Source organism: Kitasatospora sp. GAS204B, from assembly GCF_029892155.1.
In the GTDB taxonomy this organism is placed as follows: Bacteria; Actinomycetota; Actinomycetes; order Streptomycetales; family Streptomycetaceae; genus Kitasatospora.
Window position 1 is genome coordinate 1 of sequence record NZ_JARZAG010000032.1, and the last position, 51,418, is coordinate 51,418.

Below are 51,418 nucleotides of genomic sequence, written 5' to 3' on the forward strand. Positions count from 1 at the left end.
GGTCGTGACCGTGATGACCGTGGTGGTCGTTCGTTCGGTGGGGACCGTCCGGCGCGTTCGTTCGGTGACCGGGACAACCGTGGCGGCTTCGGCGGTGGCGGTCGTGACCGTGATGACCGTGGTGGTCGTTCGTTCGGTGGGGACCGTCCGGCGCGTTCGTTCGGTGACCGGGACAACCGTGGTGACCGTGGCGGTTTCAGCGGTGGCGGTCGTGACCGTGATGACCGTGGTGGTCGTTCGTTCGGCGGGGAGCGTCCGGCCCGTCCGTTCGGTGACCGCGACAACCGTGGCGCCGGCACCAGCCGTCCGTTCGCCCGTCGTGACGACCACCGCTCGGGCGGCCGTCCGCAGGGTGGCTCCTCCTTCGGTGGCGACCGGGACAACCGCGGTGACCGTGGCGGTTTCAGCGGCGGTGGTCGTGACCGTGACAACCGTGGCGGCAGCAGCTTCAACGGCGGCGACCGCAAGCCGCGTTGGAAGAGCTGACGCAGCCTGATCGCTCGGCGGGCCCGCTCCACTTCGGTGGGGCGGGCCCGCCGCTTTTTCGGTGGCGTGATGGGCCGCTCGTCCCTACCGTGTGCGGGGATGAGCAACAGACTGAGCCAACTGGCCAAGGAGAACGAAGAGATCGCGGAGCGCGGTGCCTACCTGGGGCCGCACGGTGCGATGGTGGCGATCGGGCCGGCGCTGGCGGTGGCCCGGGCCGGCACCGTCTCGTACCCGCCCGAAGGGCCCGGCGAGCCGCCGGCCGGTGCCGGTGCGTTGTCGACAGGCGCTGGTGCGCCGGTGATCGAGGTCACCGCCGAGGGCAGCCTGGAGGCTGCCGCCCGGCTGGCCCGGGAGAGCGGTGCGGAGCCGGCCGGACGGGTCGGCGTGCTCAACTTCGCCTCCGCGCGCAACCCCGGCGGCGGTTACCTGCGCGGGGCCCGGGCGCAGGAGGAGGACCTGTGCCGGACGGCGCTGCTCTACCAGTGCCTGCTGGCGGCGCCCGACTACTACGCGGCGCACCGGGACTCGACCGACCTGCGGTACAGCCACCGGGTGATCTTCTCGCCCGACGTGCCGGTGATCCGCGATGAGCGCGGCCAATTCCTCGCGCACCCCTATCCCGTCTCCTTCCTGACCTCGGCCGCGCCCAACGCCGGCCAGCTCGCGCTGCGCGGCCAGGGCGGCGACCTGCGGGAGCTGCTGGCGCAGCGGGCCGCCCGGGTGCTGGCGGTGGCGGCGCGGCACGGGGTGCGGCAACTGGTGCTGGGCGCCTGGGGGTGCGGGGTGTTCCGCAACGATCCGGCGCAGGTCGCGGACGGCTTCGCGGTGGCGCTGGCCTCGTACGGCGCGGCCTTCGAGCGGGTGGTCTTCGCGGTCTGGGACCGCTCGCGGGTCTCGGCCAACCGGGCGGCCTTCGAGGCCCGCTTCAGCGACCGCTGAGGTTGCTGCCCACCGTCACCAGCACCCCGCTGCAGACGAGGGCCGTGAGCAGGCCGACGCCGAGGATGCTCACCGCCCGCCCCTGGTCGGCGAAGGTCTGCCGCACCGAGGCGTCGAGCCCGAAGACCAGCGGGTTCTCCGGCAGATGACGGATCGGCAGCAGCGCGCCGTCCAGCGGGTACGGCTCGCGGCTGTGGGTGTGCAGGTCGACCCCGGTCACCTGCTCGCCGTCGGCCGCGGTGAAGCTGAGCACCGGATGGCAGCGCAGCGCGCTGTCGCCGCCGCCGTCCACCACCAGGGTGCCGACGATCCGGCCGTGGCCGACAACTCCCTTCGCACGCAGCAGGGTCGACCGCTGGGAGCGGCCGGCCCGCCGGGTCAGCACGGTGGCCGTGGCCAGCGCCAGGGCGGAGGCGGCGAGCACCGCGCTGGTCGCGATCGCGTCCGGATCGGTCCAGCGGGTCAGCACCAGCGCGACCGAGCCCAGCGTCATCACCAGCAGGCTGGTCAGCGCCACGTCGAACACGCAGGTCTGCGGCCCGATCTGGAACCGGTCCGGCGCGTGCGGCAGATACCGCACCGCGATCGGCTGGCCCGGCCAACCGGCCAGCGGCACCCGCCCGCTCGACGGTGACCCGATCACCTCGCGCTCCGAGGCGGGATCGGTGAACCGCACCACCGGCAGCAGCGAGGCCGCCCCGCGCCGCACCTGGACCAGCATCTCGGTGACCGTGCCCTGGACCTCGGTACCGCGCCGGGCGAATCTGGTCAGCCCCAACGCGATCGCCGGCACGCCCAGCACGACCAGCGCCAGGCCGGTCCACCAACAGCCCATCAGAACCTCGTGCCCGCCCCGGCCCATCGCCGCCCCCTGTCCACCGACGCCCAGCCCCGACGCCCGACCCCGGCCACCCGCCCCCTGTCGCGACTACGCGTGACGCCGCGTGGGCCGCGTAGCTCGCTGGGTAGCCACTCTGATCCTGCCCCGTTCCCGCCCCGCTGTCACCAAGGCCTCTCGCCCCGTCATCGCCCGCCGGCCGCACCCCGCTCCGCGACCGCCGACGCCACGGCCACCACCCCGGTCACCGCGAACACCGCCGGCCAGGCCCCGATCCGCTTCGCCAGCGGATGGGATCCGCCGAACGCGCCCACGTACAGCCCCGCCAGGGCCGCCGCGCCCCCCGTCCCCACCGTCCGCCGCCACCGGTACGCCGCCCCCGCCCCGGCCAGCGCGAGCACCGCCCCACCGAGCCGGCGGTTGCCCGTCCAGCGGGCGGTGCCGTAGCCGCCGATGAGGCCGGCGGTGGCGATCAGGGAGGTGGTGGGGTTCGCCATGGTGCTCGTCTCCTGGGGTCGGTTTCAGGCGGTCGGGTTCGGGTGGTCGGGTTCATCCGCTCTCCGTCCGACCCTACGACCCGACCCTACGATCCGGCTCGGAAACCAGGTGCGCCGTTCCGTGGTCCGGCGGGAGACTGCCGGGCAGTGGAGAGAGGGGCGACGTGATGCGGGTGTTGCTGTCCGGAGTGGTGGGGTCGACGGCGTACGGGCTGGCGCGGCCCTGCTCGGACGTGGACCGGCTCGGGGTGTTCGCCGTGGCCACGGCGGAGTTGCACGGGTTGCGGCGGCCGGTGGAGTCGGTGGTGAGTACGGCGCCGGACCAGACCTGGCACGAGGCCGCGAAGTGGTGCCGGCTGGCGCTGGTGTGCAATCCGACGGCGTCCGAACTCGTCTGGCTGCCGGAGGAGTTGTACGAGGAGCGGACGCCGCTGGGGGAGGAGCTGATCGGGCTGCGGCGACGGTTCCTCAGCGCGCGGGCGGTGCGGTCGGCGTATCTCGGGTACGCGGCACAGCAGTTGCGCAAGCTGCGGACCAGGGAGGCGGGACCGCGGGCCGCCAAGCACGCGCGGCACCTGGTGCGGCTGGTGGAGCAGGCGGTGGAACTGCACGAGACCGGCGAGCTGCGGGTCCGGCTCGCCGCCCCGGAGCGGGTGCGCGAGTTGGGCGAGCGGATCGCCGAGCACCCCGAGATCGCCGAGCCGCTGCTGGCCGAGGCCGAGCGCCGCCTCGACCGCCCCGGCGTGCTGCCCGAGGCCCCGGACGAGGCGCCGGTGGAGGACTGGCTGCGCCGGGTCCGGCTGGCGAACCTCGACGCGGCCGGCTGAGCGGGGCGGGACGCGCGGGCTGGTAATGCGCTGGCCGAGCCGTGGGGATCACCCGGTAGGATCGTCACGGCAGGCTTGCAGTCGGCCGCGGGGCGCTAGCTCAATCGGCAGAGCTGCGGACTTTTAATCCGTAGGTTCAGGGTTCGAGCCCCTGGCGCCCCACCAGACAGACAAGTGCCCCACCTGCGGCGATGGTCGCCGGTGGGGCACTTCTGCGTCTCCGGCCGTGCTGTTGGCCGCTTCTGCTGGCCCGCTGCTGGCCCGAGGGGATCAGGTTCACTGCTTCCCGCCGCCGACTGATGGGCCGTCGGTGTCCTGTCGCCGCGGCCGGCCTCCTCGGCGAGCCCGCCGCTCCGCCAGCTCCTGCTCGGCCTGCTTCAGCGCTTCCAAGTCGGCCGCGTCGCCATGGACTTGGATGTCGCCGCGAACATGGGCGAGCAGCATCGCCGTCCGGTCCGTCTCTAGGCGCTCGGCTACACGGCCGTAGGCCTCCCACATGACCCGCGGGATCCGGAACTGAGCGCTGTGGGTGTGGTCTGTCCTGCTCGGCATCTCTCTCCTCCTTGTGTACCTACAGGGATTCTGCCAGAGGGCTTGTGTCCGTACATGGTTACTGGCTACTGTGTCCGTACAAGGTTAAGCGCCTCCGGAAACGGAAGCGGCCCTGCTTCGGTGTGTCACCACCGACTCAGGGCCTGACCGACCACCTGCGTCAACAGGGAGTCAGCTGTGTTGCAGCTTCTCATGTTCCGTGCGCCCCGTGTGAGCGTCCGGACGACGATTTCCCGGGCCATCGCCCGGACCGCCCTCCGGATCGCGGACGCGGCGGCCGAGTTCACCGCCCCCGCCCCGCTCCCGGCCCTGCCGGTCGAGCCGGTCGAGGACCCCACCGACGTCTACACCCTCGACGACATGCCCGAGCTGGCGGACATCGAGGCCGCGGCCGCCGAGTACGAGCGTGCCGCCGACCTGGCCCGCCGGGCCGACCGCGGCAAGCGGGCCGCGAAGAAGATCCTGGACCGCCTCCCGGCCGGCACCTACGGCCGGTGGCTGGTCGAGCGGGTCGCGAACAACCGTCAGACCGCCGACCTGGACGCCATCCGCGCCACCTACAAGCAGCTGGGCCTGGGCCCGGTGCCGATGAAGCAGTCTGCGGCCAGCCTGAAGGTCAAGCAGCTGCCCGCCACCGAGATCCCGGCCGAGTTCCAGGTCCTGGCGGGGGTGGCCTCGTGACCACCACCACCGACTTCGAAGCCCTGTACCGCTCCTACGCCCGGCAGATCACCTCGCACATCACCGCGCGGCTGTTCCGGCCGGACGCGCAGCTCGCCGAGGACCTCACCTCGGAGACGTTCCTGACCCTGTGGCGCAAGATGGGCGCCGGCCTGGCCGTGGAGCGCCCCAGGGCGCTGCTCATGCTGATGGCGGACCGCGCGGTCGCCGACCACTTCCGGCGGGCCAGTTCCCGCGAGAGTGCCACCGACTTCGCGGCCACCAACCTGAGCGAGGTCCCGGCAGGCGCGGCCGCCGCGCCGCACCTGGCCGGCCTGCTGGCCGAGCTGGAGGCGGCGAAGGACGCACTGACGCTGGCCGCCGACACCTACCGGGCCGTGAACAAGGGGTTCGCGGTGGCGTCGGCGTGCGCGGCACAGGCCAAGCAACCGGAGGCCGTGACCCGCTGGCAGGCGCGCAGGGCGGAGGCAGGCGAGGCCCGCGCGAGGGCTTTGGACGGTTTCGCGGAGGCCGCCAGGGCGGTTGCGGTGGCGCGGGCGGCGTGGAACGCGGCGGCGGTCGATCACTCGGCGCTGGTGCTGGTTGGTCGCGGCGAGCTGGCGGGGGTGGCGTGATGGCGAAGCCTTCGAAGATCCCGCGCCCGACGGAGGATGCCGCGGTCGGTGCGACGTGTTCGGACCCGAGGCCGGCGACCAACTTGGACCGGCTGTGGCGGATGCTCGCGGAGGCGGTGTGGCGGCGCGACCGGCACGGTGCCCAGTTGATCCGGGCGCTTCTGGTGCGGGCGATGTCAGCCGAGCCGGTGCGGGCCGCGTCGTGAACCGGGTTGCCAACGTACACCTCGCCAACGGGGGGACGATCGAGCTGCCCGAACCGGCCTGGTGCACCTCCCAACACGAGCAGGGCCTGGACCGAACCGACCTGTTCCACGAGGGCCCCGAGATGGCACTGGTCGTGGACACGGTGCGGGGCCGGGTGCGGGTCCTGGAGGCGGCGCTGACGCAGTATCCGTTCGCGTCGACCGATGCCGGCCGGGTGCCGGTGGTGACGGTCGCCTTGGACGGCGGGTACGCCTCGTTCGACCCGCTGGGCCTGCGGGCGCTGTCGCTGGGCCTGGCCCGGCATGCGGAGCGGCTGCAGCAGCTGGCGTACGAGCTGGAGCGGCTGCGGGCGGAGGGGTCGCGGTGAGCTCGGTGCCGGCCTACAGCCGGGCGCAGCTGTCCGGGTGGGCGTGTGTCGGCTGCGGGGGTCTGGCGGTGCCGGGTGTGCTGGCGGGTCGGGCCGGATCCCGGCAGGTGTTCGCCTGCGAGGCGTGTGCCGAACCGGCGATCGCGGAGTGCGGCGGCTGCGAGCGGCTGTTCGACGCCGACGACCTGATGCCGGATCACAACGGGGACTTGTCCTGCCGGGACTGCCTGACCTTGTGGGCGGGACTGGACGACGCGGCTGAGTGGCGCTGGTGGGCGTACGGGGCGGCCTGACGGGTCCCAGTGCTGCCCGGCGGGTGAACAGCCTGCCGGGTGGCGCCGGGGGCCGGACAGACCGTGCCTTCAACCTTCGCCATCACCACCAAGGAGCCCGTGATGCGCACCGCCCAGGAGCTCGCCGCCATGACCTACGCCGAGGTCAAGACCGCGTGGCACCGCTTCGAGATCAGCCAGGTCGAGAAGGACGCCTGGCATCTGGCCTTCGACGGCCAGCACTTGCCGCGGCGTATGAAGCCGCTGCCGGAGTCGATCGCCCTGGCCGACGAGATCAAGGCCGCAGCCACCGCCCGCCCTTCCCTCTGATCACTGAGGAGTACCGCCATGCCCAAGACCGACCCCGCCAAGGCCGCCCGCGATGCGGCCGAGGCGATCAGGAAGCTCAACCACGCGACGCTGAACAACGCGGTGTCGGCGCCGATGGTCAGCTCCATCACGCAGGCGCTGCTGCAGCTGGTCGACCGCCTGCCGCAGACCTTGGAACAGCTCGGCCAGCAGCTGAAGCAGCGCCAGGCCGAGGACGCCATCCGGATGGACACCGGCGAGAAGCCGGCCGACGCGGTCGCCGACGTCCTCGCCGCCCTGGAGGACGCGCTGCTGGACCTGGGGGACTTGTCCAACGCGCTGCACCGGGCCGCGTCGCCGCTGTTCCACATGGCCGCCCGGTAGCACCCGACCGCACCCGCCCCTGACTGGAGATCACATGTGCGAAGACTGCGACGACTACGACTACGAGGACGACGACGAGCTGGAGGAGTCCGGCGAGTGGCTGCCGGGCGAGTGCGACCGGTGTTCCGGTGGTGACGAGGACGGTGTCACCGCGACCGGGCCACTTGGGCCGCTTCACTGCGCCTGCCGGATCGGGCAGGGCGCGGCCCCCGAGGACTGTGTCTGCGGTCCTGAGGACTGAGCGGGCACGGCAAGGGCCCTGGCCGCTTGCCTCGGCCAGGGCCCCATGCCTGAAGGTTGCTCAGCTGGTGTAGAAGTCGGCCGAGGCCGGCTGCACCGGCCAACGGGCCGCTCCCTTCCGCGTCATCGGGTAGCGCACGGAGAACAGCTCCGCCGACATCCGGATGTCGTTGACCTCGACCACCAGCGGCCGGCCGTCGACCTTCACGGTGGACGTGCGGATCACGCGCAGCAGTGGAACGCCGGGCGGGAGCAGCAGCGCTGCGGCCTCGTCCGGGCTCGGATTGATGGCGGTGATCTCCTCTTCCCAGAGGATCGGCTGCTCGAAGTGCTCTTCGATGCGGTCGTAGATCCCGCCGAGCCCGGAGCTTCCGGCGATCACGGGCACGGCCGCAACCGCTTCCGGGTGCAGCCAGCTGTCCGTGAGCTGCCGGTGGGCGGGCACCTCCGGGTCTCCGTTGGCGCGCTTACGTGCCACGACGGGGGTTCCGGGCTCGATTCCGAGGTAGCCCGCGATGTCGGCCGGGATCGGCTCGGTGGTCACCTCGGTCTGGGTGCCTTCGATGAGACGCCAGTGTTGGACGTTGGCGCCGCTGTAGTAGCCGAGGTTGTCGCGCTCCATGCCGCGCGAGCGGACCATGCGGGCGGCGGGGCGCTCGCGGACGACGGTGCCGGCGCGGCCGCCCTTGTACTCGACCAGGCCCTCGTTCTTGAGCAGGTTGAGCGCTGTGCGGGCGGTCTGCCGGTTCACCTCGTACTCGTCGGCGAGGGCGTCCATGGTGGGCAGCCGGTCGCCGGGCTGGAGTTCGCCGCTTTGGATGCGGTCGCGCAGGACGGCCGCGATCTCCTCTGCAGTTCGTGCCACGTGGCACCTCCTCTTGGGTCTCCCCGGATGGGGTGTCTCAAGAGTATGTGCTAGCACGTTGCTCTTGACGTAGGCGGCCGTACTGAGTCACCATCAGATTACCGAAAGGTGCTAGCACCTAACTCGGAGTTCCTGCCACCCATGCGCCCGAAAACGGGCGCGGCCCCGACTATCTGCGTCTCGTCCACGCAAGCCGGGGCCACTGCGAATCCCACCAACCATGAGGAGCGATCCGCTGTGTCCAGCTTGCCCGAAACCAGCAAGCGGGGTGAGCCCAACCGGCGCCCCTGCGCCGACTACCCCCTCGACCAGTTCTTCCCGACCACCGAGTCCAAGGGCGGCTCCCCCAGCGCCGGCGAGAAGCTCGCCCTGCGGATCTGCGCCACCTGCCCCCTCGCCGTTCGCGGCGTCTGCCTCGAGGAGGCGCTGCGCTTCCCGGCCTACGACCAGCACGGCGTTGCCGGCGGCACCACCGCCAGCCAGCGCCGCTCGATCATCCGGGGCCGGCGCGCCGCGCAGCTCGCCGAGGTGGCGTGATGGACACCACCGCCGCCCTCGACGCCGCCAAGGCCCGCCTGGCGATCGGCTGGCCGCTGCTGATCCTCGCGATCGCCCTCTACAGCCCGCTGCACGGCGCCGCCCAGCTCGTCGTGCTCGCCGCCGGTCTGTTCTTCCTCTCCCGGCAGCCCGCCGGCGCCAGCATCCCGCGAACCCAGCCCAGTAAGCCCGCCGCCCGCGGCCGAGATGAGAAAGGGAAGTGGACCAAGTGACCAGTACCGGTTTCTATGCGGAGCGCAGGAAGGACAAGTCCGCCGAGCGGCTGGCCGACCGCGAGGACGCGGCCGCCCGCCGGGCAGAGGACCGCAAGGACGCCGACGCCGAGCGCCGCCGGCAGGCCGCCGACCGGCGGGAGCGCGAGGAGCGCCGGGCGAAGGCCCGCCGGGCCCGCGCCGCGAAGGTCGCCAAGGCCACCGGCTGGGTGCAGGCTGACCCCGCCAGGGCGTTCGTGCGGCTGGTGCAGGCCTGCTCGATCGTCCCCGCGGTTGTCTCCCAGGTCGGTGCGCTGACCGGCGCCGGGGTCGAGGTGATCCTGGCCGGGCTGCTCGCCGCGATGCTGGAGGGCGCCGCCTGGGCCCTGAACGCGATGGGCAGCCGGGCGGAGGGCGAGCGCTCGACCCGCACCTACCGGATCGGGGCCTGGACGGCCGCGCTGGTGGCTGCGGTCATCAACTTCTCGCACGGCCGCCAGGAGTACGCCGCCCACACCTGGGTCGCGGTGGTCCTGGGCCTGTCCTCGCTCGTCGCGGTCTGGCTGACGGACCTGCAGACGCACAGCGGCAAGGGCCCGACGAGGGCCGAGAAGAAGCTGGCCGCCGAACGGGCCGCGCACACCAAGGCCCGCACACAGCACCACCCCGAGGTGCTGCAGGTTGCGCAGCGGCTGATCTCCGCGACCCCGCACGGTGCCCTCGACGCGGACGACGCGTGGCGGGTCGCGTGGAGCTTCGTTCACGGCAGCGAGGTGTCCGGGGTGACGGCCGATCTGATCGCCGGTCAGCTCAAGGCCAAGGCTCGGGTCGAGGAGGTCTCCGCGCCTCGCACGGTGCCGGCTGGATGGGACCCGGACATGCCTCCGGACCCGTTCCTGACCGACCTGGACTCGGTGTACCGGGGCACGTTCCCGGGGGCGCTGGAGGAGGCTTCCCGCCGATCTTCCGACAGCCCGCTTGCCCTTGACGGTAAAGGGCTCCAGGGGTCCCGCACGGCCCCCGAGGCGGGGTCTGGCGCGGCGCAGAAGCAGGGGCCTGGGAACGGTCGTCAGGTGGCCGACGAGAGGCCGCTGGAGCCGGATCACCTGGCCCAGGTGAGGGCACTTGCCGATCTTCTCGCGGACAGCAAGCAGAGCCTGTCGGTGAAGAAAGTGCGCGACCTGATCGGCTGCCGCACGGACTACGCGATCCGGCTGCGGAATGCGGTCGAGGCCGAGCGGTCCGGCCGGGACGACGACGGCGGCGAACTGGCCGGCGCCCGGTGAGCCGCCCGCGCTTCTGGGACCCGGATGGTGTCCGGCACGGCGGCACCCCGACCTTCCCCTGGCGGATGGTCCCCGAGGGCTTCGCGACCCGCCGTCAGCTGCGCGCCCAGGGGCTTCGGCCCGGCGGGCAGGAGATCGCGGCTCAAATCCTGTGGAGCTCCCGCAAGTCCCGCCAACCGCGGGCCGCCTACCTGTACCGGGTCGAGCTGGCGAAGCCGGTGCGGCCGATGACCAAGTGCAAGGCCGAGGCGCTCGCCAAGGCCAACCAGGCCAAGCGGATCTGCCCGGAGTGCGGGCGGGACGCGGGCCACGTGATCCCCAAGCAGTTCGGCGCCTGCGGTCACTGCACCGCCGGCTACACCCGGGCGGCTTGAGCCCGCCGACGGAGGCCAGCCATGTCCAACCGCCCCGAGCACCCCCAACCCCGCTGCGGCATCTGCAGTGACTGGGGGACCGTCCTGCCACGCAACGGCGGCAAGCCGATCCCGTGCACCGAGCCCGGCTGCCGCGCCGGCCGCGAGGCCGCCGCCAAGGCCCAGGGCCGCTGAACCGCCCCCTTCCCGCCCTGCTCGACCCGATCTCTGAGGAGAGACCGCCATGACCGCGTTCGCCATCGTCTTCGCCGCCCACGCCACCGTCCCTGTCACCTGGACCACCGAGGCCGGCACCACCGCCACCGCCCACATGCCGACCAACCTGCACGCCACGTACGCCAGCAGCGAGCACACCACCACGGTCACCCAGCTCGCCGACTCCCCGACCTCCGCCGTGCCGGCCACCGCGACCCAGGCCTCGACCGGCGGCGTCATCGGCCTCGGCGGCGCCACCCTCCTCGGCGTGATCCTCGTGGTCTGGGCCATCGCGAAGTGGCGGCACGGCTGGTCCAAGGACGCCAAGTCGGCGTTCCTGATGGGCGCCGCGGCCGCCGTCCTGGTCGGCAGCTGGGGGCTGTTCGGCACCCTCACCAACACGGTGAAAACCACTGGCGACAGCGTTGGAAACAGCGTCGGCAACACCTTCTCGCAGCAGCAGAGCGGTTACGTCAGCCGCTGACCGGCCTGCCGCCCGACCGTCCGCCACGGTCTCCCACACCTCCCAGCCCGTGGCGGGCGGCCGGCCGGAAAGACCGGCCAGACAACACGAGGAGAACCCCGATGACCAAGAACGAAGCAGTCCTGATCGCCGCCAAGACCCAGCGCGCCAGCATGCAGACCTTCGTGGAGTACCCCTCGGACAGCCCCGAAAGTGTCGCCGCCACGGAGGCCATCGAGGCGGCCTGGCGTGAGGCGCTCGCCCTGGGCGCCACCCGCGACGAGATCCTCGCCGCCGTCCAGGGGCTGTGACCGGCCTTCAGGTTGACCGCGCCGCCCTGGTCTCGGCCCAAGTGCCGGGCCCCGGGCGGGCGGTGAGCCGGAAGGCCGGCCAGGACCCGAGAGGAACCCCCATGGACATCACCGAGCAGATCGCCACCGTCGAGGCCCGCCTTCAGGCCGCCAGGGACAAGTTCGTCAACGACGACAACGCCACCCACGAGGAGCGGATCGCGCTCACCAATCAGATCCGCGAGGACGCCGCCGTCCTGGAGACGCTCAAGGACGCCAAGCGGCGCGAGGCCGGGGCAGCCGTCCGAGCCGCCCTGATGCGCCTGAAGTGACCGCCACACCCAGCCCTTGACCAACCGCCGGAAAGGACAAGTCCGTGAGCATCACCATCCACCCGCCGGCCCCGGCCGGGCCCGACGAGCCGAACCCGGTCTCGCTCCTCAAGGACACCGCCCCGCTGTACGTGTCGGCGCCGCCCGTCGTGGCCGAGGAGTACGTCCCCGAGCCGGAGGAGGAGGCCGCCCTGTCCTGGGTGGCCGGCCTGAAGGCCCGGCTGCTGCAGCAGTTCGCCGACGGCGGCGCCGTGCGCGCCCACCTGCAGCGCGCCCAGACCAACACCAGGTCCTGGCTGATGGCCGAGCAGGTCACCGACGCCGACCTGGTCGCCGCGATCCTCGCCCAGCGCCAACACGCCCACGAGGCCCGCGAGAAGAGCCTGCGGCACGAACTGTCCCGCGTGGCCCGGCAGTTGGCCGAGCACAAGCTGGCCGAGGCCCGTCGGGACGCGGCGATGCGCTCCGCCTCCGGTCACCACACCGAAGGCCACGAGCACGGCCGCCACCGCGACTCGGCGACCGACGCCAGCCTCCGGCGCCGCCAGGAAGAACTCGAGGTGCAGCTGCAGGAGCACGGGCGGGCGGCCCACCTGCTCCAACTGGAGCCGACCGCCTCCGAGATCGGCCGGGCCCGCTGGGGCCGGCGCACCGCACGCGCCGCCGCCCTGGTCGGCTCGGTCGTCGGAGGCGGGATCTACCTGCCGCTGCAGGATCCGATCTGGCTACTCGGGGCGCTGCCCGCCGCCGCAGTCGCACTGTGGCGGGCGGGCCTGCCGGTCGACGGCGAGCAGCCGGCCGAACCCGGGCAGCCGGTGCCGGCGGCCAGTGCGGCCGAGGGGATCCCGGCTCAGCCGGGCCCGGTGGATGGGGTGGTGGCGTTCGCCGAGAGCCACGTCGACCAGCCGGTCGAGGGTCCCAGCTTCGCCGCCGCGGTGACCGCCGCGTACCTGGCCGCCGAGGAGGCGTCCAGCCCGGGCGCGGCCGCGGCCCGTCAGGTCGCCCAGGCCGCCGAGCAGGCCGCGCAAGTCCAGGGTTCCTCCGATCTGATCACCGCGCTGATCAAGGCGAAGATCATCGACAAGTCGGAGGAGCCAGAGACGTCGATCGTCGGAGTGATCCGCCCCGACGGCCCCGGCTGGACGGCGACGGTCGAGTTGCCCGGCGGGAAGACCGCCGTGCAGGCGATCAGCAAGGCCACCGAGCTGGCGTCGGCGCTCAAGCTCAAGTCCGGGCAGATGCAGCTGTCTCAGGACCACGGCGAGGACGGTCACGAGGGCCGGTTCACGATCTGGGTGGCGAACAGCAAGAACCCGTATGCCGGCGCCCCGGTCGCGTCCGAGCTGATCGGCGCCGAAAGCTGGGACTTCTGGGCGCAGGGGGTGCCGCTTGGTACCAACGCCCGGGGGATCCGCAAGGTGCTGAACATGCTGTGGTCGAGCCTGCTGATCGGCGGGCTGATGGGCTTCGGCAAGAGCTACCTCGCCCGGCTCGTCGCGGCGGCCGCCGTCCTCGACCCATACCTGAAGATCGTGCTGCTCTGCGGGAAGTCCGGAGCGGACTGGGCGGCGCTCAAGCTGGTAGCCCACCAGTACGTGAGCGGGAACACCACCGGCACGATCCGGGAGATGCACGAGGTGATGGAGGACACCATCGCCGAGATGTCCGAGCACGGGCAGCGCCTGGAGAAGCTGTTCGAGACCGACCCGAAGGCCTGCCCCGAGGGGAAGATCACGCCGGAGCTGGCCCGGACCGACGGCCTGGAGATGACGCTCCTCCTGGTCGACGAACTCCAGGAGATCCTCGACGCGGCAGCCGGCATGAAGCTGCTGTCCGCCGACGAGGCAGAGGCCGCACTGGACCCCGAGGGTGGCCGCAAGCCTGCCGGCCGCAACGGCAAGGACGTGATGGTCAGCTTGTTCGCCCGGTTCATGCGGGTGGCCCGCTACGTGGGCGGCATGGCCGTGATCGTCACCCAGCGCCCCGACGGCAACTCGGTGCCGACCGAGCTGCGCGAGGTCGCCAGCAAGCGCGGTTGCTACCGGGTCAAGGGCCAGAACTCCTCGCGGATGGTGCTCGGTGACGATGCGGTCGCAGCCGGCGCCGCCCCGCACCTGTTGCTGGATCAGCACAAGGGTGTGGTGGTCCTGGACGAGGGCGCCGAGGAGGGGCACGACACGGTGCGTGCCGATGTCATCAACCTCGACGATTTCCGGGAGATCTGCGAGCGCGGCCGGGACCTGCGGCTGAAGGTCGGCACCCTGACCGGGCAGGCCGCGGCTCGCTGGGAGAAGGAGCGCGAGCAGGTCCAGAAGCGGCGGGTGATCGCCGACGCGGTCGCCGCGATGGACCGCAAGGGTGTCGACCGGGCCCGCCTAGTGGTGCTCGCCGAGTGGATGGCCGAGTACAGCCCCGAGCGCTGGCACGACCTCACGGAGACCACGCTCGGCGCCCGGCTGCGCGACGCGAACGCGGGCAACACCGAGCGGATCGGCTCGGTCGACGGCCTCACCAAGGCCTCCGGCTACACCCGCGAGCGGCTGGTCGCGCTCCTCGACAGCAAGGCCGCCTGACCGGTTCATCCCGCTTCATCCGCCCGTCCACGGGGCGGATGACGGCACCTCACACCCCGTCCACGCCCGCTTTGACCAGGTATGTCACCCCGTCCGGCCAGTGTCGGACCCCGTCCACGGGACAGGGTGACCGGCCCGGCGGACAGGGTGACAGATCGTCACAAACCAGGACATGGACGGGGTCGGCCGGACAGGCCCACAGCCGCTGGACGACCCCGCAAACCACCACACACCAGACAGGAGCACCACCATGCCCATGCCCGCCACCCTCACCCGGCTGATCCGCCGGTTCGACCCCGACCGCCAGATGGAGCTGGCCAACGCCGCCCGCCTCGACGCCAACCTCGACCAGATGATCGCCACCGACCCGGACGCCGCCCGGATCTTCGACCGGGGCGACTTCACCCGCTGCCTCAACGACATGGACCGGTACGCCCTGCAGTTCGGCGAGCGGCTCCAGGAGTACTGCAAGGCCAAGCTCGCCGCCGGCCGGATGGACCTGTACTACGACGGGCTGTTCGGCGGCGGAGAGGGCTGACCGATGTTCACCGGAACCCCCGAGCAGCTCGCCGCAGCCCAGCTCCAGGCCGCGCAGCTCGCCGAGCAGATCGCCGACCTGCTGAACCAGCTCGACGCCATCCACCCCGGCAGCACGTCCGGGCAGGTCGTGTTCCTCGGCGGCGACATCCACGCCCGGGGCGGCCACTGGACCACCTACACCGACTGAACGGAATCCACCAATGACCCTGATCGCCATTCTCGACCGACACCTCGCCCAGCCCCGCACCGCACACGACGACCTGCTCATCCAGGCGCTCACCGCGCTGAAGGCCGTCGCCAGCGACCAGGACGCCCTCCTCTACGAGATCGACCGGCGGATCACCGAGGCCGACCGCGAGCAGTACGCCATGACCATGTCGTCGGAGCCGGAAACCCCCGAGCTCTGGCAGCGGGTCGAGTTGATCCGTACCTGCTTCCTCGGCCTGACCCGACTCGAACGCGAGATCAAAGCCGCGCTCTGAGCATTACTGACCTTCCACCACAGGAGAGCGCCATGACCGCCGCACGCACCAGCATCACCGTCGCTGAGATCGACGCCTATCAGGCCAGGATCGTCGCCGTGCTCGACGAGCTCAACGCCATCCAAAACGGTCTGCCCGTCGGCCCCGTCTGGAGCGCCCTCGGCAGCGGCCGGGAGTTGACCGTCGAGAACTGACCGGCACCGGCTCAGCATCGCGCCAAAACCTGCACCGCTCACCAGAAGGAGACTCACCCATGACCGACCACCGCGAGTGCTGCCCCACCGTCACCGCCGCTTTGGACGCCCACGACGCCGGCGACACCCAGCTCGCCTTGCGGCTGATGGACAAGGCCCGCATCTCCGGGACGCCCTACGAGCAGTCCCTGGTGCGTGCCACCGACCAGATCGTGACCGCCCGCGCCGCGCTTGCCAACTCGCAGCACTGACCACGCCCCGGGGTGGCCGCTCAAGCCGCCAAGCATGCCGGCCGCCCCGGGCCCCCAATCCACCGGAAACCAGCAGATCGGAAGCCCCATCATGCCTCTCCTCGCCCGCCTCGCCGACAAGTTCTGCGACCGCTACGCCGAGCGGATCGACACCTGGGTCCGCGAGACCGTCAGCGCCTTTCCCACCGCTGAGGCCGAGCGCGACATGCGCCGCCTGCACGACGAGTGGGCCCGCACCGCCCAGCTCCACCGCAGCTACTTCAGCGAGGACGCCGAGTACTTCTGGGTCGGCGACGGCATCCACAACGGCGCGCCGCGCCTGGCCTGCGTCGGCGAGTACGTGTTCGTCAAGCGCGATCGGGTTGGCCTGTACACGGCGTCCGGCACCTACTCCTGGGACGTGTTCTACCGGGCCGGCATCAAGGGCCTGACCACCGAAGAGCCGCCCAAGCCCCCCAAGGGCCAGGACTTCTTCATCCAGGCCGACCTGATCGACGCCCAGAACCCGGAGAACTGGGAGATCACGTTCCACTGACCGCCGTCCACCCACCCGGCAAAGAGGACACGTCCATGAACACCGTGCTCGACGCCTACACCACCCGCAGCGGCCGTTGGACCGTCCAGCTGATCCAGATCGACGCCAACGGCAGCGACCAGCCCGAAGGCCCCATCTGGCGGTGCGGCTGCGGCGCCGGCAGCACCCGGCCGCTCAACAACCCGCTGCTCACCGACCCCGTGGGGATCGTCCGGGCCGCCGCCGAGTCGCACGTCAACGACTGCCAGGCCTGACCGGCCAGCCCTGACGATCCGCCACGACCAGGAAGGAAGCACCCCGATGCAGGAGACCGACATCCGGGCTGACGAGTTGCGGGTCGGCGACACCATCCGGTGGTACGGCCGCCAGCCGACCGTTACCCGCATCAAGTCGATCGCCGCCAACTCGATTGAGTTCTGGGCCACCGACGGCTGGTCCCACGTCGTCGCCACTGACGACACTCTCACCCGCCTCTCCGACGGCGTGGCCTGACCGGTCGGCCTCGCCTCCGTGCTCCATCCGCCCCGGTGCGGGTGGGGTGCGGTGGCCGGACCGACCGGCCCACACCGAGGGCAGGAGACATCGTGAGCCAACACATGGACTACACCACCAACCCGCCCACCCCGATCACCGCCGACAACGCCAAGGCATACATCAGCGAACTCTCCAAGCTGGCCCAGGAAGCCGAGAACCGCGGCGACAACCTGATGGCGGACTGCCACCACCAGGCCATCAACAACGAGATCGACGCCCTGCGCGAACTGAATAGCTGACCACCCCGGCGCCACTCGTACCCGCTGACCAGGAAGGAGGCCTGCCGTGCCCACGCTGCTCACCGCACCACCCGCGTTCGACCTGGACGCGGCCGGCCTCCGCCTGGTCGCCGAGGTCGAGCAGTACCTGGCCTCGCTACCCGCCCCCGCGTCGGTGCGGGCGGGCCGTGTGCTCGACCTGATCCGCCACCAGGCGCCGCCCGTCGTCCCGCAGTACGGCAGCGTCGTGCAGCCGTGGCACGCCGGGATCGAGCGGCCCGCACCCCGCCTCCTCGACCGGCTCCACCGCCGCCAGCCCGTCGCCCAGGTGACCGTGCGCCAGCACCTCGAGCTCACCAGCCGGTACATCCACCAGCACGGCTGGCTCCAAGGCGCCCTGTGGAACGAGGCCGGCGCCGTCTGCATCTTGGGCGCCCAACTGCGCGTGCTCGCTGCCGGGTACGGCACCGCGGCGACCATCACCGAGGCCCGCCTGCAGATCGGCAACCAACTCGGCCGCCAAGGCCAGGGCATGCCGACCGACACCTGGAACGACCAGCCCGGCCGGCGGGCCACCGACATTCACCAGCTCCTGCAGCGGGCCGCCGCCCGCACCCACTGAAAGGCACCCGATGTTCAGCCCCGAACCCCGTGTCCTGTCGGCCGCCGAAGCAGGCATCTGGGCCTGCCCCATCACCGACTGCGGTCAGCCCGCGATCAGCGGAACCCTCGCCTGGGATGACCGCGGCCCGAACCAACTCATCTCGATCCGCACCCTGACCTGCCCGGCCGGCCACACGTGGCGGCACGAAACCGACGGCGGCTGACCGGCCGCCCGCCTTCGCGTGCCGACCGGAATCCACGGCGGCCAGGCAAACAACGACGAGTTGGCCGTCAACGCCACCACGTCCACCCGCTGACCCAAGGAGAGCAGAAAGGCGTGATACCTGGGCGGGTACCACGTCGAGCCTGGCTGTGAAGCTCGGTAGTCGTCCTTGGCCATCCCGCCGGTTGGTCGCCCGCAAAATGTCAGGTCGGCTGGGTCACCCTGAATGTCGGGGGCGGTAGGGGCAGCGCGCACTGCACGAATCCCCTCGCCGTAGGAGATTCCGCCGAAGCTCTGCACCTTCACCGGCTTCGGCTCCAGCAGCACGATAATGCTCATACCTCAGGGTCCATCTGCTTGGATGACGTCGCACGTTGGCGCCGAGCCAGGCGCAGCACGCTGGCGGAGAAGACCGAGACCGGCGACGGGCTCGTCAGCGCCTCGACGTGCGGCCGTGGATCCGGGCGAGGAACTGCTCCGCGGCTGCGCCCATCGCTGCGGCGTACCGGTGGTTGTCGGCAGCCAGGTCCGGCCGACTTCCAGCCGAGTGGGATCCTGGAAGGGGACCCCAGCACCGCGCCGAGGTGGCGGACGACGAGTAGGAGTCACTCTCGCGGTTCAGGAGCCGAACGCCGCGATGAAGTCGCCCAGTTCAAGCCCGAGGTCGAGCGGCTCCATCAGCGGGTCGTAGTCGGCCCACCACACGGCGGGGACAGCCGGCGCCAGCCGACGCAGCAGCGTGTGCACCACGGTCAGTGGCGCCGACCACGGTTCACGCTCGGGGAACGACAGGACGCCGTTTTCGGGGTCGTAAAGGACCTCGCACCAGTGATCGTCGACGGGGACGTGCACACAGCGCAGGTCGGCTGTCGCCGTCGACACGCTGCCCTCGGGCCACAGGTTCGCCACCGTCTGCTCGAACTGCTCGGTAGTGAACGGCCACGCGGCGTTCTGCTGGCGGTCGGCACTGATGTAGAACGTGGCGCCCACTGGCGTCTCCTTCGCTGTTCGACGTGGGGGATCCTACGGGACGACCCGGACCTGGCCGGGAACGTTCTGGGCGGCCATGAGCGCTGCGAAGTAGGCCGCGGCCGGGTCGTCGTTGGTGATCACCTCAAGGTGGTTGATCTTTCCGTTGCGCGGGTCCTGGAACGCCGAGCCGTACTTCTCTATCTTGAAGTTCTCGCCCTTCAGCGACGACTGGTACACGTAGTCCGGAACGTTGCCGGCGTTGCCCAGTCGGAACGGGGAGCCACACCCCTTCGACGGAGCGATGTATTTCGCGTCGATCGCGGCCCCGTCCTCGGGTCGCACCCCGTCCGCGTCCATGTTGTAGTCGCCGCCCTGCGCGTTGTTCCGGCTGACCGTGGTGTACAGGCTGTACTCGGTCGAGCCGGCCACCCGCAGCTGGTAGGCGCGCCGCGCATCGACCTTGGGGCTGCCGCTCGGTGATTGAACCTGCATGGTGCGCCCATCGGCTGCGGCTTGCGCCATCCATGCCTGCACCGTGGCCTGGTCGGCCGAGGAGAGCACGGGGAATGGGCTGTTGGGGTCGCGGGGAATTGGCGGTGTGCCCGGCACGACCGTGTAGGCCGGCGGCTTCGGCGCGGGTGCGGCCATCGCGCTGGAGGCGGAGGCCAGGGCGACCGCGGTGCCGCCTGCGGCTACCGCGGCGGTCGTGACGATCGGAGACAGGCCGGCGGCAGCCTCGTTGACGATCGCCTCCGCCTCGGCAAGGACAGCGAGGTCGGCGCTGCCCTCGATCCCGGCGGTCATGGCCGCAGCCGCGGTGCCGGCTTCGGCGGCGATCGCGGCGTCTCCGGCGGCCGCAGCAGCGTCCGACCCGCCTAGGGTGAAGATCGTCAGGGCGATGCCGACGCCGGTGACGACACCCGCGCCTGCCGCAAGATCCTGCAGAGTGGAACACAGGTCGTCCACAGCCTGGGCGTAGGACTCGCAGGCGGCGCCGAGCTGGAAGGCGGCGTTCGTGATGCTGTTGAGCAGCGGGCCCTGAGTCGCGCAGCCGTCATGCATCTTCGCCCAGTTCGCAACGAAGGAATCGACCGCGCTGGAGGTGCTGGAAGCGGTGACGGTCTGGACCTGCTTGTCGCCCTCCAGCCCGAGAGTGCTGACGAGTTGTGCCAGCTGCTTCCAGTCAGAGCCAGCCTGCCGCAGCTTTCCCGAGTCTCCCTGGGGCCAGAACTGCGCGATGATCTCGTCGACTGCCGAGGCGTTGTGACCGACCGCCGACGGGACCTGGACGTTCAGCGGGTCCTGGTCGCACTGCGGGTTGCTGGACTGCGGCAGTTGCTGGGGCTGCATCAGGTTCGCCGCGACGTCTGCGTCCGTCTTGATGTAGTTCAACGCCATCGTGTACAGGCCGTTGGCGGTGCCGCCGAGCTGTGCGACAGCCTGACCGACCGCGGTGACGACGGCCTGGGCGGCGGGGTCGTACTTCGCCGCGAAGGAGTGTCCGGTGTCATCGTCCCCGGCCATGCCGGCGGCGTCGTCCATCGAGCCGACCAGGCCGCGGTGGATCTGGGAGGCCCAGGTCTGCAGGTCGGTGAAGCCCGCCGAGGATATGAGCATGTCGGTCGGTATGACGTGGAATCCCGCTGCCATCGCTCCCCCTGGCATTGCTGTACACAGCCGGTCTCGTACCGTAACACGGCAGGCGGCAAGGCCCGAGGGGGCCGACAACGGCGACCAGTCGCCTGTCCGCCAGCACGTGCGGCACGCCCTCGGGCGCTCGCGGCGCCACGCATGCCTGGTTACTGACCGCCTCTCCGCTCCAGCCGCTCGGCCATTGCCGCGGCGACGGTGTAGGCCGGGTGGCCGTTTCTACGTGCTCTGACCCCAACGGCCGCAAGAGCGGCCCCCACCCCGAGGCCAAGGCCCGGGGAGAGGCCGCCCGGGCACTGCAGGCCTCCTCCTCCATCAAGCACATCGAGATCTGCCGCGAGCTGCCCGGGGGTGGGCAGCAGCTCGCCGAACGGATCGAGCGGGCCTGAGGAGCACACGGCGCGCCGAGCTGCAGACAAGTGCCGCGTAACGACTCGGCAACTCCCTGACGGATGGTCAGCCTCCGCTGACACCCTGTCCCTGCCGATCACGCGGACAGGAGCAGCGCATGACCACGCCACCCCAGCCCCAGCAGCCGAGTTGGGGCCAGCAGTCCCCGCCACCAGCTAGCCGGCAGAAGCCGAAGCGCGGCAAGGCCGGCTGCCTCGGCTGCGCCGGGGTCCTCGCCCTCGTCGTTGTCATCGGGATCGCGGCCAATGCCGGCTCGAAGAAGACCAGCGCCCCGGCCGCGAAGTCCGCCCCGGCGAAGCAGGAGGCCCCCGCAGTCCCCAGCCCGGCCGCGCCGACTTCCGCCGCACCCAACTCCCAGGCGGCTGCGGCCCCCTCGCTGCCGCCGCTTACCCTGCCGCCGACCCAGCTCGCCCCGGCCGGGAACCGGCAGAAAGCCGCGTCGATCCTCACCGCGAACGACGCCTACTACCAGCAGGAATTCGACAGCGGCGTCACCGTCATCCTCGCTCGCGGCCAGGACGGCAGCTTCGACGCTTTCCACGCTTGGCAGCAGAAGGCCTCCAAGGACATCCAGCCCGGCACGGACGCGTTCAAGCAGGCCGACGCCGAGTTCGACGCGAGCGACGAACCGTCGTCGATCAGCGACTGGCGGGACGACAACACCGTCGTCCAGTCCGACCTGTTCAGCCTCGCCAACGACGGCCTCGACGTGGGCGGCCCCGACGATGCGCAGGCCCGGCAGAAGATCCAGGCGGACATCGCGCAGATGAAGACCGACATGGCGACCGCCGACGGGGAAGCCACGCAAGTCGGGGCCGGCAAGTAGCACCCAGCGGCCAAAGGAGGTGTTCTGCATGGGCATAGGAGTTCGATTTAGGCTCGGCCCATTCAGGTTCTGGATCCCGCTCACCAAGAAGAGGCGCCGACGCCGACGCCGGAAGGCCGCCCGGTACTACACCCACGGGACCTGCACCGTTCACCACCGCACGCCTGAGGCTGCCAAGCGTTGTACCGGTGCTCGCTGAGAGGCCACCGTCGTTCTGAGCCGGACGGCGGACTCGCTGCCCAGGACTGCCGGGTCAGTGCCCCCACGATTGTCCGCCGCGACGCTGCCGATGTAGTCGTTGCCGCCTGAGCTACAACCCGATTCCGCGCATCGGGTTGTCCTCCCAGCGGTCCACGGCACGCACGTACTCGTGTACCTGCGGGCTCATCGGCGACCAGCGGCCGTGCTCGGCGATGAACGCGACCGGGGTCTTCTTCTTGGCCGCTTCGGTGGGGCCGCCGGCACGCAGACCGTGCGCGGTGTAGGTGTCCGCGTTCGGCAGGCCGCCCTTCACCGCCAGGTGCCGGACACGCTCGTTCACCGCCGCGCCGGACATGCCGCCGTCCTGGAGCTGGCCCCAGCGGTTGATGCGGCGCAGCAGCGGCCCATCGGTCGCCCCACACTCGGCCAGAGCCGCCAGCCAGGCCCGCACGACCCGGACCGGGTCGGTGTCCGGGTGGGAGCCGGGCGGCACCGTCACCTCGGCGCCGGTGGCGTCCTTGTCGGTCTTCGAGGTGCGGATGAGGACGACCAGGCCGTCATCGGTGAGCGTGACGTCGGAGATGGTCAACTTGGCCAGCTCGGAGCGGCGGGCCATCATCGCGAAGCCGAGGACGACCATCACTCGGTCCCGCAGGCCGATCAGCGTTGCCGGGTCGGTGGCGTCGATCATCGCGCGCAACGGTCGCAGGGTGACCGGCGGGGCCTTGCGCTTGCGCTTGCCGGCCTGCGCCCGTTCGTGCCGGTGCGCCTTCAGGACGGCGAGGGCGCCGGCGGTGTCGGGCTGGCCCGGGTGGCCGTTGTGTCGGTGCAGGGTGCGGATCGCGGCGATCGCCTGCTCGATGGTGGAGGGGGCGCGGTCGAGGTCGGCGAGGCGGCTGACGTACTCGGCGAGGGTCTCGGCGGTCGCGGGCAGTGTGGTGCGGCCAACGGTCGAGCACCAGGCGGTGAACGCGGTCCACTGCCGCTCGTAGGCGAGGCGGGTGTTCTCGGGGACGGACCGCGCGATGCGGTCGCGGGTGGAGTCGGAGATCTGCGTGTCCGGGTGGGCCGGGAGGTTCACGGCGGCCGGGACGATGTCGCTCGACATGGTTCCATCCTACGGGTTCTGACCCTTCATAAGTTGGCTTATGGAGGGTCACGAGTGGTTGCCTTGGCTACCTCTCCGCGGTCATGCTGCGCCCCGCGCCGGATGGTCGCGGCCCGCGTCGTCGACCGCCGCGGCGAACAGCAGCGCCCACTCGCCCTCGGTCAGCTCGAGCGCCTCGGCGATCCGCCGGGCAACCGTGACCGACGGGCACCGGGTGCCCGCCTCCAGGTGGAGCAGGTAGGAGTGCGACAGCTCGACCAGCCTGGCGAACTCCCGCACCCGGTACCCGGCTCGCAGCCGCGCCGACCCCAGCATCGGGCCCAGTTCGGGCGGCGGAGTGCGCCGGACGCGGATCCGATCACCGTCCATCGGGCACCGCCCGGCGCCGGGGCCGGGGCCGCCGGCCCTCCAGAGCCTCGCGCAGGACCGCACCGGCCGCCAGAACCTCCAGGGCCGTCAATGGCGCCCCCGTGCGCTCCGCACGCCGAGCGAGCCCCTCCACCTGGCGGACCCGCTCAGCCAGCCGGCGCCGCTCCGCGTCCGCCTGCTCCGTGCTCCCGCCGTGCATCGCGCACGGCCCGGCACCCAGCGTGTCCGTCCCCCATCCGGCCCGCAGACCGCACGGGCCGCCGCCCTTCGACCGCGGCTGCCCGCACCTCGGCCGACCATCCAAGCCGACATCGTCCACAGTCGGGCGACTCTGGTGTGCGGCCAGGTCCTGCTCGAGCCAGCACATCTGCAGCGCCGCCTTCGCCGGCTTGATGGCCAGTCGGCCGGACCCGACGATCTCGACGATGCTGGCTGGGCGCAACTGCTCGGCCAGGTGCCTCGCCTCGGCGGCCGTCGAGTACGGCCAGCGGTCGGCGACGTGCAGCAGCTTGCGGCCGTCGTCATGGTGCTCGATCACGCCGAACGGCTGCTGCTCGGGTTCGTGGCGGGTGACGGTCACCCAGATTCGGGGCCACCGGCCGGGCGGTCGCCAAGACCCTGCCGGGATTGCGGGTTGGTCAAGAGCTTCGAGGTTGTCGGTCATGCTGTCGTCCTGTTCAGGCTGCGGTCGGGAGGGGTGTGACGGGCCGGTCGGGGCGCACGGCCCAGACCAGCTCGCAGTCGCGGGCGGTGCACTCGACGAGGTCCATCGGGTGTCCGTGGACGTGGGTGCTGCCGACTCGGCGAGCGGGGCGTTCGGTGCGGCAGCCGGGGCAGTGGGCTATGCGGATCTGGGTGTTCACGTTGTTCTCCTTCGGGCTGTACGGCCGCTCTCGAGGGACGGCGGGTAGCTCGTGGGGCTATCGGACAGCGGGTTCGTATGGCGGCCGTTCATGCCGCTGGGCCGGAGGGTTCGGTGGTCACGACCTTCTGGACTCGCGCTGCTGGTTGGTTTCGACACCGGCGACGTGCTGCCAGAGGTCGCAGTCGTCGAGGGGCATGCCGTGGCCGTTGGGGTCGGTGTCGTTCAGCGCGGTGGCTGCGGCGAGGGCGAGTACGGCGTGTGCGAGGGCGGCGGCGAGGTTGGGCGAGTTCTCGTAGTTGCCGGCCTGGTCCTGGGTGCTGTCGATGAGGCGTTCGGCCTCTTGGTAGTGGTCAGGTCCGTTCATGGCGGTCTCCTCTAGTTCGTGACGCTGAGTGATGGACTTCGGGGGGTCTACTCCCGTTGGCGGAGGCTGTTTTTTCGGGGCCTGACCGGGGTCTGACGGAGGGTCGTTTCGGCGCCTTGAACGGGACCGTCGCGATGGCCCTCCGACGAGCCGTTCTTGCAGCTCATGGCGCGCTTTGCGCCTGCCGGTGAGGAGGCTGACGAGGCAGCTAGGAAACTGTCGTATTACCTAGGCGTAGAGGAGGTTTCCAAGTAGGCTCGTCAGCCTCCTCACTCGACCTCTCATGGAGCACTAACCGTCACTGGAGAAGCGCATCCCCCGCCACGCTGTGTATTGAGCCGGCGGCGTCGGCCTAGCGCTCGCGAAGGTGTCCGCAAGGTACGGCGGGACCGGCGGCCGAGATAGCCCGTTCTGGTTCCGCATGAGCACCTTGGCCACCTTGAAGCGCTTGGTCTCCTCGTGGGATCCGAACCGGTCGGCGCCGGTCTTCTGACTCCATTCCTTCTGACCCTGAGTCTTGAGGAAGCTGTTCAGCTCGGTGAGCAGCTCGGTGGACATCACGTGGGCGTTCATGTCGGCGGTCAGGCACTCGTCCCAGAAGCGCATGATCATGTCGGACTCGCCGCGCCACTGCCGGGTGGCTTCGAGGACCGCTGGCGGGTGCTTCGGCATCTTCCGTCCCGCGTCGTACCACCGGCGGGCACCAGCGACGAGCCAGGACAGTACGGCCTCGCGCTGCCCCCGCCTCGCCATGCGGGCCTTGATGGCTGCGTCGCCAGCACGCTCGTAGTCGGCGGTCGGCTCGCCCTTGACGAAGGTGTACGGGAAGGGGACCAGGGCGAGGCGCCGCCAGGTGCCGTGGTCGGTCTCGGCGACCATCGGCTTGTAGTTGGTGGTGATGACCAAGGTGTGGCTGGTCACCCACTGCACTTCGCGCTGATAGAGGTGACGGGCCTTCATCTGCGCGGTGCCGACCGCTTTCTTGAGCTGCACCACGTTCAGGCGGCGCCCCTCGGGCAACTCCTCGGCGAAGGCCAGCCGCGCGCCCTTGAGGGCCATCCGCTCCTCCTTGGCGTCCCGGTCGCCGGACAGGACCGCGTCGTCCAGGAAGGTGATGGCACCGGTCGTGGTCCGGCCGCCGAGTGCGAGGGTCAGGGAGTCGATGACCGTCGACTTGCCGTTCTCGCCGTCGCCGTGGAGCAAGACCATCACGTCGTCGTCCGGTGTGTGACCGGTGATGCCCTGGCCGAAGCGCAGTTGGAGCCACTCGGCAACGTCGGGCTCGACGGCGGCGAGCGCCGCGACCCAGTCCTCGTGTGTGGCACTGGGGACATAGGCGGTGGGGATGTAGCGGGTCAGGTACCGGTCCGGGTCGTGGGGCAGGATCGTGCTGTCCCGCAGGTCCAACACGCCGTTCTCCACGGTGATCAGGTCGGGGTCGCGGTCGAAGTCCTCGCCGGGGACGAGGAGGATGCCGGCGGCGAGGTCGGTGAGTGCGCTGACGCGACCCTTGCTGGCGAGCCTGATGATGTCCTCATGCGGCACACCGAGGGTGGGCTGGGCGATCTGTCCGACGACCCACTGGGCGACGTACTGACGGACTTCGTCGCGGACGGTTTCGGGCTCGACCCGTTCCCAGACTCGGCTGTTCCAGCGCATCCACCCGAGCTGGGGGCACCAGCAGTACCAGCCGCGCAGGCACTCCTCGGCGACCTGCTCGACGAAGAAGGTGTCGGTGACCGCGACGACGCCGGAGATGCTGCGGCTCTTCTTCGGCTTCTTATCGGACTTGGCAGCTTCTTCGGCCGGCGGCTCCGCGGGGGTCGGCTCAGGGGAAGAGGGCGCGGTCTTGTCTTGTCCGTCCATCCGGTCAGCCATCGCGGTCAGCATGGCGACGACGTCTGCGGACATGGCGGTGTCGGCGCTCATGCTGCCCTCCCCTTGTTGATGCCGATCTTGATTCCCGAGCGGACCGCGGCTCTGGCCTCGCCGCCCGGCAGGCCCGCCGAGACGGCGGCAGCGACCAGAAGGTTCTCAACCTCCGTCTCGGTGACCAGGCCGCCCGGGATGAAGCGGCCCAGGGCCCGCCCGGCAGCGTTGACGGTGTCGTTGCGGGTGCCGCTCTGGGCGGTCACCACACGTTCGACCTCGGCGCGGATGGCGGCGTTGACGTACTCGGCGCCCTTGGGCCGCTGGAGGCCGGCCAGCAGCTGCTTGGCGCTCTGCCGAGGCTGCTCAGCTTCGGGCGTCTGGTGGTGGCCGGTGCGCTTGAGGTCGGCCGCCAGCCAGTTGGGCAGCGGGGCGACGCTGCGACTGTCTCCGATCGCCCGGTAGACGCCCTTGCTCGTGACGGTGCCGGGGCAGATGCCGTATGCCCAGCCGGCTTTGACGTCGAGCTGCCAGCCGAGCCGGCTGGTGCTCTGCCTCCAGGTGTCGTCGGTCTGGTACCAGATCTGGACGCCGCCGCCCGGGGTGGCAGCGCACATCGTGGGAGGCGCGACGGTGGGCAGGGGCGCGTTGCGGATCCCGCAGAGCAGGCCCATGGTGTCCCAGCCGTCCCGGATCGAGTCGGGATTCAGGTCTGGGGGGAGCTGCAGGCCGGGGAGGCAGTCGCCGCTCTCGGGCTTCTGAATGTCGTGGCTGTCGACGTCCAGGATCAGCAGCTTGGACGGCTTCATGGCGACCGCGATCCCGGCGTCCTGGAGGTGGTGGCACCAACGTTCAACGGTCTCGGGGTTGTTGGTAGCGGCTCGCACGCCGTGGCACCAGCGGCCGGCGGGGATGCAGGGGCAGTCGTCGGCGGTGTGCTCGATGTACTCGGGGTTGGGCTTGTCGGGGGTGCCGCGGTAGCAACGGTCGCAGCCTCGGGGTGGGATCTTGCCGCCGGGGATCAGCAGGTGGACGTACCAGCCCTGGCTGATGCACCAGAGGGCGGCATTGAGCGGGCGGGGCACGTTCACGCTGCCTCCCGCTTCGCCTTGGCGACGTCGTCGGCGAGTGCGGTGACGGCGGCACAGATTCGGCGTCCGGCAGCCCGGGCGGCGCGGTCGGAGGGCTGCTCCTCCAACATGGCGCGCACGGTACCGAGGACGATGTGGAAGCGGGCGCGAGTCTCGTTGGCGTCCGGGTGGGTCTCGGTAAGCAGGGCAGTGCGGGCCGCGTGGCTGCGGGGCACGGGCCAGTCGCTGGGGTGCTGCTCGGGGGTGGCCGCCGCGCCCTTCGGGCGGCCGTGGTTGGTGGACAAGTCCTTCTCCGGGGGCTGGACGGGGTAGGGGGCGCCGGGGTGGGCGAGGGTGGTCCCGGCGGTGGGGTGCGCCCCGGAGGGCTGCCGCGACGTCAGCCGCGGCAGCTCCCGGAGGTTGAGCGTCTGGATCACGGGCGGTCGCCGCCGTCGACGGCGTCGGCGATGGCCTGGTACGGGTCGTCCACGTCGATCAGCGGGCGGCCGGACAGCCCCCAGCGGATGACCTCGACGGCGTACTCGCGGCTGATCCGGCCGGGCGAGAACCCGACGATCAGCGTGTCGTCGTCGATCCACGTGGTGCGGATCGCGTACTCCGACTCGGAGTTGAGGCAGGGGATGAACCCGGCCCTGGCGGGCTTGAGCTCGGTCATGGTCACCGCTCCTCCTCGATGGTGATGAGGGCGACGGCCAGGGCGCGGAGCACGCGGGGCCTGGTCTCGTGGTCGGCCCAGGCGGCGATCGCGGCGGCCGGGTTGTCGGCGCGGAACACTTCGACGAAGTGGTCGAAGTCAGCCGCGGTGAAGCCGATGCTGGCGAAGAGCTCGCCGAGCTCGATGGCCTCGGCGTCCGCGACGAGCGTGGCCCGCCTGAACGCCGGCCCGATCAGCCGGTTGGCGTCGGCGTCGCTGATCGCGGCGCGGAGAAGTTCCGGGGACGCTATGACGTTGGTGCTGCGTCGTGCTTTCATGGACGCATCACGTCCTTCCTGGAAGTTCGCTGGGTTGCGACGGACGGACAGCCCCGGAGACTGCTTGGCGGTGGAAACCGGGGCTTCGTCACGTCCGGGTGGAACGTGGGGCCCTTGCTTGCTCGGCGGTGCTGAAGACACCGGCGCGCAGGTGGGGGCCGTTTCCGTTGCTAGGCCGATTACGCGGCGTCAGTGGCTCGACGAGCCGTGTCCGGCATGAGGCCGAGGACACGGAGCAGATCCGCGGTCACCACGCGGTAGGACCGGCCAACTCGGATGACCTTGCAGGGGAACTGTCCTGAGCGGGCCAGGGAGTACGAAGTCGTGCGGCCCAGGCCGAAGGCCTTCCCCGCAGTCTCGACGTCCACGGTCGGCGGAAGATCGAGCAGGTCACGAGTGAGGATGCTGTCGTTCATCACGCGGCCTCAACAGCGCGCTCGCTGAGCCAACGCTCAACGCTGCTGCGCGGATAGCGAATACGGCCGCCTCGCCCCGGAGAGAGCTTGATGAATGCCGGTCCGGTGCCCTTCCACCGCTTGTCCTTCAGCGTGGAGACGGTGAGCCTCGTAAGGCGACCCGCTTCGGCCGGAGTCAGGTACTCATCCTGAACTGGGAGCTCAGATTGCTCTGATTGCAACACAGACTCCTTTCATAGGAGTTTCCGATCCCATGTCCGGAACAGTACGCGCCTGTCTTGCCACTTGCAAGACAGGATGCGAAGATTCGAAGATGGAAGAAGTCGAACCGACCAAGTCGCGACGCGCTAACTCTCTGGGGCCGACCGGCAACCGAGTAGCGGAGAACCTGGCACGCATCCGCAAGGAGCGCGGCCTCACGACGGGCCAGGTCGTGGCAGTCATGGCGGAGCTCGGCCGTCCAATCCCAGCGACGGGAGTAACGAAGATCGAGCTGGGTGACCGACGCGTCGATGTCGATGACTTGGTGGCACTCGCGGTTGCGCTCAACGTCTCCCCGTTGACGCTGCTGCTGCCCCCGACCTCGAACAACGAGCAGGTTGCCCTGACAGACAACTGCCAGGTGAGTAGTCGCACGGCATGGCAGTGGGCCGAGGGACAGCGGACCGCGATGGATTGGGAGCCTGGAGAGGACGTCAGCCTGGCGGCCCCCGGTGCGGACCCCGCGATTCCGTTGAGGGCATACGAACGGGATCAGGAGTTCGGACGGCAACAGGCTGCTTACCTAGCCCTTGCACAGCCCGAGGTGCGCCGGCGAGCTACGCAACACTCTGCTATCAGGATCGTCCGGGACCTGGAAGACGTCATTGCAGACCTGGTTGCGCCCTCACCTGACATGGACCGTGCTGGTCTTGCAGCCCTGAACCGTATGGCCCGCCGCCGGCATCAGCAGCTGGGCATCGAACTCGAAGAGATCAGCGAGCAGCTCCCGCCGGTGCACCCTGGAGTCCCGGCCTCCGACGGCACCGACGAGGGATGACTGTGGGCGCTTCTCGTCGTGGTGGTGCTGTCTATAAGCGGTGCGAATGCCGCGGCACGGATGGCAAGTTGCTCGGCGCCGGCTGCACGTTGCTGGCGAAGAAGAACCACGGCTCGCCGGCGATCCGGCAGGAGCTGCCAGCTGACCGCGAGGGCAAGCGCCGGACCTTCCGCCGCACCGGCTTTGAGAGCGTCACCAAGGCCCAGGAAGCCCTCGACAAGGTCCGCGCGATCCTCGACATGGCCAAGGGTGACGAGGACGCCGCGCAGCGCGTCAGCGACCTACTGGTGGAGGTCGCCAAGACCCGGGCACCGATCCCAGATACCGCCGAGGTTCAGCGTCGGCTCGGCGTCGGGGTGCCGCTCGACGGCAAGATGACCGTCGGCGACTGGCTCGACAAGTGGCTCGCCACCAAGAAGACCCGGAAGACCACCACCAACGGCTATGAGTCCCACGTGCGCGTGCACTTGAAGCCGCACCTTGGGCACCTGCGCCTGGACCGGTTGAACGTCGGCCACCTGGTCGAGATGTTCGACGCGATCGCCGACGAGAACGAGGTGATCGAGGCTGAGAACCAGGCTCGTCGCGAGCAGGTTGAGCGGACGCGGGCTGGGAAGCCGGGTGCTCCGAAGGCTGCAGAGAAGGCCCAGCTGGAGGCGGAGCGCGCGAAGCTCGCCGAGATGAAGCCGTTCCGCCGGATCACCGGGCCAGCCACCCGGCAGCGGATCCGGTCGACGCTGAGGATCGCACTGAACGCTGCGATCGCCCGCCAGCTGATCACGTTCAATCCGGCGAAGCACGTCGAGATGACATCGGGGCAGCGGCCGAAGGCTGTGTTGTGGACCGAGCAGCATGTCGAGCGCTGGCGGGCGACGGGGGAGAAGCCGTCGGCGGTGATGGTGTGGACGCTGCCGCAGCTCGGCAAGTTCCTTGACGCGGCGGAGGACGATCGGCTCTACGCCTTCTATCACTTGATCGCCTTCCGGGGTCTTCGCCGCGGCGAAGGCGTGGGGCAAGACTGGGTGAACATCGACTTGGACCGGGCGGAGTTGACCGTCTCGAAGGAGATCGTGCAGGACGGCTGGACGCCGATCGAGACGGATCCGAAGACCGACGGCAGCGCGGACACGATCGGCCTCGACGACGTCACCGTGCAGGTGTTGCGGGAGCACCGGGTTCGCCAGCTCGCGGAGCGGGATGCCCAGTTGGTGGCGCGGGCGGACTACTTGGCGGCCGGCGGCGATCCGGAGAAGGCACCGAGCTGGACGGACACCGGGAAGGTGTTCACGCGCGAGGACGGGACGTGGCTGCACCCGGAGATGGTGTCGGACACGTTCCGCCGGATCTGCGAGTCAGCCGACCTGCCGCCGATCAATCTGCGGGATCTGCGCCACCAGGCTGCCACGGTGATTCATGCGGGCGGTGGTGACCTCCACGTCATCAAGGAGGTGCTGCGGCACAACACGATCAAGCTCGCGAGCGACACCTACACCTCGCTGCTGCGCGAGGTCGACAAGGAGGTGGCGAACCGGGCGGCGGGGATGGTGCCACGGGCGCGTCGGGGGCCGGCCGCAGGGAGCGGGGAGGCCTTGGCCGGGTAGGCTTGGGGGTGAGCGTACGAGGCCTCGTCACTGCAGCTTAGGTTCTAGGGATCGTTGCAACACCCCAGCTCAAGGGGTGCGATGTTCGAGATCCGAGAGAACCGGACGGTGGCTCAGGGGCGAAGGACCCTGGTCCGTGAGCGGGAGGAATACTTCCGGCTCATGGACCAGGGTCTGAGCAGCCTCGAAGCGTGCAAACGCGTCGGGATCAACTACCGGACGGGCAAGCGGTGGCGTAATGGCCGCAACGCATCGGGCAAGGACAAGGCCAGACCACCGGTTCTGGCGCCACTGCCGACTCTGGGCCCGTCGCGGTATCTGCGCGAGGCGGATCGAATCCACATCGCCGACCGGCTACGCGAGAAGGCCTCCATCCGCACGATCGCCGCGGAACTCGGCCGCAGCCCGTCCACGATCAGCCGCGAGATCAAGCGCAACAGCCACCCGGAGAGCGGCGCTTACCGGCCGCATGCGGCCCAGGCCCGGGCGGACGCCCGCCGGCCACGGCCCAAGCCCGGCAAGGTCGGCCAGAACCCCGAGCTGCGGGACTTCATCCAGCACCGCCTGGACCGCAAGTGGAGCCCGGAACAGATCTGCCAGGCTCTGCGGGACACCTTTCCCGAGCGGCCGGAGATGCACGTGGTCCACGAGACGGTCTACCAGGCCCTCTACGTCCAAGGACGGGGCGAACTGCGCCGCGAGTTGGCCAGTGCCCTGCGGACCGGCCGGGCACGGCGCAAGCCGCACCGCCAGGCCGCCTGCCGCCAGCCCCGGTTCGCCACCCCGATGGTCATGATCAGCGAACGCCCGGCCGAGGCCGAGGACCGGGCCGTCCCGGGCCATTGGGAGGGCGACCTGATCATCGGCAAGGACGGTGCCTCCGCCATCGGCACCCTGGTCGAGCGGGCCACCCGTTACGTGATGCTCCTGCAACTGCCGAACGGCCGCACGGCCGAGCACGTGCGCGATGCCCTCGTGGAGACCGTGCAGACCCTGCCTACTCATCTGGTGAGGTCGCTGACCTGGGACCAGGGCGCCGAGATGGCCGCCCATGGATCGTTCACCGTCGCCACCGGCGTCCCCGTCTATTTCTGCGATCCCGCCAGTCCATGGCAACGCGGCTCGAACGAGAACACGAACGGCCTGCTGCGGCAGTACTTCCCCAAGGGCACCGACCTGTCAGCCCACAGTCCAGAGCACCTGGCCGCCGTCGCTGCCGAGCTCAACGGCCGCCCACGCAAAACGCTCGGCTGGGAAACCCCAGCCGAGCGCCTGCATAAACTGCTCGCGGCCTGATCAAACCGACCACGTGTTGCAACGACCCCTAGAAACCGCCCAGGTGGCGGGGCCTTTCTGCTGGCCCACTGCTGGCCCGAATGCTCCATAACGGGGCGTCATTCAACCCGTCAGAGCCGGACGGGGTGGCACGGGAAAGGGCCGTTGACCTGCACTGGAGAGCATTCGGTGACACTGAGCATCACAGCCCACCATGAGCAGACTTGGACTTTTAATCCGTAGGTTCAGGGTTCGAGCCCCTGGCGCCCCACCAGACAGACAAGTGCCCCACCTGCGGCGATGGTCGCAGGTGGGGCACTTCTGCGTCTCCGGCCGTGCTGTCAAAGGTCGCCGGCTGTGGCGCGCAACGCCGGCGGGCGCCGCTGCGAGGGCGTGTGCTCCCGGTGCGGCGCCCGCCAACTCGCGGCGTGCGGGGGTTACTTCTTCCCGTGGTGGGCCGCCGGGATGAAGACCAGGCCCTTGGGGTTGGCGAGGGTGACGCCGACCGAGAGGTGGGTCACGACGCCCGTGCGCTGGTCGACCACGGCGAGGGCCGGGTCGTTGGGGAGGTCGCCGGACTTGGGGGCGGGCTGGGAGGCGAAGAGGGTGCCGTGCGGCAGGTGGGTCAGCTCGGCCCGGTAGATCGCGCCGGTGCCCTGGTCGGCCACGTAGAGGTCGCCCGAGGTGGAGCCGGGCTGGATGATGTCGTCGAGCTGCGGGGTGGCCGCGCCGCCGCTGGGGGTGACGGCGTTGGTGAGGTTCAGCTGGCGGACCGTCGGCTTCTTGGCGTCCAGGTCGCTGACGTAGACCAGCTTGCTGTCGGCCTGGGCGTCCTGGATCAGCGTGCCGCCGTCCTTGCCGGGGACCCAGCGGTTGGAGTCGGGGTCGGTCAGGCCGAGCGGGGCCGTGGCGGGCGCGCCGGCGGCCGGGTTGATCACGGCGGCGGTGTCGTTGACGCCGAAGACCGGGGTCAGCTTCGCGGTCGAGCCGCTGAGCTTGACGGTGTAGACGGCGGCCGTGTTGTTCGCGCCCGGCTGCGAGACGTCCGGGTTGGAGTGCGCGACGTAGATGGTCCCGTTGGAGCTGATCGAGATGGCGTCGGTGCCGCCGTTGGTGCCGTCCGAGCCGGTCTCGGCCGGGCTCGGGCTGTAGCTGAACTGCTTGACGGCCTCGGCCCCGTCCTCGGACGGGGTGATCGTGTAGAAGCCCGAGTTGAGGTCCTCGTTGACCGTGACGAGCACCCGGTGGTGCCGGCCGTCGGCGGTGAGCCCGTCGACCTTGCCGGGCAGCACGTAGCTGTACTTGATCTTGCCGGTCTCGAGGTCGAAGCCCACGACGTTGCTCTTGACGCCGGCCGGGGAGCCGTCGGACTGGGCGCCGTTCTGGTACGCGACGAAGAGCACGTCACCGAGGCGGGTGATGTCATCGGGGTTCGTGTAGCCGGCCGGTGCGGCCGCGAAGAGCTTCAGGTGCACCGAGGGAAGCGCTGCGGTGCTGGCGGAGGCGGCGGGCACGGCCACGGCCGACAGAGCGGTGGCGGCGGCCACGAGGCCGAGACCGATTCGCGCGATCTTGCGCATGCGCATGGGGAGACTCCTGAGGATGTCCAGGGCACCCCCGTCCGGAGCGCCCGCCGTCACCCTCGGTGAGCACTCCTGCTACGTGCAAGATCGAAGTCCCTTTCGGAGCCACTGTTCACCCTCGCGCCGCCACCACGTCTCCGACCACGAAGCGAACTCCCAGGAACGGCCACTCCGCCACCGGCCACCCCGCCACCGGCGGCCCGCGCCGCTCAGGCCAGCCCGAGTTCCTCGTCCGTCCCGAGCGGCGCGAAGTGCCGCGCCACCTCGGCCGGCGTCACCTCGGCCAGGGTGGCCGGGGACCAGTGCGGGTCGCGGTCCTTGTCGATCACCTGGGCCCGGATGCCCTCGACGAAGTCCGGCGAGCTCAGCCCGGCCAGTGAGACCCGGTACTCCTGGTCGAGCGCGGCCGCCAGCGAGGGCAGTTCGCGGGCCCGGCGGAGCGCGGCCAGGGTCACCGTGAGCGCGGTCGGCGACTTGGCGCCGATCAGCTCGGCGGCCTCCTTGGCCTCGGGCACCGAGACGGCGAGCAGTCGCGCCACGATCTGTTCCACCGAGTCGGCGGCGTAGCACTCGTCGATCCACTCCCGCTGCTCGGCCAGCGGCGCCGGCCCGGCGTCGGTGGCGAACCGCCGTACCGCCTCGGCCGGTTCGAGCACCGCCAGGGCCTCGGTGAACTCCGCGAGCCGTTCGGTGCGCACGAAGTGGTCGGCGAAGCCGCAGTACAGCGCGTCGGCGGCGGTCAGTTGCCCGGCGGTCAGCGCCAGATGGGTGCCCAACTCGCCGGGGGCGCGCGCGAGCAGCCAGCTGCCGCCGACGTCCGGCACGAAGCCGATCGTGGTCTCCGGCATGCCGACGGCCGAGCGCTCGGTGACCACGCGCACCGAGCCGTGCGCCGATATCCCGACCCCGCCGCCCAGCACCAGGCCGTCCATCACGGCCACGTACGGCTTCGGGTAGCGGGCGACGAGGTGGTTGAGCCGGTACTCGGCGCGGAAGAAGGCCCGGGCGGCCGCGCCGCCGAGCTTGGCGTCGTCGTGGAAGAAGCGGATGTCCCCGCCCGCGCACAGGCCGCGCTCGCCGGCGCCGGTGATCACCACGGCGGCCACCGCCGGGTCGTCGGCCCAGCTGGTGAGCTGCTCGTGCAGCGCGCTGACCATGGCGTGGTTGAGCGCGTTGATCGCGCGGGGGCGGTTGAGGGTGAGCCGGCCGATCCGGCCGTCCGTCCGGGCCAGCACCAGCGGCTCGGCGGGTGCGACGGCTTGCGTGGTCATCGGGGGTGAGCTCCTTGCGGGTTCGGGCCGGCTGCTGCCCACCGTACGCGCCGGGCGGGGTGGCCCGGCCACCGGACCTGCGGTGCGGCCGCCGCTGCGCACAGCGGTGCGCCACACGCATTCGGGGGGCTACCTCGAAAGAGGTATCCGGGAGTGCCGCCGCGCGGGAATCGGGCGAACGCGCGGCCGCGTTGATGACGAACGAATGATTCGTCAGCTGCCCTGCGGCCCTTCGTCGGTGACCGAGCGCGGCAGGTCAGGGCGGGCGCTGCCGGAATGGCACGGGTGCCGCCGAGCGATATCCCGGGCGATGTCCCGAGCAGCCGGGAACTGATCGAGAAACTGACCGGGAACTGACCGGGAAACTGATCGAAAAAAGATCGAGAAGGGGGTCGGCATCGTGACCAGCGGTATCGGTGAATCGGCGACGGAATCGCTCTGGCCCGCACCCGCCCGGGCGACTGCGACGGAACTGCAGGCGGTGCCGGACGGCGGCCGCCTCCCGCTGGCCGCGGTGCGCCCCGGGGACTCCCCACGCTTCACACCGCTGGACGAGGCGCACGCCGCCCGCCTCGCGGCGCTGGACGTCGAACTGCCGCCGATCCTGGTGCACCGCCCCACCATGCGGGTGGTCGACGGGGCGCACCGGCTGCACGCCGCCGCCCTGCGCGGCGAGCTGACGATCGCCGTCGAGTACGTCGACGGGCCGGCGGAGGCCGCCTTCATCCGCGCGGTGGCGGCCAACCTGACCGGCGGCCTGCCGCTCTCGGCCGCCGAGCGCAAGGCGGCGGCCGAACGGATCGTCAGGAGCCGGCCCGAGCGCTCGGACCGCTCGATCGCGCAGCACGTCGGGCTCTCCGCGAAGACGGTCGGACAGATCCGCCGCCGCTCCGCCGGGGCGCAGTCCGGCGCCCGGGTCGGCCGGGACGGGCGGCTGCGCCCGGTCAATCCGGACGAGGGGCGGCGCCGGGTGCTCAAGGTGATCAGCGAGCGCCCGGGGGCCTCGCTGCGGGAGATCGCCCAGGCGGCCGGCGTCTCGCTGGGGACGGCACACGGGGTGCGCAGCCGGGTGGACCGGGGCGACCCGGCGCTGCCCGCGCGCGCCGAGGCGCCGGCTGGGCCGCCCGCGCCCGCCCGCACTGCCGCCCCGGCGCGGATGCCGGCCCGGATCCCGGCCCCGGTGCCCGCCGCCGTCCGCCCGCAGCCGCGCCCCGCCACGGCGCCCACGCCCCCGGCGCAGCCGGAGCCGATCCGCCGGCTCGCCCAGCGCCGCCTGCCGGGCGGCTACCCGGTCCCCGCCGTCGCCCCCGCCGGCACAGCCACGGCCTTCGCCCGCCTCGCCGTGCTGCGCCGCGACCCCTCGCTGCGCTTCACCGACCACGGCCGGGCCCTGCTGCTCTGGCTGCAGCGCCGGCTGTTCGCGGTCAGCGCGGCCGAGCGCGAACTCCAGGACATCCCGCCGCACCTGCTCCCGGTGGTGGCCGACCTGGCTCTGGAATGCGCCGAGGGCTGGCGCGAGTTGGCCGACCAGCTGCGCGGCCGAGCCCGCCAGATCGGCTGAACAGCAGCCGGGCGAAGCCCGAGCCGAGCGAGATCCGGACAACCCCGACCCGCCGATTGAACGCTGTACGACGCGCCGCCCGAATTCGACCCGCAGTCGAGCGTTCTGGTCCAGACTGCAACCATGCTGGGGCTACCCGACCACATCCGTGCCTACCTCTTCGACCTCGACGGCGTGCTGACGCAGACCGCCAAAGTGCACGCCGCCGCCTGGAAGGCGATGTTCGACGACTTCCTGCGCGAGGAAGCCCGCCGCACCGGCGACGAGTTCGTGCCGTTCGACCCGGTCGAGGACTACGACCGCTATGTGGACGGCCGACCGCGCCTGGACGGCACCAGGACCTTCCTGGAATCGCGCTCGATCGAGCTGCCGGAAGGCGGCGAAGCCGACCCGCCCGGCACCCGCAGCCTGTACGGTCTCAGCACCACCAAGAACGATCTGGTGCTGCGCCTGATCCGGGAGCAGGGCGTCCAGCCGTACGCGGGCTCGGTGGAGTACCTGCACCGGCTGCGGGTGCTCGGCCTGCCCAGGGCGGTGGTCTCCTCCTCCGCCAACTGCCGTGACGTGCTCAAGGCAGCGGGCATCGACGGCCTCTTCGACGTCGTGATCGACGGCCAGACGGCCAAGCGCGAGGGCCTGCCCGGCAAGCCGGCTCCCGACACCTACCTGGCCGCCGCCACGGCCCTGGGCGTGGAACCCAAGGACGCGGCGGTCTTCGAGGACGCGCTCGCCGGAGTGGCCTCCGGTCGGGCGGGGGGCTTCGGGGCGGTGGTCGGGGTCAACCGGACCGGCCAGCGCGCGGCCCTGCTGGCGAACGGCGCGGATCTCGTGGTGGACGACCTGTCCGAACTGATCGAGGGGGCGGCGCAGTGACCGCACAGGAGGGCTTCGCGGTCGATCCGTGGAGCGTCACCGAACACCGACTTGACCTGGCGGGCCTGGCCCGCACGGAATCCGTCTTCGCGCTCTCCAACGGCCACATCGGCCTGCGCGGCAACCTGGACGAGGGCGAGCCGCACGGCCTGCCCGGCACCTATCTCAACGGTGTCTTCGAGCTGCGCCCGCTGCCCTACCCGGAGGGCGGCTACGGCTATCCGGAGTCCGGACAGAGCGTCATCAACGTCACCAACGGCAAGCTGATCCGGCTGCTGGTCGACGACGAGCCGTTCGACCTGCGGTACGGCGAACTGCGCGGCCACCGCCGCTCGCTGGACTTCCGCGAGGGCGTGCTGCGGCGCGAGGCCGAGTGGACCTCGCCGGCGGGGCGGACCGTCAAGATCCATTCGGCCCGGCTGGTCTCGCTCACCCAGCGGGCGATCGCCGCGGTGCAGTACGAGGTCGAGGCGGTCGACGGTCCGGTCCGGATCGTGGTCCAGTCCGAGCTGGTCGCCAACGAGCAACTGCCGCTGGGCGGTGAGGGCGACCCGCGGGCCGCGGCCGTGCTGGAGGCGCCGCTGGTCACCGAGGCGCACCACGCGCACGGCACCAAGGCCACCTTGGTGCACCGCACCCGGTACAGCGGGCTGCGGATCGCGGCCGGCATGGACCACGTGATCGAGGGGCCCGACGGCATCAGCGTCACCTCGGAGGACCAGCACGACCAGGCCCGGGTCAGCGCCACCACCGTGCTGCAGCCCGGCGAGCGGCTGCGGGTCACCAAGTTCATCGGCTACGGCTGGTCGGCCACCCGCTCGCTGCCGGCCGTGCGCGACCAGGTGGAGGCGGCGATCACCGCCGCCCGCTACTCCGGCTGGGACGGCCTGGTGGCCGAGCAGAAGGAGTTCCTGGGCGACTTCTGGGACTCCAGCGACATCGAGATCGACGGTGACGTCGAACTCCAGCAGGCGGTCCGGTTCGCGCTCTTCCACGTGCTGCAGGCCTCCGCGCGCAGCGAGGAACGGGCCATCCCGGCCAAGGGGTTGACCGGTCCCGGGTACGACGGGCACAGCTTCTGGGACACCGAGACCTTCGTGCTCCCGGTGCTCACCTACAGCGTGCCGGGCGCGGTCGCCCAGGCGCTGCGCTGGCGGCACAGCACGCTGCCGCTGGCCCGCGAGCGGGCCGGCCAACTGGGCCTGGCCGGCGCGGTGTTCCCGTGGCGGACGATCCGCGGCGAGGAGTGCTCGGGCTACTGGCCGGCCGGCACCGCGGCCTTCCACATAGGAGCGGACATCGCGGTCGCCGTGGTCCGTTACGTCCGGGCCACCGGGGACCTCGACTTCGAGCGCGGCTACGGCCTGGAGCTGCTGGTCGAGACCGCTCGGATGTGGCGCTCGCTCGGCCACCACGACGCGCAGGGGCGGTTCCGGATCGAGGGCGTCACCGGACCCGACGAGTACAGCGCGGTCGCCGACAACAACGTCTTCACCAACCTGATGGCGCAGAGCAACCTGAAGGCGGCCGCCGAGGCGGTGGGCCGCCACCAGTTGGAGGCCGCCGCGCTCGGGGTGGACACCGAGGAGACCGCCGCCTGGCGCGACGCGGCCAAGGCGATGTACATCCCGTACGACGAGAAGCTCGGCGTCCACCCGCAGGCGGACGGCTTCACCGACCACCAGGTCTGGGACTTCGAGAACACCCCGCAGGAGAAGTACCCGCTGCTGCTGCACTTCCCGTACTTCGACCTGTACCGCAAGCAGGTGGTCAAGCAGGCCGACCTGGTGCTCGCGATGCAGATAAGGGGCGATGCCTTCACGCCCGAGCAGAAGGCCCGCAACTTCACCTACTACGAGCGCCTGACGGTGCGCGACTCCTCGCTCTCGGCCTGCACCCAGGCCGTGATGGCGGCCGAGGTGGGCCAGCTCGACCTGGCCTACGACTACACCGCCGAGGCCGCCCTGATGGACCTGCACGACCTGGGCGGCAACACCCGCGACGGACTGCACATGGCCTCGCTGGCCGGTGCCTGCATCGCGCTGGTGGCGGGTTTCGGCGGGATGCGCGACCACGGCGAGTCGCTCGCCTTCCGCCCCAGGCTGCCCGCGGGCCTGTCCCGGCTGGGCTTCTCGATGCGGGTGCGCCACCACCTGCTGAAGGTGGAGATCACCCACGAGGAGACCACCTACACCCTGCGCGAGGGCGACAAGCTGCGGGTGGCGCACGACGGCGAGGAGCTCTGGGTGGAGGTCGGCGCTCCGCTGCGGCGCCCGACCCTCAACCCGCCGGCCGGCGAGCGCCCGACCCAGCCGCCCGGGCGCGAGCCGGCCCGCCGGGCACCGCAGGCCGGCCCGATCATCGCCTCGGCGCTGGCGGGGGAGCACCTGGCCGCGGAGTAGCGGGCGCGGTTCAAGTAGCCAGATGGCGCGGCCGGGCTGACACTTGATCAGCCCGGCGGCGCGCGCCGCCCGGGATCACCGGAGAGGGGCAGCGCGTGGTGGCGAGCAGTGTGGCCGAGCAGATGGTCGAGGTGCTCCGGCAGGCCGGGGTGGAGCGGGTCTACGGGGTGGTGGGCGACAGCCTGAATCCGGTGGTGGACGCGATCCGCCGGGCCGAGGGGATCTCCTGGGTGCACGTGCGCAACGAGGAGGCGGGCGCCTTCGCGGCTGCCGCCGAGGCCGAGCTGACCGGGCGGCTCGCGGTCTGCGCCGGCTCCTGCGGCCCCGGCAACACCCACCTGATCCAGGGCCTCTACGACGCCCAGCGCAGCGGGCTGCCGGTGCTCGCGCTCGCCTCGCACATCCCGTCCGCGCAGATCGGCACCGGTTTCTTCCAGGAGACCCACCCCGAGCGGGTCTTCGCGGACTGCAGCGGCTTCTGCGAGATGGTCTCCACCCCGGCCCAACTGCCCCGGCTGATGCGGGTCGCGGTCCAGCACGCGCTGGGTGCGCGGGGTGTCTCGGTGCTGGTCTTCCCCGGCGACGTGGCCGCGCTGCCGGCCGCCCACCCCACCGGGAGCGGCGGCTTCCTCACCGAGCGCGGCGTGCTCACCCCGCCGCCCGGCCAGGTCGCCGAGCTGGCCCGGCTGTTGAACGAGGCCGGGACGGTCGCCGTCTTCGCCGGCGCCGGGGTGCGTGGCGCGCACGCCGAGGTGATGGAGCTGGCCGGCACGCTGCTCGCGCCGGTCGGGCACTCGCTGCGCGGCAAGGAGTGGATCCAGTACGACAATCCGTACGACGTCGGGATGAGCGGCCTGCTCGGCTACGGTGCCTGCCACGAGGCGCTGCACGAGGCGGACCTGGTGCTGCTGCTCGGCACCGACTTCCCCTACGACTCCTTCCTGCCACGGGCCCGCACCGTGCAGATCGACCACGACGCCACCAGGCTCGGCCGCCGCACCCCGCTGGAGCTCGCGGTGCACGGGGACGTGCGGGCCACCCTGCGGGCGCTGCGGCCCGAGCTCAAGCCCAAGACCGACCGGCGCTTCCTGGACGGGCTGCTGGCCAAGCACCTCAAGTCGCTGGAGTCGGTGGTCGGCGCCTACACCAGGGACATCGCCAAGCACCTGCCGATCCACCCCGAGTACGTGGCCGCGGTGCTGGACGAGGTGGCGGCCGAGGACGCCGTCTTCACCGTGGACACCGGCATGAACAACGTCTGGGCGGCCCGCTACCTGACCCCGAACGGGCGGCGCCGGGTGATCGGCTCCTTCCTGCACGGCTCGATGGCCAACGCGCTGCCGCACGCGATCGGCGCCCAACTCGCCGAGCCCGGACGGCAGGTGGTGTCGATGTCCGGCGACGGCGGGCTCGGGATGCTGCTGGGCGAGCTGCTGACGGTGGCCAAGTACCAGCTGCCGGTGAAGACGGTGGTCTTCAACAACGGCGCGCTCGGCATGATCAAGCTGGAGATGCTGGTCAGCGGCTACCCCGAGGCGGAGATCGACAACGGCGAGGTGGACTACGCGGCGATCGCCACGGCGGCCGGCGTGCCCGGGTGGCGGGTCACCGACCCGGGCCGGGTGCGCGAGGTGCTGGCCGAGGCGCTGGCGCACCCGGGGCCCGCGCTGGTGGACGTGGTGACCGACCCCAACGCGCTCTCCATCCCGCCGCACATCACGGCCGCCCAGCTCAAGGGCTTCGCGCTGGCGGCGGGCCGCACGGTGCTGTCGGGCGGGGTCGGGCGGATGATCGACCTGGCCCGTAGCAACCTGCGCAACATCCCGCGGCCGTGACCTCGGCGGGGGCTTTTTGCCTCTGAGGCACATTTCTTGCCTCGCAGGCACGGCGGGTGTGGACTGGTCCCATGACCAGTGAGAGTCGCGAGACCCGCGACACCGGCGAACCTGACGAGGGCGAAGTGCCCGGACTCGGCGCCCGGCTGCGCGAGCACCGGCTGGCCGCTCGCCTGACTCTGGAGGCCGCGGCCGCCCGGGCCGGGCTCTCACCAGCGTACCTGTCGCGCCTGGAGACCGGCCGCCGGCAGCCCTCGCTGCCGGTGCTGCTCTCGCTCGCCCGGCTCTACGGCGCCACGGTGGCCGGCCTGCTCGGTGAGCAGGCCGGCGCGCCCGACCCCGTGGTGCGCGGCGGCGAGATCGTCCCGGGCACCACCGGCGGCTGGGCCTACCGGCGGGCCGGGGTGGCGGGCCTGGCCATGCAGGCGTTGCGGGTGCGGATCCCGCCGGGCCTGCAGGACGCCGTGGTGCGGGTGCACGCCGGCGAGGAGTGGCTGCACGTCACGCGGGGCCGGCTGCGGCTGACCCTGGGACAGACCGGCTACCTGCTGGAGCCCGGCGACAGCGCCCAGTTCGACTCGCTCACCCCGCACCGGTTCGCCGCCGAGGGGGCCGAGGCCGTCGAACTGCTCTTCGTGCACACCCTGTTGCAGAGCCCGGCCGGCGACCTCTGCCTGCCGGTGCCGACCCGTACTCCCTGACCCCCCGAGGAGAAGGAGCTCGACCGATGGCCGTTCAGCACCCCCGACCGCACTACGCCCCCACCACCGACGGCGGCAAGCGCACCGACCACCGGGTGGCGATCCGGGTGGGCATCTACCTGGCCGCCGCCCACGGCTTCGCCGGCTTCCTGTACCTGCTCTTCTGGCTCGGCGCCCACCGCGGGTGACGGGTATCCAGGGCACCACGTTGGGGCGCCCCGCAGCGCCCCGCGGTGCCTAGGCTGGTTCCCATGACGACCACGACCGAACAGCCGACCGTGCCGGCCCCCGAGCAGCGCCTGTCCCTCGCCGCAGTGGCCGAGGACGTCTACCAGGCCATGATCCGCACCACCCGGGCCGCCGAGGCGGGCTTCGACCCGGTGCTGGCCGAACTGCTGAAGATCCGCGCCTCGATGATCAACGGCTGTGCCTTCTGCATCGACATGCACGTGACCGATGCTCGCAAGGCGGGCGAGGCCGAGCACCGGATCCACGCGCTGTCGGCCTGGCGCGAGACCCCCTACTACACCGCTCGCGAACGGGCCGCGCTGGCGCTGGCCGAGTCGATCACCCTGCTGACCGAGGGCCACGTGCCGGACCCGGTCTACCAGGAGGCGGCCGCCAAGTTCGACGAGAACGAGCTGGCCCGGCTGATCTCCATCGTCGCCACCATCAACGCCTGGAACCGGCTGGCGGTCGCCACCCGGATGAGCCCGGCCCCGAAGTAGCCCGGCCCGAAGTACCTTTCCTGGCCTGGCCGTTGTGGCTACTCGTCCGCGTCGCCCGGGGCGATCAGGCCGGTCTCGTAGGCGAGCACCACGGCCTGGGCCCGGTCGCGCAGCGCCAGCTTGGCGAAGATCCGGGCCACGTGGGTCTTCACGGTGGCTTCGCTGAGCGTGAGTTCGCGGGCGAGCTCGGCGTTGGAGCGGCCCCGGCCGAGCAGCGTGAGCACCTCCAGCTCACGGGGCGTCAGCGGGGTGAGGTCGCGGTGCACCGAGGGTGCCGCCCCGGGTGCCGTGCCCGGGGGCGGCTCGGCCCGGCTCGCGGCGGTGGCGAAGCGCTCGACCAGGCGCCGGGTGATCGAGGGAGCCAGCAGCGCGTCGCCGGTGCTGACCAGCTTGACGGCCGCCACCAGGTGGTCCGAGGTGACGTCCTTGAGCAGGAAGCCGCTGGCCCCGAGCGACAGCGCGGCGTACACGTACTGGTCCAGGTCGAAGGTGGTCAGCATGATCACCCGGCAGCGCGGATCCTCGGCCAGCACCTGCCGGGCGGCCGTCAGCCCGTCCATGGTGGGCATCCGGATGTCCATCAGGACCACGTCGGGCCGCAGCCGGCGGGCCGCCGCCACCGCCTCGACGCCGTCGGCGGCCTCGCCGACCACCTCGATCCCGCGCGCGGCCAGGATCAGCCGGAAGCCGGTGCGGACCAGGGACTGGTCGTCGGCGATCAGCACCCGCGGCACCGGCTCGTCCAGCCCCACGTCCGTCTTCGTGTTCACATCCGCTCCCACTCCTGCTCCCGCGCTCACGAAAGCTCCTCCGGCCGGTCCAGCGGGATCCGCGCCCGGACCCGGTAGCCGCCGCCCAGCCGCCGCCGGGCGTCCAGGTCCCCGCCGTACACGGCCACCCGCTCGCGCAGCCCGAGCAGGCCGCGCCCGGCGCCGTCCCCGCCGCGGGCCCGGCGCACCGTGCCGGCGGTCCCGGAGAGCACGCTCGGCCCGCTGTTCAGCACCTCCACCCGCAGCGAGTGGTCGGCGTACCGCACCGTCACCTCGGCCCGCTCCGCGTCGCCGTGCTTGAGCGCGTTGGTCAGCGCCTCCTGCACGATCCGATACGCCGTCACATCGACGCCGGCGGGCAGCGTCCGGGGTTCCCCGGAGATCCGCACCTCGACCGGCAGCCCGGCGAAGGCGATCCGGTCGACCAGCGCGCCCAGCCGGCTCAGGCCCGGCTGCGGGGCGAGGCCGGCCGGTCCGGGGCCAGGATCGTCGCTGCCGTCCGCCGCCGGGGCCAGCAGGCCCAGCAGGTGCCGCAGTTCGGTCATCGCGTCGCGCCCGGCGCCTTCGACGGCGCGCAGCGCGGTCGCCGCCTCCTCGGGCAGCACGGTCAGCACCTCGCGGGCCGCGCCGGCCTGGACCACCATCACGCTCACGTTGTGGCTGACGATGTCGTGCAGCTCGCCGGCGATCCTGGACCGCTCGGCGTCCACGGCGCTGCGGGCCGCGCTCTCCCGCTCCCGTTCGAGCAGCCAGCCCCGCTCCCCGATGGCCGCCCGATGCCGTCGCCGGGCCCGCAGCAGCGCCACCCCGAGCACCGCGGCGACCGTGCCGGCCAGCGCGGCGACGGTGGCGAGGCCGATGGTCAGCCAGCCGTTCCCCGTAGTCCCCACGGGAGTACCTTCGCAGGTCGGCGGCGCGCCGCGCATCATCCGCCGGAGGCAGCGGCTACATCCCGGGGATGACGGCCGTCACTGGCCGTCCGACTCCCCGTACCCGGGCTGCGGGCGGGCCGGCACGGTGGCCATCGAGCGCAGGCCGCGGATGATCGCCAGGCTCCGGCGCACGGCGGGCCAGCCGGTCAGCTCCTCGGGACCGGCGGCGCGGTGCCCGGTGCCGGGCGGGGTGTCGGTGGCGCGCTGGGCCGGGATCGTGGCGGGAGCGGCCTGGCAGGCCGCGTGCTGCGCGCTGGTCGACTGCGTCATGGGCCCTCGTCCTTCGCCGGTCGGTTCGCGGGTGCGCTCGGGGTGCGGCGTGGTGCGCCGTCCGCTGTTGCTACCCGGACGGGGGCCAGTCTGACCCTGGTTCGGCGACGAATCGGTCTCGATCGTCACCCGAATCCGTACCGGATGGGACCTTAGTCCCTTTTTCTGAGTCTTAGCTGATCGGCTGCCTGTCTGACCGGTCTGCCTGATCGGTCTGCCTGATCGGCTCGTCCGACCGGCTTGTCCGATCGGCCGGCCGGTCAGACCGGCCTGGGCCACTCCCGCAGGCCGCTGGTCAGCAGCGCGATCAGTCGCTCCTGAGTCACCGTCAGGTCCTCGCTCAGCTGGAAGGCCCCGCCGATCACCAGCGAGGCGAAGCCGTGCAGGACCGCCCGGACGGTGCGGGCCGCGTGCACCGCCTCGCTGTCCGCGATCCCGTAGCCCTGGAGCACCTTGAAGACCGCGCCGATCAGCGCACCGGAGGCGCCGGTCTGCTGCTCGTCACTCGTGGCCGGGCTCTGCGGCAGGGCGGCATAGCGGTTCGGGTACTCGGTCGCGTAGCCGTGGTAGGCGCGCAGCAGGGCGGCGATCGCGGCGTCCCCGGTCAGGCCGGTGATGGCGGCGTCCAGGGTGGCCGCCAGATCGGTGGTGACCCGGATCCCGACCAGCCGGCGCAGCCCGCCCAGGCCACCGGGCACGTGCTTGTAGAGCGAGGGGGCGGCCACCTTGGCGCGCAGCGCGACCGCGGCGAGGGTCAGCGCCTCGGGTCCGTCGGTGTCGATCAGCGCGAGCGCGTGGTCGACCACGAGGTCGGGGGTCAGTCCGGCGCGGGGCATCAGGCCACCTCGGCCAGGAAGGGGAGCAGGGCGTCGGCGGTGGCCTGCGGGGAGTCCGACATCGGGTAGTGCCCGGCGCCGTCGATGATCACCTTGCGGGCGTTCAGCGCGGTGGCCTGACGGTCCGCCACCCGCAGCGGGTTCAGGAAGTCGGGATCCTTGCTGCCCATCACCACCAGCGCGGGGGAGTGGAAGCCCACGGTCCAGCCGGTCGGCGCGGAGTCGCCCAGGGCGTAGCCACGGGTGGCCTGCCGGCGGCCGGGAGTGCGCAGGTCGGCGACCAGAGCGGCGACGTGCTCCGCGTGGTCGGCGGGCTTCCTGGTGGGCATCGCCACCTTGTTCAGGTAGTAGCCCCAGAACCTGGGGAAGGCGATCAGCGCCGCGCCGAACACGCGGACCAGGCCGCGCATCAGCACGTTCGCGGGCGGCTGCTCGATGAAGGCGTCCAGCAGGACGACACCGGCCACCTTCTCGGGGACCAGGGTGGCCACCTTCACCACGCTGGCGCCGGTGTAGGAGTGGCCGACCACGACGGCCTTCGCGATGCCCAGGTGGTCGAGCAGCGCGACCGCGTCCTCGGCGATGGCGGCGGGGGTGTAGTCGTCCCAGGCGATCGAGGACTCGCCGAAGCCCCGCAGGTCCATGGTGATCACCCGGTGCCCGGCGGCGGCGAGCAGCGGGTGCAGGTGCCGGTACTCGCGACGGCTGTCGAGCATGCCGGGCAGCAGCAGCACCGGGGTGCCGTCGCCGGCGGTGTCGTCGAAGGCGATGGTGCCGCCGGGGAGCTGCAGGTACTGGGTCCGCGGGGTGCTGGTGGCGTTCACGGCGAGCCTCCTGGCCTTCCGAGAGGTGGTGCCGGCTGCCTGCCGACACCTACAAAGCTATGGCTAATAGCCTTAGCCGTCAAGTCCTCCTCGGCCGTTCAGCCGTTCAGCCGTTCTCGCGGCGGGTTCGTCAGGCCCCCTCGACCCGGAACGGGTCGTGTTCGGCGAGCAGCTTCTCCAGTCGCGCCTGGTCGACCCGGGTGACGATCTCGCCGGCCTCCTGCCGGTCGCGGACCACTTTGGCGAGGGTGAAGGCGGAGGTGGTCGTGTAGAGCAGGCCGAGTGCGAGGAAGGCCCGCACCCAGGGGCTCACCGGCAGATAGGCGATGCCGATCGCGAGCCCGCCGAGAGCGAGCGCGAAGGAGATGATCGCCTGGAGGTAATAAGCGGACGTGGTTCGTGGCTGCACCGAGGAAGTCATGCCTGAAGGATGGCCAACTCCCGTGCCCGGCACCTGAGTACGACTACTCAGTTCGCGGCCCGAGTACGGGGTCGGGGGTGTACGTCATGACGCGACCATGACGTTAAATGAGTCTGACAATCGACTCTGAACGGGCTTGGAATCGCGGGCTCCTGGGATTAACGTTTGATAACGCAGCGCGGTCGGCAACGCCGTACCCGAAACGGCACCGTGCGCCGTCGCCTAATCCACGACCTGGCCCCCGGGCCGGGCCGGGAGCCGGGGAACCATGTTCCTTGGGGTGAATCGGCTCGACCCAGGCTGGACCAGCCCAGGCCGAACCGTAGGAGACCTTCCTGCTCCGAACCCGTCAGCTAACCCGGTAGGCGAGAGGGAAGGAAAGGAGCGCGCCCCCGTGGCGTTGACGCACTCTCCGGAGGGTCGCACCGAGGCGAGCGGCACCGGACTGCTCGACCACCCCGGCGTCACGGCGGACCCCGCCCGGCACCGGGTGCCCCGCCAGGCGCGGGCCGGCGCTCCGGTCCTCGGCGTCACCGCGATGGCCGCCGCCCTCGGCGCCACCACCGGCCTGACCGCCACCGCCGCTGCCGCGGCCACCCCGACCGCCGCGCCCACCCCCGCGATCACCGCGCCGGACGGGACCGCGGCCACCGAGCAGGACGGCACCGCCGACCCGGGCCTGGCCCTGGCCGCGCGGATCCAGCAGCAGGCCGACACCCGGCGCACCGCCGCCGAGGAGGCGGCACGCCTGGAGGCGGCCCACGAGGCGGCGGCCAAGCGCGCGGCGCAGCAGGCCCTCGCGGCGGCGGCCGACGCGGCCGCCCAGGCGCCGACCGCGGCCGCTCAGGCTCCGGTCGTCGAAGCCCCGGCCGAGACCCCGGCTGACGAGACGCCGGTCGGCGAGACCCCGGCCGCCCAGGCCGTGACCGTCCGGCCGCCGCTCGCCGGCTACACGCTCGGCACGGGCCACGGCGGCTCGCCCTGGGCGCAGTTGAACACCGGCCTCGACTTCGCCGCCCCGGCCGGCACCCCGGTCACCGCGATCACCGCGGGGACCGTCAGCGCGGCCGGCTGGTCCGGGGCCCACGGCTACCGGGTGATCCAGACCCTGCCGGACGGCACCGAGCTCTGGTACTGCCACCTCGCCTCGATCACCGTTCCCGCCGGCCCGGTCGCCCCCGGCACCGTGCTCGGCCGGATCGGCGTCACCGGCAACTCCCCGAGCCTGCGGACGGGCGGCGCGCCCGCCGGCCCGCAGCTGCACCTGGAGGTCCGCCCGGCCGGCGCCGCCCCGGTCGACCCCGCCGGCTGGCTGCGCGCGCACGGCGTGCAGCTGTAACGGCGGGGCCCCGCAGGCGCTTCAGCCCGGCTCGCCCGGCCAGTCCCCGATGTCCGGGAGTTCGGCCAGGCCGCGCTTCACGATGTAGCCGTCCACCTCGGCGGCGCCGGGTTCCGGGGCGAGGTCCTGGTACTCCGTCAGCAGCAGTGCGGGCAGCCCGGGGACGGTCCACTCGCCCAGCAGCCGCAGCGCCTCCTGCTGCACGGTGGCCTCGAAGTTGGGGAAGTCACCGGCGAGTTCGGCCGGCATCGGCAGGCCCAGGGCGTTGCGGCCGGCCAGGTTGCGGTAGCTGCGCTGCATCAGGCGGTTCTCGATCAGCAGCCGGGCGCCGTCGGTGGCCATCCCGATCGAGAGCAGCACGCCCTCGGTCCAGCCGGCCAGGCCCTCCGGCTGGTCCAGCGCGGCCAGCTCGGTGAAGGCGGCCAGCCGGTCCGGCTCGGCCAGCTCCCGGAAGGCGTCGAGCCACTCGCGCACCGCCGCCGGCGCGTCGGTGTCCACCCCGGCCTCGCGCAGCAGCAGGGTGTAGAGCCGGGGCCAGGTCAGCAGGTGCGGGTGGCGCAGCAGCCCGGCCAGCAGCTCGCCCTGCCAGTCGGCCTCCTCGTGCAGGCGCTGCTGCCGCTTGGCGTTCAGCCGCCTCGCTGCTCGCTGATGGTCGATCAGCAGCCGCACGGCCGCCCCGTAGGCGAGCGGCGACTGCTCCTCGGGCGGCTGCACGTACAGGTGGATCCGCTCGTAGAGCAGCTCCTGGAGCAGCGCCGAGGTCAGTTCGGGAAAGCCGTCGCGCAGTTGCGCGTCACCCAGTTCGAGCAGCGTCAGCACCGTGTTCACCGCCGCCTCCGGCACCGGCGCGAGCCCCTGCTCCTCGGCCCATCGCAGCAGCTCAGCGGTGTGCGGTCGGGGTGCGAGCCGCAGGTCGTCCTGGTCCATGGCAGGTACGGTAACCGCTCGCGGGCCCACTACCGTACCTGCCATGCACCCCGTCCTGCTCACCGGTCCGAGGCTGACCGTCCGCGAGTTCCACCACGTGCCGCGCGATATCGACGCCCTGCACGCGATCTTCGGCGATCCGGAGACCGCCCGTTTCCTGCCCTTCGAGCCGCGCGACCGGGAGGACTGCGCCGACCAGGTCGCGCTCTACCTGGAGGAGGCCGAGAACGACCCGCGCACCGTCTACCGGCTGGCCGTCACGCTGACCGAGGAGGGCGAGGACGCCGTGCCGCTCGGCAACGCGGTGCTCGGCGTGGAAGGCGTGGCGAGCCAGCGGGCCGCGTTCATCGGCTACGCGCTGCGCCGCGACGTCTGGGGCCACGGCTACGCCACCGAGATCGCCCGGCTGCTCTGCGACTTCGGGTTCGGCACCCTGGGCCTGCACCGGCTGGCCGCCCGGCTGGACCCGCAGAACCTGGCCTCCGCCCGGGTGTTGCGCAAGCTCGGCTTCCAGCTGGAGGGACGGCTGCGGCACGATCTCCACCTGCGCGGCGCCTGGCACGACGCGCTGCAGTACTCGCTGCTCGAGGACGAGTGGCCGACCGGGGGTTAACCCCACCCCGACTCCGCAGGTCAGCCGCATTCCGCCACCGCCCTTGCCCCGGCAGGCTGGTACGCATGACGACGACGATCTCGCTGCAGCGCACCCCGTTCCTCCGGGCGACCCACCGGGAGGTCGGTTACATCTTCGCCTCCCTCTTCACCGCGGTCGTCGGCTTCGTCTGGACCGTCACGGTCCTGGCGCTCGGCATCGGCACCCTGGTGACCGCGCTCGGCCTGCCGGTGCTCGCGCTGCTGCTGGCCGGCGCCCGGGGGCTCGGCGCGGTCGAGCGCGGCCGGGTGGCCCGGCTGCTCGGCCGGCGGCTGCCCGGGCCCGCCCCGGTGCGCGCCGCCCGTCCCGGGGCCTGGGCCCGGATCACCGCGCAGCTGGCCGACCTGGCGGGTTGGCGGGCGGTGGCGTACCACCTGCTGATGTTCCCCTGGCACGTGTTCAGCTTCGTGCTGACCGTCACGCTCTGGACCACGGGCTTCGCGATGGCGCTGCTGCCCGCCTACAACTGGGTCTTCCCGACCTACGTGGGCTGGCCCGGCTACCGCGTCTTCGACTACCACAAGGACGGGGCGCACCACGT

73 protein-coding genes, 1 tRNA gene and 1 riboswitch (1 of these 75 cut by a window edge) are annotated in these 51,418 nt (G+C 71.6%); of the genes, 45 read left to right on the top strand and 29 right to left on the bottom strand.

Annotated elements, in window-relative coordinates:
• Window positions 1-330: hypothetical protein (locus tag P3T41_RS31495; RefSeq protein ID WP_280693998.1), on the bottom strand; the 330-nt coding region annotated here is incomplete at its 3' end.
• A 255-nt stretch (window positions 331-585) separates the two neighbouring features.
• Here P3T41_RS31495 and P3T41_RS31500 point away from each other — a divergent pair.
• A complete protein-coding gene (locus P3T41_RS31500; RefSeq protein ID WP_280693999.1) occupies window positions 586-1,428 on the top strand; it encodes a TIGR02452 family protein in 843 nt (280 codons plus the stop codon).
• Here P3T41_RS31500 and P3T41_RS31505 read toward each other — a convergent pair.
• Entirely contained in the window at window positions 1,415-2,263 is an 849-nt protein-coding gene (locus tag P3T41_RS31505; RefSeq protein ID WP_280694000.1) for a DUF3592 domain-containing protein, read from the bottom strand. The genes P3T41_RS31500 and P3T41_RS31505 overlap by 14 nt on opposite strands.
• 188 nt (window positions 2,264-2,451) lie before the next feature.
• The gene (locus P3T41_RS31510) at window positions 2,452-2,763 is read right to left on the bottom strand and encodes a hypothetical protein (RefSeq protein ID WP_280694001.1); all 312 of its coding nucleotides are present in this window, start codon (window positions 2,761-2,763) and stop codon (window positions 2,452-2,454) included.
• A 167-nt stretch (window positions 2,764-2,930) separates the two neighbouring features.
• Here P3T41_RS31510 and P3T41_RS31515 point away from each other — a divergent pair, with 167 nt between their 5' ends.
• Together P3T41_RS31515 and P3T41_RS31520 are read left to right on the top strand one after the other, a co-directional pair.
• Window positions 2,931-3,590 (top strand): nucleotidyltransferase domain-containing protein, encoded by a 660-nt coding sequence (locus P3T41_RS31515; protein ID WP_280694002.1) that lies wholly within the window; start codon window positions 2,931-2,933, stop codon window positions 3,588-3,590.
• 89 nt (window positions 3,591-3,679) lie between these two features.
• Window positions 3,680-3,755, top strand: a tRNA-Lys gene (locus tag P3T41_RS31520).
• Window positions 3,756-3,866: 111 nt separating this feature from the next.
• On the opposite strand, the gene P3T41_RS31525 is transcribed toward P3T41_RS31520, so the two are convergent.
• Entirely contained in the window at window positions 3,867-4,142 is a 276-nt protein-coding gene (locus tag P3T41_RS31525; RefSeq protein ID WP_280694003.1) for a hypothetical protein, read from the bottom strand.
• 177 nt (window positions 4,143-4,319) lie between these two features.
• Here P3T41_RS31525 and P3T41_RS31530 point away from each other — a divergent pair, with 177 nt between their 5' ends.
• The 8 genes from P3T41_RS31530 to P3T41_RS31565 all read left to right on the top strand — a co-directional run bounded on the left by P3T41_RS31530 (window position 4,320) and on the right by P3T41_RS31565 (window position 7,217).
• Window positions 4,320-4,823 (top strand): hypothetical protein, encoded by a 504-nt coding sequence (locus tag P3T41_RS31530; RefSeq protein WP_280694004.1) that lies wholly within the window; start codon window positions 4,320-4,322, stop codon window positions 4,821-4,823.
• Window positions 4,820-5,437 carry a sigma factor gene (locus P3T41_RS31535; RefSeq protein WP_280694005.1) on the top strand — a complete coding sequence of 206 codons (618 nt, stop codon included), beginning with the start codon at window positions 4,820-4,822 and terminating at the stop codon, window positions 5,435-5,437. The genes P3T41_RS31530 and P3T41_RS31535 overlap by 4 nt, the downstream gene beginning before the upstream one ends.
• Window positions 5,437-5,643, top strand: a complete 207-nt coding sequence (locus P3T41_RS31540) for a hypothetical protein (protein ID WP_280694006.1) — start codon at window positions 5,437-5,439, stop codon at window positions 5,641-5,643. Before P3T41_RS31535 ends, P3T41_RS31540 begins: the two co-directional genes overlap by 1 nt.
• Complete coding sequence (locus P3T41_RS31545; RefSeq protein WP_280694007.1) at window positions 5,640-6,011, top strand: hypothetical protein; 372 nt, start codon at window positions 5,640-5,642, stop codon at window positions 6,009-6,011. Before P3T41_RS31540 ends, P3T41_RS31545 begins: the two co-directional genes overlap by 4 nt.
• On the top strand, window positions 6,008-6,304 hold the full coding sequence (locus P3T41_RS31550; RefSeq protein ID WP_280694008.1) for a hypothetical protein: 297 nt from the start codon (window positions 6,008-6,010) through the stop codon (window positions 6,302-6,304). Before P3T41_RS31545 ends, P3T41_RS31550 begins: the two co-directional genes overlap by 4 nt.
• A 102-nt stretch (window positions 6,305-6,406) precedes the next feature.
• Window positions 6,407-6,613 carry a hypothetical protein gene (locus P3T41_RS31555; protein ID WP_280694009.1) on the top strand — a complete coding sequence of 69 codons (207 nt, stop codon included), beginning with the start codon at window positions 6,407-6,409 and terminating at the stop codon, window positions 6,611-6,613.
• Window positions 6,614-6,631: 18 nt separating this feature from the next.
• Window positions 6,632-6,976 (top strand): hypothetical protein, encoded by a 345-nt coding sequence (locus P3T41_RS31560; protein ID WP_280694010.1) that lies wholly within the window; start codon window positions 6,632-6,634, stop codon window positions 6,974-6,976.
• A 34-nt stretch (window positions 6,977-7,010) separates the two neighbouring features.
• The gene (locus tag P3T41_RS31565; protein WP_280694011.1) at window positions 7,011-7,217 is read left to right on the top strand and encodes a hypothetical protein; all 207 of its coding nucleotides are present in this window, start codon (window positions 7,011-7,013) and stop codon (window positions 7,215-7,217) included.
• A 60-nt stretch (window positions 7,218-7,277) separates the two neighbouring features.
• Here P3T41_RS31565 and P3T41_RS31570 read toward each other — a convergent pair whose 3' ends face one another.
• Window positions 7,278-8,081, bottom strand: a complete 804-nt coding sequence (locus tag P3T41_RS31570) for a GntR family transcriptional regulator (RefSeq protein ID WP_280694012.1) — start codon at window positions 8,079-8,081, stop codon at window positions 7,278-7,280.
• A 237-nt stretch (window positions 8,082-8,318) separates the two neighbouring features.
• Between P3T41_RS31570 and P3T41_RS31575 the strand changes: the two genes are divergently transcribed.
• The 19 genes from P3T41_RS31575 (at window position 8,319) to P3T41_RS31665 (ending at window position 17,719) form a co-directional block, all read left to right on the top strand.
• Complete coding sequence (locus P3T41_RS31575) at window positions 8,319-8,618, top strand: WhiB family transcriptional regulator (RefSeq protein ID WP_280694013.1); 300 nt, start codon at window positions 8,319-8,321, stop codon at window positions 8,616-8,618.
• A complete protein-coding gene (locus tag P3T41_RS31580; RefSeq protein WP_280694014.1) occupies window positions 8,618-8,851 on the top strand; it encodes a hypothetical protein in 234 nt (77 codons plus the stop codon). The genes P3T41_RS31575 and P3T41_RS31580 overlap by 1 nt, the downstream gene beginning before the upstream one ends.
• On the top strand, window positions 8,848-10,116 hold the full coding sequence (locus P3T41_RS31585; protein ID WP_280694015.1) for a hypothetical protein: 1,269 nt from the start codon (window positions 8,848-8,850) through the stop codon (window positions 10,114-10,116). The genes P3T41_RS31580 and P3T41_RS31585 overlap by 4 nt, the downstream gene beginning before the upstream one ends.
• Window positions 10,113-10,490, top strand: coding sequence for an RRQRL motif-containing zinc-binding protein (locus P3T41_RS31590; RefSeq protein WP_280694016.1), 378 nt, complete (start codon window positions 10,113-10,115; stop codon window positions 10,488-10,490). Before P3T41_RS31585 ends, P3T41_RS31590 begins: the two co-directional genes overlap by 4 nt.
• Window positions 10,491-10,511: 21 nt before the next feature.
• Window positions 10,512-10,664, top strand: coding sequence for a hypothetical protein (locus P3T41_RS31595; RefSeq protein ID WP_280694017.1), 153 nt, complete (start codon window positions 10,512-10,514; stop codon window positions 10,662-10,664).
• A 49-nt stretch (window positions 10,665-10,713) separates the two neighbouring features.
• A complete protein-coding gene (locus P3T41_RS31600) occupies window positions 10,714-11,169 on the top strand; it encodes a hypothetical protein (protein WP_280694018.1) in 456 nt (151 codons plus the stop codon).
• Window positions 11,170-11,270: 101 nt separating this feature from the next.
• A complete protein-coding gene (locus P3T41_RS31605) occupies window positions 11,271-11,459 on the top strand; it encodes a hypothetical protein (protein WP_280694019.1) in 189 nt (62 codons plus the stop codon).
• A gap of 101 nt (window positions 11,460-11,560) precedes the next feature.
• Complete coding sequence (locus P3T41_RS31610; protein WP_280694020.1) at window positions 11,561-11,770, top strand: hypothetical protein; 210 nt, start codon at window positions 11,561-11,563, stop codon at window positions 11,768-11,770.
• A gap of 44 nt (window positions 11,771-11,814) precedes the next feature.
• Window positions 11,815-14,343: a hypothetical protein gene (locus tag P3T41_RS31615; protein WP_280694021.1), complete on the top strand. Its 2,529-nt coding sequence runs from the start codon at window positions 11,815-11,817 to the stop codon at window positions 14,341-14,343.
• Window positions 14,344-14,593: 250 nt separating this feature from the next.
• Window positions 14,594-14,881: a hypothetical protein gene (locus tag P3T41_RS31620; RefSeq protein ID WP_280694022.1), complete on the top strand. Its 288-nt coding sequence runs from the start codon at window positions 14,594-14,596 to the stop codon at window positions 14,879-14,881.
• Window positions 14,882-14,884: 3 nt separating this feature from the next.
• Complete coding sequence (locus tag P3T41_RS31625; RefSeq protein WP_280694023.1) at window positions 14,885-15,070, top strand: hypothetical protein; 186 nt, start codon at window positions 14,885-14,887, stop codon at window positions 15,068-15,070.
• Between the two features lie 13 nt (window positions 15,071-15,083).
• Window positions 15,084-15,365: a hypothetical protein gene (locus P3T41_RS31630; RefSeq protein WP_280694024.1), complete on the top strand. Its 282-nt coding sequence runs from the start codon at window positions 15,084-15,086 to the stop codon at window positions 15,363-15,365.
• A 32-nt stretch (window positions 15,366-15,397) separates the two neighbouring features.
• Window positions 15,398-15,559, top strand: a complete 162-nt coding sequence (locus tag P3T41_RS31635; protein ID WP_280694025.1) for a hypothetical protein — start codon at window positions 15,398-15,400, stop codon at window positions 15,557-15,559.
• 59 nt (window positions 15,560-15,618) lie between these two features.
• Entirely contained in the window at window positions 15,619-15,810 is a 192-nt protein-coding gene (locus tag P3T41_RS31640; protein ID WP_280694026.1) for a hypothetical protein, read from the top strand.
• 91 nt (window positions 15,811-15,901) lie between these two features.
• The gene (locus P3T41_RS31645) at window positions 15,902-16,345 is read left to right on the top strand and encodes a hypothetical protein (RefSeq protein ID WP_280694027.1); all 444 of its coding nucleotides are present in this window, start codon (window positions 15,902-15,904) and stop codon (window positions 16,343-16,345) included.
• A 35-nt stretch (window positions 16,346-16,380) separates the two neighbouring features.
• Window positions 16,381-16,599 (top strand): hypothetical protein, encoded by a 219-nt coding sequence (locus P3T41_RS31650; RefSeq protein ID WP_280694028.1) that lies wholly within the window; start codon window positions 16,381-16,383, stop codon window positions 16,597-16,599.
• A gap of 46 nt (window positions 16,600-16,645) precedes the next feature.
• Complete coding sequence (locus tag P3T41_RS31655; protein WP_280694029.1) at window positions 16,646-16,837, top strand: hypothetical protein; 192 nt, start codon at window positions 16,646-16,648, stop codon at window positions 16,835-16,837.
• A gap of 92 nt (window positions 16,838-16,929) precedes the next feature.
• Window positions 16,930-17,118: a hypothetical protein gene (locus tag P3T41_RS31660; RefSeq protein ID WP_280694030.1), complete on the top strand. Its 189-nt coding sequence runs from the start codon at window positions 16,930-16,932 to the stop codon at window positions 17,116-17,118.
• Between the two features lie 46 nt (window positions 17,119-17,164).
• The gene (locus P3T41_RS31665; RefSeq protein ID WP_280694031.1) at window positions 17,165-17,719 is read left to right on the top strand and encodes a hypothetical protein; all 555 of its coding nucleotides are present in this window, start codon (window positions 17,165-17,167) and stop codon (window positions 17,717-17,719) included.
• 84 nt (window positions 17,720-17,803) lie between these two features.
• On the opposite strand, the gene P3T41_RS31670 is transcribed toward P3T41_RS31665, so the two are convergent.
• The 3 genes from P3T41_RS31670 to P3T41_RS31680 form a co-directional block, all read right to left on the bottom strand.
• Window positions 17,804-18,262, bottom strand: a complete 459-nt coding sequence (locus P3T41_RS31670; protein ID WP_280694032.1) for a hypothetical protein — start codon at window positions 18,260-18,262, stop codon at window positions 17,804-17,806.
• A gap of 279 nt (window positions 18,263-18,541) precedes the next feature.
• On the bottom strand, window positions 18,542-18,913 hold the full coding sequence (locus P3T41_RS31675) for a hypothetical protein (protein ID WP_280694033.1): 372 nt from the start codon (window positions 18,911-18,913) through the stop codon (window positions 18,542-18,544).
• A 33-nt stretch (window positions 18,914-18,946) separates the two neighbouring features.
• Window positions 18,947-20,512, bottom strand: a complete 1,566-nt coding sequence (locus P3T41_RS31680; protein ID WP_280694034.1) for a restriction endonuclease fold toxin-2 domain-containing protein — start codon at window positions 20,510-20,512, stop codon at window positions 18,947-18,949.
• A 242-nt stretch (window positions 20,513-20,754) separates the two neighbouring features.
• Between P3T41_RS31680 and P3T41_RS31685 the strand changes: the two genes are divergently transcribed.
• Both P3T41_RS31685 and P3T41_RS31690 read left to right on the top strand, forming a co-directional pair.
• Window positions 20,755-20,934, top strand: a complete 180-nt coding sequence (locus P3T41_RS31685) for a hypothetical protein (RefSeq protein WP_280694035.1) — start codon at window positions 20,755-20,757, stop codon at window positions 20,932-20,934.
• 119 nt (window positions 20,935-21,053) lie between these two features.
• Window positions 21,054-21,782 carry a hypothetical protein gene (locus tag P3T41_RS31690; protein WP_280694036.1) on the top strand — a complete coding sequence of 243 codons (729 nt, stop codon included), beginning with the start codon at window positions 21,054-21,056 and terminating at the stop codon, window positions 21,780-21,782.
• Window positions 21,783-22,092: 310 nt separating this feature from the next.
• Here P3T41_RS31690 and P3T41_RS31695 read toward each other — a convergent pair whose 3' ends face one another.
• The 12 genes from P3T41_RS31695 to P3T41_RS31750 all read right to left on the bottom strand — a co-directional run bounded on the left by P3T41_RS31695 (window position 22,093) and on the right by P3T41_RS31750 (window position 29,261).
• Window positions 22,093-23,091: a tyrosine-type recombinase/integrase gene (locus P3T41_RS31695; protein ID WP_280694037.1), complete on the bottom strand. Its 999-nt coding sequence runs from the start codon at window positions 23,089-23,091 to the stop codon at window positions 22,093-22,095.
• Window positions 23,092-23,172: 81 nt separating this feature from the next.
• On the bottom strand, window positions 23,173-23,460 hold the full coding sequence (locus P3T41_RS31700) for a helix-turn-helix transcriptional regulator (RefSeq protein ID WP_280694038.1): 288 nt from the start codon (window positions 23,458-23,460) through the stop codon (window positions 23,173-23,175).
• Window positions 23,450-24,040: a hypothetical protein gene (locus P3T41_RS31705; protein ID WP_280694039.1), complete on the bottom strand. Its 591-nt coding sequence runs from the start codon at window positions 24,038-24,040 to the stop codon at window positions 23,450-23,452. Before P3T41_RS31705 ends, P3T41_RS31700 begins: the two co-directional genes overlap by 11 nt.
• Before the next feature lie 97 nt (window positions 24,041-24,137).
• A complete protein-coding gene (locus P3T41_RS31710) occupies window positions 24,138-24,323 on the bottom strand; it encodes a hypothetical protein (protein WP_280694040.1) in 186 nt (61 codons plus the stop codon).
• Between the two features lie 117 nt (window positions 24,324-24,440).
• Window positions 24,441-24,689 carry a hypothetical protein gene (locus P3T41_RS31715; RefSeq protein WP_280694041.1) on the bottom strand — a complete coding sequence of 83 codons (249 nt, stop codon included), beginning with the start codon at window positions 24,687-24,689 and terminating at the stop codon, window positions 24,441-24,443.
• Between the two features lie 291 nt (window positions 24,690-24,980).
• Entirely contained in the window at window positions 24,981-26,618 is a 1,638-nt protein-coding gene (locus P3T41_RS31720; RefSeq protein WP_280694042.1) for a phage/plasmid primase, P4 family, read from the bottom strand.
• A complete protein-coding gene (locus P3T41_RS31725) occupies window positions 26,615-27,649 on the bottom strand; it encodes a bifunctional DNA primase/polymerase (RefSeq protein WP_280694043.1) in 1,035 nt (344 codons plus the stop codon). The genes P3T41_RS31720 and P3T41_RS31725 overlap by 4 nt, the downstream gene beginning before the upstream one ends.
• The gene (locus P3T41_RS31730) at window positions 27,646-28,065 is read right to left on the bottom strand and encodes a hypothetical protein (RefSeq protein ID WP_280694044.1); all 420 of its coding nucleotides are present in this window, start codon (window positions 28,063-28,065) and stop codon (window positions 27,646-27,648) included. The genes P3T41_RS31725 and P3T41_RS31730 overlap by 4 nt, the downstream gene beginning before the upstream one ends.
• Window positions 28,062-28,304, bottom strand: coding sequence for a hypothetical protein (locus tag P3T41_RS31735; protein WP_280694045.1), 243 nt, complete (start codon window positions 28,302-28,304; stop codon window positions 28,062-28,064). The genes P3T41_RS31730 and P3T41_RS31735 overlap by 4 nt, the downstream gene beginning before the upstream one ends.
• A gap of 2 nt (window positions 28,305-28,306) precedes the next feature.
• Window positions 28,307-28,621 (bottom strand): hypothetical protein, encoded by a 315-nt coding sequence (locus P3T41_RS31740; RefSeq protein ID WP_280694046.1) that lies wholly within the window; start codon window positions 28,619-28,621, stop codon window positions 28,307-28,309.
• Window positions 28,622-28,800: 179 nt separating this feature from the next.
• Window positions 28,801-29,037, bottom strand: coding sequence for a DNA-binding protein (locus P3T41_RS31745; RefSeq protein ID WP_280694047.1), 237 nt, complete (start codon window positions 29,035-29,037; stop codon window positions 28,801-28,803).
• Window positions 29,037-29,261: a helix-turn-helix domain-containing protein gene (locus P3T41_RS31750; RefSeq protein WP_280694048.1), complete on the bottom strand. Its 225-nt coding sequence runs from the start codon at window positions 29,259-29,261 to the stop codon at window positions 29,037-29,039. Before P3T41_RS31750 ends, P3T41_RS31745 begins: the two co-directional genes overlap by 1 nt.
• 89 nt (window positions 29,262-29,350) lie before the next feature.
• Here P3T41_RS31750 and P3T41_RS31755 point away from each other — a divergent pair, with 89 nt between their 5' ends.
• The 3 genes from P3T41_RS31755 (at window position 29,351) to P3T41_RS31765 (ending at window position 32,973) form a co-directional block, all read left to right on the top strand.
• The gene (locus P3T41_RS31755) at window positions 29,351-30,076 is read left to right on the top strand and encodes a helix-turn-helix transcriptional regulator (RefSeq protein ID WP_280694049.1); all 726 of its coding nucleotides are present in this window, start codon (window positions 29,351-29,353) and stop codon (window positions 30,074-30,076) included.
• On the top strand, window positions 30,073-31,677 hold the full coding sequence (locus P3T41_RS31760; protein ID WP_280694050.1) for a site-specific integrase: 1,605 nt from the start codon (window positions 30,073-30,075) through the stop codon (window positions 31,675-31,677). The genes P3T41_RS31755 and P3T41_RS31760 overlap by 4 nt, the downstream gene beginning before the upstream one ends.
• 162 nt (window positions 31,678-31,839) lie before the next feature.
• A complete protein-coding gene (locus P3T41_RS31765) occupies window positions 31,840-32,973 on the top strand; it encodes an IS30 family transposase (protein ID WP_280694051.1) in 1,134 nt (377 codons plus the stop codon).
• A 416-nt stretch (window positions 32,974-33,389) separates the two neighbouring features.
• Here the strand turns inward: P3T41_RS31765 and P3T41_RS31770 are convergent, their stop codons facing one another.
• Both P3T41_RS31770 and P3T41_RS31775 read right to left on the bottom strand, forming a co-directional pair.
• Window positions 33,390-34,538, bottom strand: coding sequence for a hypothetical protein (locus P3T41_RS31770; protein WP_280694052.1), 1,149 nt, complete (start codon window positions 34,536-34,538; stop codon window positions 33,390-33,392).
• Between the two features lie 206 nt (window positions 34,539-34,744).
• Complete coding sequence (locus P3T41_RS31775) at window positions 34,745-35,806, bottom strand: enoyl-CoA hydratase/isomerase family protein (RefSeq protein WP_280694053.1); 1,062 nt, start codon at window positions 35,804-35,806, stop codon at window positions 34,745-34,747.
• 400 nt (window positions 35,807-36,206) lie between these two features.
• Here P3T41_RS31775 and P3T41_RS31780 point away from each other — a divergent pair, with 400 nt between their 5' ends.
• The 7 genes from P3T41_RS31780 to P3T41_RS31810 all read left to right on the top strand — a co-directional run bounded on the left by P3T41_RS31780 (window position 36,207) and on the right by P3T41_RS31810 (window position 43,906).
• Window positions 36,207-37,367 carry a hypothetical protein gene (locus tag P3T41_RS31780; protein WP_280694054.1) on the top strand — a complete coding sequence of 387 codons (1,161 nt, stop codon included), beginning with the start codon at window positions 36,207-36,209 and terminating at the stop codon, window positions 37,365-37,367.
• 123 nt (window positions 37,368-37,490) lie between these two features.
• Complete coding sequence (locus tag P3T41_RS31785) at window positions 37,491-38,240, top strand: beta-phosphoglucomutase family hydrolase (protein ID WP_280694055.1); 750 nt, start codon at window positions 37,491-37,493, stop codon at window positions 38,238-38,240.
• A complete protein-coding gene (locus P3T41_RS31790; RefSeq protein WP_280694056.1) occupies window positions 38,237-40,642 on the top strand; it encodes a glycosyl hydrolase family 65 protein in 2,406 nt (801 codons plus the stop codon). Before P3T41_RS31785 ends, P3T41_RS31790 begins: the two co-directional genes overlap by 4 nt.
• A gap of 95 nt (window positions 40,643-40,737) precedes the next feature.
• On the top strand, window positions 40,738-42,477 hold the full coding sequence (locus P3T41_RS31795; protein WP_280694057.1) for a pyruvate dehydrogenase: 1,740 nt from the start codon (window positions 40,738-40,740) through the stop codon (window positions 42,475-42,477).
• Between the two features lie 71 nt (window positions 42,478-42,548).
• Window positions 42,549-43,178 carry an XRE family transcriptional regulator gene (locus P3T41_RS31800; RefSeq protein ID WP_280694058.1) on the top strand — a complete coding sequence of 210 codons (630 nt, stop codon included), beginning with the start codon at window positions 42,549-42,551 and terminating at the stop codon, window positions 43,176-43,178.
• Window positions 43,179-43,204: 26 nt separating this feature from the next.
• A complete protein-coding gene (locus P3T41_RS31805) occupies window positions 43,205-43,366 on the top strand; it encodes a DUF6126 family protein (protein WP_184943636.1) in 162 nt (53 codons plus the stop codon).
• 63 nt (window positions 43,367-43,429) lie between these two features.
• On the top strand, window positions 43,430-43,906 hold the full coding sequence (locus tag P3T41_RS31810; protein ID WP_280694059.1) for a carboxymuconolactone decarboxylase family protein: 477 nt from the start codon (window positions 43,430-43,432) through the stop codon (window positions 43,904-43,906).
• Between the two features lie 38 nt (window positions 43,907-43,944).
• Here the strand turns inward: P3T41_RS31810 and P3T41_RS31815 are convergent, their stop codons facing one another.
• The 6 genes from P3T41_RS31815 to P3T41_RS31840 form a co-directional block, all read right to left on the bottom strand.
• Complete coding sequence (locus P3T41_RS31815; protein ID WP_280694100.1) at window positions 43,945-44,658, bottom strand: response regulator transcription factor; 714 nt, start codon at window positions 44,656-44,658, stop codon at window positions 43,945-43,947.
• Window positions 44,659-44,702: 44 nt separating this feature from the next.
• Window positions 44,703-45,566 (bottom strand): histidine kinase, encoded by an 864-nt coding sequence (locus P3T41_RS31820; RefSeq protein WP_280694060.1) that lies wholly within the window; start codon window positions 45,564-45,566, stop codon window positions 44,703-44,705.
• A 78-nt stretch (window positions 45,567-45,644) separates the two neighbouring features.
• On the bottom strand, window positions 45,645-45,878 hold the full coding sequence (locus P3T41_RS31825) for a hypothetical protein (protein ID WP_280694061.1): 234 nt from the start codon (window positions 45,876-45,878) through the stop codon (window positions 45,645-45,647).
• A 260-nt stretch (window positions 45,879-46,138) separates the two neighbouring features.
• Window positions 46,139-46,714 carry a TetR-like C-terminal domain-containing protein gene (locus P3T41_RS31830; RefSeq protein WP_280694062.1) on the bottom strand — a complete coding sequence of 192 codons (576 nt, stop codon included), beginning with the start codon at window positions 46,712-46,714 and terminating at the stop codon, window positions 46,139-46,141.
• Window positions 46,714-47,538: an alpha/beta hydrolase gene (locus P3T41_RS31835; protein ID WP_280694063.1), complete on the bottom strand. Its 825-nt coding sequence runs from the start codon at window positions 47,536-47,538 to the stop codon at window positions 46,714-46,716. The genes P3T41_RS31830 and P3T41_RS31835 overlap by 1 nt, the downstream gene beginning before the upstream one ends.
• 130 nt (window positions 47,539-47,668) lie before the next feature.
• Complete coding sequence (locus P3T41_RS31840) at window positions 47,669-47,959, bottom strand: YiaA/YiaB family inner membrane protein (RefSeq protein ID WP_280694064.1); 291 nt, start codon at window positions 47,957-47,959, stop codon at window positions 47,669-47,671.
• 209 nt (window positions 47,960-48,168) lie between these two features.
• A riboswitch (cyclic di-AMP (ydaO/yuaA leader) is annotated at window positions 48,169-48,342 on the top strand.
• Window positions 48,343-48,353: 11 nt separating this feature from the next.
• Here P3T41_RS31840 and P3T41_RS31845 point away from each other — a divergent pair.
• Window positions 48,354-49,298, top strand: coding sequence for a M23 family metallopeptidase (locus P3T41_RS31845; RefSeq protein WP_280694065.1), 945 nt, complete (start codon window positions 48,354-48,356; stop codon window positions 49,296-49,298).
• Window positions 49,299-49,319: 21 nt separating this feature from the next.
• Here the strand turns inward: P3T41_RS31845 and P3T41_RS31850 are convergent, their stop codons facing one another.
• Window positions 49,320-50,225: a hypothetical protein gene (locus tag P3T41_RS31850; RefSeq protein WP_280694066.1), complete on the bottom strand. Its 906-nt coding sequence runs from the start codon at window positions 50,223-50,225 to the stop codon at window positions 49,320-49,322.
• A 43-nt stretch (window positions 50,226-50,268) separates the two neighbouring features.
• On the opposite strand from P3T41_RS31850, the gene P3T41_RS31855 reads away from it, so the two are divergent.
• Window positions 50,269-50,838, top strand: a complete 570-nt coding sequence (locus P3T41_RS31855; protein ID WP_280694067.1) for a GNAT family protein — start codon at window positions 50,269-50,271, stop codon at window positions 50,836-50,838.
• Window positions 50,839-50,903: 65 nt separating this feature from the next.
• On the top strand, window positions 50,904-51,418 hold the 5' portion of the coding sequence (locus P3T41_RS31860) for a sensor domain-containing protein (protein WP_280694068.1). Its footprint extends 136 nt past the window's final position; 515 of the gene's 651 nt are visible here — the first part of the coding sequence; it begins with the start codon at window positions 50,904-50,906; its stop codon lies off the right edge, out of view.

What these genes read in the sequence shown, in the direction of transcription:
- P3T41_RS31500 (WP_280693999.1), top strand. Translation starts at nt 586, where the DNA reads ATGAGCAACAGACTGAGCCAACTGGCCAAGGAGAACGAAGAGATCGCG.
- P3T41_RS31505 (WP_280694000.1), bottom strand. Translation starts at nt 2,263, where the DNA reads ATGGGCTGTTGGTGGACCGGCCTGGCGCTGGTCGTGCTGGGCGTGCCG.
- P3T41_RS31510 (WP_280694001.1), bottom strand. Translation starts at nt 2,763, where the DNA reads ATGGCGAACCCCACCACCTCCCTGATCGCCACCGCCGGCCTCATCGGC.
- P3T41_RS31515 (WP_280694002.1), top strand. Translation starts at nt 2,931, where the DNA reads ATGCGGGTGTTGCTGTCCGGAGTGGTGGGGTCGACGGCGTACGGGCTG.
- P3T41_RS31525 (WP_280694003.1), bottom strand. Translation starts at nt 4,142, where the DNA reads ATGCCGAGCAGGACAGACCACACCCACAGCGCTCAGTTCCGGATCCCG.
- P3T41_RS31540 (WP_280694006.1), top strand. Translation starts at nt 5,437, where the DNA reads ATGGCGAAGCCTTCGAAGATCCCGCGCCCGACGGAGGATGCCGCGGTC.
- P3T41_RS31555 (WP_280694009.1), top strand. Translation starts at nt 6,407, where the DNA reads ATGCGCACCGCCCAGGAGCTCGCCGCCATGACCTACGCCGAGGTCAAG.
- P3T41_RS31560 (WP_280694010.1), top strand. Translation starts at nt 6,632, where the DNA reads ATGCCCAAGACCGACCCCGCCAAGGCCGCCCGCGATGCGGCCGAGGCG.
- P3T41_RS31565 (WP_280694011.1), top strand. Translation starts at nt 7,011, where the DNA reads ATGTGCGAAGACTGCGACGACTACGACTACGAGGACGACGACGAGCTG.
- P3T41_RS31580 (WP_280694014.1), top strand. Translation starts at nt 8,618, where the DNA reads ATGGACACCACCGCCGCCCTCGACGCCGCCAAGGCCCGCCTGGCGATC.
- P3T41_RS31595 (WP_280694017.1), top strand. Translation starts at nt 10,512, where the DNA reads ATGTCCAACCGCCCCGAGCACCCCCAACCCCGCTGCGGCATCTGCAGT.
- P3T41_RS31600 (WP_280694018.1), top strand. Translation starts at nt 10,714, where the DNA reads ATGACCGCGTTCGCCATCGTCTTCGCCGCCCACGCCACCGTCCCTGTC.
- P3T41_RS31605 (WP_280694019.1), top strand. Translation starts at nt 11,271, where the DNA reads ATGACCAAGAACGAAGCAGTCCTGATCGCCGCCAAGACCCAGCGCGCC.
- P3T41_RS31610 (WP_280694020.1), top strand. Translation starts at nt 11,561, where the DNA reads ATGGACATCACCGAGCAGATCGCCACCGTCGAGGCCCGCCTTCAGGCC.
- P3T41_RS31620 (WP_280694022.1), top strand. Translation starts at nt 14,594, where the DNA reads ATGCCCATGCCCGCCACCCTCACCCGGCTGATCCGCCGGTTCGACCCC.
- P3T41_RS31625 (WP_280694023.1), top strand. Translation starts at nt 14,885, where the DNA reads ATGTTCACCGGAACCCCCGAGCAGCTCGCCGCAGCCCAGCTCCAGGCC.
- P3T41_RS31630 (WP_280694024.1), top strand. Translation starts at nt 15,084, where the DNA reads ATGACCCTGATCGCCATTCTCGACCGACACCTCGCCCAGCCCCGCACC.
- P3T41_RS31635 (WP_280694025.1), top strand. Translation starts at nt 15,398, where the DNA reads ATGACCGCCGCACGCACCAGCATCACCGTCGCTGAGATCGACGCCTAT.
- P3T41_RS31640 (WP_280694026.1), top strand. Translation starts at nt 15,619, where the DNA reads ATGACCGACCACCGCGAGTGCTGCCCCACCGTCACCGCCGCTTTGGAC.
- P3T41_RS31645 (WP_280694027.1), top strand. Translation starts at nt 15,902, where the DNA reads ATGCCTCTCCTCGCCCGCCTCGCCGACAAGTTCTGCGACCGCTACGCC.
- P3T41_RS31650 (WP_280694028.1), top strand. Translation starts at nt 16,381, where the DNA reads ATGAACACCGTGCTCGACGCCTACACCACCCGCAGCGGCCGTTGGACC.
- P3T41_RS31655 (WP_280694029.1), top strand. Translation starts at nt 16,646, where the DNA reads ATGCAGGAGACCGACATCCGGGCTGACGAGTTGCGGGTCGGCGACACC.
- P3T41_RS31670 (WP_280694032.1), bottom strand. Translation starts at nt 18,262, where the DNA reads ATGAGCATTATCGTGCTGCTGGAGCCGAAGCCGGTGAAGGTGCAGAGC.
- P3T41_RS31680 (WP_280694034.1), bottom strand. Translation starts at nt 20,512, where the DNA reads ATGCTCATATCCTCGGCGGGCTTCACCGACCTGCAGACCTGGGCCTCC.
- P3T41_RS31690 (WP_280694036.1), top strand. Translation starts at nt 21,054, where the DNA reads ATGACCACGCCACCCCAGCCCCAGCAGCCGAGTTGGGGCCAGCAGTCC.
- P3T41_RS31695 (WP_280694037.1), bottom strand. Translation starts at nt 23,091, where the DNA reads ATGTCGAGCGACATCGTCCCGGCCGCCGTGAACCTCCCGGCCCACCCG.
- P3T41_RS31700 (WP_280694038.1), bottom strand. Translation starts at nt 23,460, where the DNA reads ATGGACGGTGATCGGATCCGCGTCCGGCGCACTCCGCCGCCCGAACTG.
- P3T41_RS31715 (WP_280694041.1), bottom strand. Translation starts at nt 24,689, where the DNA reads ATGAACGGACCTGACCACTACCAAGAGGCCGAACGCCTCATCGACAGC.
- P3T41_RS31720 (WP_280694042.1), bottom strand. Translation starts at nt 26,618, where the DNA reads ATGAGCGCCGACACCGCCATGTCCGCAGACGTCGTCGCCATGCTGACC.
- P3T41_RS31735 (WP_280694045.1), bottom strand. Translation starts at nt 28,304, where the DNA reads ATGACCGAGCTCAAGCCCGCCAGGGCCGGGTTCATCCCCTGCCTCAAC.
- P3T41_RS31740 (WP_280694046.1), bottom strand. Translation starts at nt 28,621, where the DNA reads ATGAAAGCACGACGCAGCACCAACGTCATAGCGTCCCCGGAACTTCTC.
- P3T41_RS31745 (WP_280694047.1), bottom strand. Translation starts at nt 29,037, where the DNA reads ATGAACGACAGCATCCTCACTCGTGACCTGCTCGATCTTCCGCCGACC.
- P3T41_RS31755 (WP_280694049.1), top strand. Translation starts at nt 29,351, where the DNA reads ATGGAAGAAGTCGAACCGACCAAGTCGCGACGCGCTAACTCTCTGGGG.
- P3T41_RS31760 (WP_280694050.1), top strand. Translation starts at nt 30,073, where the DNA reads ATGACTGTGGGCGCTTCTCGTCGTGGTGGTGCTGTCTATAAGCGGTGC.
- P3T41_RS31765 (WP_280694051.1), top strand. Translation starts at nt 31,840, where the DNA reads ATGGACCAGGGTCTGAGCAGCCTCGAAGCGTGCAAACGCGTCGGGATC.
- P3T41_RS31770 (WP_280694052.1), bottom strand. Translation starts at nt 34,538, where the DNA reads ATGCGCATGCGCAAGATCGCGCGAATCGGTCTCGGCCTCGTGGCCGCC.
- P3T41_RS31775 (WP_280694053.1), bottom strand. Translation starts at nt 35,806, where the DNA reads ATGACCACGCAAGCCGTCGCACCCGCCGAGCCGCTGGTGCTGGCCCGG.
- P3T41_RS31785 (WP_280694055.1), top strand. Translation starts at nt 37,491, where the DNA reads ATGCTGGGGCTACCCGACCACATCCGTGCCTACCTCTTCGACCTCGAC.
- P3T41_RS31800 (WP_280694058.1), top strand. Translation starts at nt 42,549, where the DNA reads ATGACCAGTGAGAGTCGCGAGACCCGCGACACCGGCGAACCTGACGAG.
- P3T41_RS31805 (WP_184943636.1), top strand. Translation starts at nt 43,205, where the DNA reads ATGGCCGTTCAGCACCCCCGACCGCACTACGCCCCCACCACCGACGGC.
- P3T41_RS31810 (WP_280694059.1), top strand. Translation starts at nt 43,430, where the DNA reads ATGACGACCACGACCGAACAGCCGACCGTGCCGGCCCCCGAGCAGCGC.
- P3T41_RS31825 (WP_280694061.1), bottom strand. Translation starts at nt 45,878, where the DNA reads ATGACGCAGTCGACCAGCGCGCAGCACGCGGCCTGCCAGGCCGCTCCC.
- P3T41_RS31830 (WP_280694062.1), bottom strand. Translation starts at nt 46,714, where the DNA reads ATGCCCCGCGCCGGACTGACCCCCGACCTCGTGGTCGACCACGCGCTC.
- P3T41_RS31840 (WP_280694064.1), bottom strand. Translation starts at nt 47,959, where the DNA reads ATGACTTCCTCGGTGCAGCCACGAACCACGTCCGCTTATTACCTCCAG.
- P3T41_RS31850 (WP_280694066.1), bottom strand. Translation starts at nt 50,225, where the DNA reads ATGGACCAGGACGACCTGCGGCTCGCACCCCGACCGCACACCGCTGAG.
- P3T41_RS31855 (WP_280694067.1), top strand. Translation starts at nt 50,269, where the DNA reads ATGCACCCCGTCCTGCTCACCGGTCCGAGGCTGACCGTCCGCGAGTTC.